The 57,671-nt window shown below is 37.7% G+C and carries 55 protein-coding genes, 1 other RNA gene, 2 pseudogenes and 3 other annotated features (2 of these 61 running past the window's edge); of the genes and pseudogenes, 50 read left to right on the forward strand and 8 right to left on the reverse strand.

All coding sequences use genetic code 11. The features are described 5' to 3' along the window. The 24 genes and pseudogenes from G7057_RS09410 to G7057_RS09530 all read left to right on the forward strand — a co-directional run. On the forward strand, window positions 1–262 hold the 3' portion of the coding sequence (locus G7057_RS09410; protein WP_166163214.1) for a septation ring formation regulator EzrA. Its footprint begins 1,457 nt before the window's first position; only the last 262 of its 1,719 coding nucleotides appear in the window; its start codon lies beyond the left edge, outside the window; it ends in the stop codon at window positions 260–262. A gap of 92 nt (window positions 263–354) precedes the next feature. Next, a complete protein-coding gene (locus tag G7057_RS09415) occupies window positions 355–1,494 on the forward strand; it encodes a cysteine desulfurase family protein (protein ID WP_166163217.1) in 1,140 nt (379 codons plus the stop codon). Window positions 1,495–1,504: 10 nt separating this feature from the next. Next, window positions 1,505–2,722 (forward strand): tRNA uracil 4-sulfurtransferase ThiI, encoded by a 1,218-nt coding sequence (thiI, locus tag G7057_RS09420; protein WP_166164201.1) that lies wholly within the window; start codon window positions 1,505–1,507, stop codon window positions 2,720–2,722. Between the two features lie 69 nt (window positions 2,723–2,791). Then, the gene (gene tpx, locus G7057_RS09425; protein ID WP_076766628.1) at window positions 2,792–3,283 is read left to right on the forward strand and encodes a thiol peroxidase; all 492 of its coding nucleotides are present in this window, start codon (window positions 2,792–2,794) and stop codon (window positions 3,281–3,283) included. Between the two features lie 42 nt (window positions 3,284–3,325). Continuing rightward, window positions 3,326–3,554: a binding site (T-box leader), on the forward strand. 46 nt (window positions 3,555–3,600) lie between these two features. Continuing rightward, window positions 3,601–6,249 carry a valine--tRNA ligase gene (locus G7057_RS09430; RefSeq protein ID WP_166164203.1) on the forward strand — a complete coding sequence of 883 codons (2,649 nt, stop codon included), beginning with the start codon at window positions 3,601–3,603 and terminating at the stop codon, window positions 6,247–6,249. 64 nt (window positions 6,250–6,313) lie between these two features. After that, the gene (locus G7057_RS09435; RefSeq protein WP_166163220.1) at window positions 6,314–7,615 is read left to right on the forward strand and encodes a bifunctional folylpolyglutamate synthase/dihydrofolate synthase; all 1,302 of its coding nucleotides are present in this window, start codon (window positions 6,314–6,316) and stop codon (window positions 7,613–7,615) included. A 54-nt stretch (window positions 7,616–7,669) separates the two neighbouring features. Continuing rightward, the gene (gene radC / locus G7057_RS09440) at window positions 7,670–8,356 is read left to right on the forward strand and encodes a RadC family protein (RefSeq protein WP_166163223.1); all 687 of its coding nucleotides are present in this window, start codon (window positions 7,670–7,672) and stop codon (window positions 8,354–8,356) included. Between the two features lie 56 nt (window positions 8,357–8,412). Continuing rightward, a pseudogene (locus tag G7057_RS09445) lies at window positions 8,413–9,060 on the forward strand (family 1 glycosylhydrolase); the annotation flags it as partial. A 184-nt stretch (window positions 9,061–9,244) separates the two neighbouring features. Further along, entirely contained in the window at window positions 9,245–9,445 is a 201-nt protein-coding gene (locus G7057_RS09450; protein ID WP_076766616.1) for a cold-shock protein, read from the forward strand. Between the two features lie 191 nt (window positions 9,446–9,636). After that, the gene (mreB, locus tag G7057_RS09455; protein WP_166163226.1) at window positions 9,637–10,668 is read left to right on the forward strand and encodes a rod shape-determining protein; all 1,032 of its coding nucleotides are present in this window, start codon (window positions 9,637–9,639) and stop codon (window positions 10,666–10,668) included. 23 nt (window positions 10,669–10,691) lie between these two features. Further along, entirely contained in the window at window positions 10,692–11,549 is an 858-nt protein-coding gene (mreC, locus tag G7057_RS09460; protein ID WP_166163229.1) for a rod shape-determining protein MreC, read from the forward strand. Continuing rightward, window positions 11,546–12,073, forward strand: a complete 528-nt coding sequence (mreD, locus tag G7057_RS09465) for a rod shape-determining protein MreD (RefSeq protein WP_166163231.1) — start codon at window positions 11,546–11,548, stop codon at window positions 12,071–12,073. The genes mreC and mreD overlap by 4 nt, the downstream gene beginning before the upstream one ends. A 65-nt stretch (window positions 12,074–12,138) precedes the next feature. Further along, window positions 12,139–12,391: a binding site (T-box leader), on the forward strand. A gap of 126 nt (window positions 12,392–12,517) precedes the next feature. Continuing rightward, complete coding sequence (locus G7057_RS09470; RefSeq protein ID WP_076766609.1) at window positions 12,518–13,312, forward strand: amino acid ABC transporter substrate-binding protein; 795 nt, start codon at window positions 12,518–12,520, stop codon at window positions 13,310–13,312. 147 nt (window positions 13,313–13,459) lie between these two features. Further along, window positions 13,460–13,822, forward strand: a pseudogene (locus G7057_RS11895) (transporter substrate-binding domain-containing protein). After that, on the forward strand, window positions 13,774–14,043 hold the full coding sequence (locus G7057_RS09485) for a type 2 periplasmic-binding domain-containing protein (protein WP_166163240.1): 270 nt from the start codon (window positions 13,774–13,776) through the stop codon (window positions 14,041–14,043). Before G7057_RS11895 ends, G7057_RS09485 begins: the two are co-directional and overlap by 49 nt. After that, a complete protein-coding gene (locus tag G7057_RS09490; RefSeq protein WP_166163243.1) occupies window positions 14,019–14,129 on the forward strand; it encodes a transporter substrate-binding domain-containing protein in 111 nt (36 codons plus the stop codon). The genes G7057_RS09485 and G7057_RS09490 overlap by 25 nt, the downstream gene beginning before the upstream one ends. Before the next feature lie 17 nt (window positions 14,130–14,146). Further along, window positions 14,147–14,782, forward strand: a complete 636-nt coding sequence (locus tag G7057_RS09495) for an amino acid ABC transporter permease (protein WP_166163246.1) — start codon at window positions 14,147–14,149, stop codon at window positions 14,780–14,782. 11 nt (window positions 14,783–14,793) lie between these two features. Beyond that, window positions 14,794–15,468: an amino acid ABC transporter ATP-binding protein gene (locus tag G7057_RS09500; protein ID WP_166163249.1), complete on the forward strand. Its 675-nt coding sequence runs from the start codon at window positions 14,794–14,796 to the stop codon at window positions 15,466–15,468. Window positions 15,469–15,591: 123 nt separating this feature from the next. Beyond that, complete coding sequence (locus G7057_RS09505; protein WP_166163252.1) at window positions 15,592–16,824, forward strand: MFS transporter; 1,233 nt, start codon at window positions 15,592–15,594, stop codon at window positions 16,822–16,824. A gap of 60 nt (window positions 16,825–16,884) precedes the next feature. Beyond that, window positions 16,885–16,957, forward strand: a sequence feature (ribosomal protein L21 leader region). A 14-nt stretch (window positions 16,958–16,971) separates the two neighbouring features. Then, window positions 16,972–17,280 (forward strand): 50S ribosomal protein L21, encoded by a 309-nt coding sequence (gene rplU, locus G7057_RS09510; RefSeq protein ID WP_166163255.1) that lies wholly within the window; start codon window positions 16,972–16,974, stop codon window positions 17,278–17,280. 15 nt (window positions 17,281–17,295) lie between these two features. Beyond that, the gene (locus G7057_RS09515; protein WP_166163257.1) at window positions 17,296–17,631 is read left to right on the forward strand and encodes a ribosomal-processing cysteine protease Prp; all 336 of its coding nucleotides are present in this window, start codon (window positions 17,296–17,298) and stop codon (window positions 17,629–17,631) included. Window positions 17,632–17,669: 38 nt separating this feature from the next. Further along, window positions 17,670–17,954 (forward strand): 50S ribosomal protein L27, encoded by a 285-nt coding sequence (rpmA, locus tag G7057_RS09520; protein ID WP_076766598.1) that lies wholly within the window; start codon window positions 17,670–17,672, stop codon window positions 17,952–17,954. 102 nt (window positions 17,955–18,056) lie between these two features. Further along, window positions 18,057–19,070: a class I SAM-dependent methyltransferase gene (locus G7057_RS09525; RefSeq protein ID WP_166163260.1), complete on the forward strand. Its 1,014-nt coding sequence runs from the start codon at window positions 18,057–18,059 to the stop codon at window positions 19,068–19,070. 46 nt (window positions 19,071–19,116) lie between these two features. Continuing rightward, a complete protein-coding gene (locus tag G7057_RS09530) occupies window positions 19,117–20,310 on the forward strand; it encodes an acetate/propionate family kinase (protein ID WP_166163263.1) in 1,194 nt (397 codons plus the stop codon). 484 nt (window positions 20,311–20,794) lie between these two features. On the opposite strand, the gene G7057_RS09535 is transcribed toward G7057_RS09530, so the two are convergent. From G7057_RS09535 to G7057_RS09550, 4 genes are all read right to left on the reverse strand, one after another. After that, on the reverse strand, window positions 20,795–21,256 hold the full coding sequence (locus tag G7057_RS09535; protein ID WP_166163266.1) for a universal stress protein: 462 nt from the start codon (window positions 21,254–21,256) through the stop codon (window positions 20,795–20,797). A gap of 80 nt (window positions 21,257–21,336) precedes the next feature. Further along, a complete protein-coding gene (locus G7057_RS09540) occupies window positions 21,337–21,627 on the reverse strand; it encodes a hypothetical protein (protein WP_166163269.1) in 291 nt (96 codons plus the stop codon). Window positions 21,628–21,697: 70 nt separating this feature from the next. Then, a non-coding RNA gene (gene ssrS, locus G7057_RS09545) (6S RNA) lies at window positions 21,698–21,889 on the reverse strand. Window positions 21,890–21,990: 101 nt separating this feature from the next. Continuing rightward, window positions 21,991–23,265, reverse strand: a complete 1,275-nt coding sequence (locus G7057_RS09550) for a replication-associated recombination protein A (protein ID WP_166163272.1) — start codon at window positions 23,263–23,265, stop codon at window positions 21,991–21,993. 171 nt (window positions 23,266–23,436) lie between these two features. Here G7057_RS09550 and gshAB point away from each other — a divergent pair, with 171 nt between their 5' ends. The 8 genes from gshAB (at window position 23,437) to recD2 (ending at window position 33,838) form a co-directional block, all read left to right on the forward strand. Continuing rightward, complete coding sequence (gene gshAB, locus G7057_RS09555) at window positions 23,437–25,734, forward strand: bifunctional glutamate--cysteine ligase GshA/glutathione synthetase GshB (RefSeq protein WP_166163275.1); 2,298 nt, start codon at window positions 23,437–23,439, stop codon at window positions 25,732–25,734. A gap of 2 nt (window positions 25,735–25,736) precedes the next feature. Further along, complete coding sequence (locus G7057_RS09560) at window positions 25,737–26,816, forward strand: hypothetical protein (RefSeq protein WP_166163278.1); 1,080 nt, start codon at window positions 25,737–25,739, stop codon at window positions 26,814–26,816. Window positions 26,817–26,839: 23 nt separating this feature from the next. Next, a complete protein-coding gene (locus G7057_RS09565) occupies window positions 26,840–27,979 on the forward strand; it encodes a cysteine desulfurase family protein (protein ID WP_166163281.1) in 1,140 nt (379 codons plus the stop codon). A gap of 52 nt (window positions 27,980–28,031) precedes the next feature. After that, window positions 28,032–28,370, forward strand: coding sequence for a DUF1831 domain-containing protein (locus G7057_RS09570; protein ID WP_166163284.1), 339 nt, complete (start codon window positions 28,032–28,034; stop codon window positions 28,368–28,370). A 236-nt stretch (window positions 28,371–28,606) separates the two neighbouring features. After that, window positions 28,607–29,407, forward strand: coding sequence for a formate/nitrite transporter family protein (locus G7057_RS09575; RefSeq protein ID WP_166163287.1), 801 nt, complete (start codon window positions 28,607–28,609; stop codon window positions 29,405–29,407). A 54-nt stretch (window positions 29,408–29,461) separates the two neighbouring features. After that, a complete protein-coding gene (locus tag G7057_RS09580) occupies window positions 29,462–30,049 on the forward strand; it encodes a TraX family protein (RefSeq protein ID WP_166163288.1) in 588 nt (195 codons plus the stop codon). Window positions 30,050–30,150: 101 nt separating this feature from the next. Beyond that, the gene (gene mnmA / locus G7057_RS09585) at window positions 30,151–31,275 is read left to right on the forward strand and encodes a tRNA 2-thiouridine(34) synthase MnmA (RefSeq protein ID WP_076766573.1); all 1,125 of its coding nucleotides are present in this window, start codon (window positions 30,151–30,153) and stop codon (window positions 31,273–31,275) included. A 130-nt stretch (window positions 31,276–31,405) separates the two neighbouring features. Further along, window positions 31,406–33,838 (forward strand): SF1B family DNA helicase RecD2, encoded by a 2,433-nt coding sequence (gene recD2 / locus G7057_RS09590; protein ID WP_166163291.1) that lies wholly within the window; start codon window positions 31,406–31,408, stop codon window positions 33,836–33,838. Between the two features lie 42 nt (window positions 33,839–33,880). On the opposite strand, the gene G7057_RS09595 is transcribed toward recD2, so the two are convergent. Further along, window positions 33,881–34,816, reverse strand: a complete 936-nt coding sequence (locus G7057_RS09595; protein WP_166163294.1) for a diacylglycerol/lipid kinase family protein — start codon at window positions 34,814–34,816, stop codon at window positions 33,881–33,883. Window positions 34,817–35,202: 386 nt separating this feature from the next. Between G7057_RS09595 and alaS the strand changes: the two genes are divergently transcribed. The 11 genes from alaS to G7057_RS09650 all read left to right on the forward strand — a co-directional run bounded on the left by alaS (window position 35,203) and on the right by G7057_RS09650 (window position 44,824). After that, entirely contained in the window at window positions 35,203–37,848 is a 2,646-nt protein-coding gene (gene alaS / locus G7057_RS09600; protein ID WP_166163297.1) for an alanine--tRNA ligase, read from the forward strand. A 102-nt stretch (window positions 37,849–37,950) separates the two neighbouring features. Then, window positions 37,951–38,220 (forward strand): IreB family regulatory phosphoprotein, encoded by a 270-nt coding sequence (locus G7057_RS09605; protein WP_166163299.1) that lies wholly within the window; start codon window positions 37,951–37,953, stop codon window positions 38,218–38,220. After that, on the forward strand, window positions 38,217–38,633 hold the full coding sequence (gene ruvX, locus G7057_RS09610) for a Holliday junction resolvase RuvX (protein ID WP_076766563.1): 417 nt from the start codon (window positions 38,217–38,219) through the stop codon (window positions 38,631–38,633). The genes G7057_RS09605 and ruvX overlap by 4 nt, the downstream gene beginning before the upstream one ends. A gap of 65 nt (window positions 38,634–38,698) precedes the next feature. Continuing rightward, window positions 38,699–39,022 carry a DUF1292 domain-containing protein gene (locus tag G7057_RS09615; protein ID WP_166163302.1) on the forward strand — a complete coding sequence of 108 codons (324 nt, stop codon included), beginning with the start codon at window positions 38,699–38,701 and terminating at the stop codon, window positions 39,020–39,022. Window positions 39,023–39,222: 200 nt separating this feature from the next. Next, on the forward strand, window positions 39,223–40,392 hold the full coding sequence (gene mltG, locus G7057_RS09620; protein WP_405002649.1) for an endolytic transglycosylase MltG: 1,170 nt from the start codon (window positions 39,223–39,225) through the stop codon (window positions 40,390–40,392). A gap of 30 nt (window positions 40,393–40,422) precedes the next feature. Next, window positions 40,423–41,055 (forward strand): uridine kinase, encoded by a 633-nt coding sequence (gene udk / locus G7057_RS09625; RefSeq protein WP_405002617.1) that lies wholly within the window; start codon window positions 40,423–40,425, stop codon window positions 41,053–41,055. A gap of 219 nt (window positions 41,056–41,274) precedes the next feature. Next, on the forward strand, window positions 41,275–41,754 hold the full coding sequence (gene greA, locus G7057_RS09630; protein WP_166163311.1) for a transcription elongation factor GreA: 480 nt from the start codon (window positions 41,275–41,277) through the stop codon (window positions 41,752–41,754). A 167-nt stretch (window positions 41,755–41,921) separates the two neighbouring features. Then, on the forward strand, window positions 41,922–42,656 hold the full coding sequence (gene liaF, locus G7057_RS09635; protein WP_166163314.1) for a cell wall-active antibiotics response protein LiaF: 735 nt from the start codon (window positions 41,922–41,924) through the stop codon (window positions 42,654–42,656). After that, a complete protein-coding gene (locus G7057_RS09640) occupies window positions 42,653–43,705 on the forward strand; it encodes a sensor histidine kinase (protein ID WP_166163317.1) in 1,053 nt (350 codons plus the stop codon). The genes liaF and G7057_RS09640 overlap by 4 nt, the downstream gene beginning before the upstream one ends. Before the next feature lie 17 nt (window positions 43,706–43,722). After that, window positions 43,723–44,355 carry a response regulator transcription factor gene (locus G7057_RS09645; protein WP_166163320.1) on the forward strand — a complete coding sequence of 211 codons (633 nt, stop codon included), beginning with the start codon at window positions 43,723–43,725 and terminating at the stop codon, window positions 44,353–44,355. Between the two features lie 169 nt (window positions 44,356–44,524). Continuing rightward, window positions 44,525–44,824: a HesB/YadR/YfhF family protein gene (locus G7057_RS09650; protein WP_076766552.1), complete on the forward strand. Its 300-nt coding sequence runs from the start codon at window positions 44,525–44,527 to the stop codon at window positions 44,822–44,824. Window positions 44,825–44,916: 92 nt separating this feature from the next. Here the strand turns inward: G7057_RS09650 and rnjA are convergent, their stop codons facing one another. Both rnjA and G7057_RS09660 read right to left on the reverse strand, forming a co-directional pair. Next, window positions 44,917–46,593, reverse strand: coding sequence for a ribonuclease J1 (rnjA, locus tag G7057_RS09655; RefSeq protein ID WP_166163323.1), 1,677 nt, complete (start codon window positions 46,591–46,593; stop codon window positions 44,917–44,919). Then, window positions 46,590–46,808, reverse strand: a complete 219-nt coding sequence (locus G7057_RS09660; protein WP_076766548.1) for a DNA-directed RNA polymerase subunit epsilon — start codon at window positions 46,806–46,808, stop codon at window positions 46,590–46,592. The genes rnjA and G7057_RS09660 overlap by 4 nt, the downstream gene beginning before the upstream one ends. Before the next feature lie 262 nt (window positions 46,809–47,070). Between G7057_RS09660 and G7057_RS09665 the strand changes: the two genes are divergently transcribed. Together G7057_RS09665 and G7057_RS09670 are read left to right on the forward strand one after the other, a co-directional pair. Beyond that, entirely contained in the window at window positions 47,071–48,801 is a 1,731-nt protein-coding gene (locus G7057_RS09665; protein WP_166163326.1) for an ABC transporter ATP-binding protein, read from the forward strand. Further along, on the forward strand, window positions 48,798–50,576 hold the full coding sequence (locus G7057_RS09670) for an ABC transporter ATP-binding protein (RefSeq protein WP_166163329.1): 1,779 nt from the start codon (window positions 48,798–48,800) through the stop codon (window positions 50,574–50,576). Before G7057_RS09665 ends, G7057_RS09670 begins: the two co-directional genes overlap by 4 nt. Window positions 50,577–50,629: 53 nt before the next feature. Here the strand turns inward: G7057_RS09670 and def are convergent, their stop codons facing one another. Then, window positions 50,630–51,190, reverse strand: coding sequence for a peptide deformylase (def, locus tag G7057_RS09675; RefSeq protein ID WP_166164207.1), 561 nt, complete (start codon window positions 51,188–51,190; stop codon window positions 50,630–50,632). Window positions 51,191–51,469: 279 nt separating this feature from the next. On the opposite strand from def, the gene gdhA reads away from it, so the two are divergent. The 5 genes from gdhA to lpdA all read left to right on the forward strand — a co-directional run. After that, on the forward strand, window positions 51,470–52,816 hold the full coding sequence (gene gdhA, locus G7057_RS09680; protein WP_166163332.1) for an NADP-specific glutamate dehydrogenase: 1,347 nt from the start codon (window positions 51,470–51,472) through the stop codon (window positions 52,814–52,816). A gap of 545 nt (window positions 52,817–53,361) precedes the next feature. Continuing rightward, on the forward strand, window positions 53,362–54,474 hold the full coding sequence (gene pdhA / locus G7057_RS09685; protein ID WP_166163335.1) for a pyruvate dehydrogenase (acetyl-transferring) E1 component subunit alpha: 1,113 nt from the start codon (window positions 53,362–53,364) through the stop codon (window positions 54,472–54,474). A gap of 2 nt (window positions 54,475–54,476) precedes the next feature. Then, window positions 54,477–55,454 (forward strand): alpha-ketoacid dehydrogenase subunit beta, encoded by a 978-nt coding sequence (locus G7057_RS09690; protein WP_076766536.1) that lies wholly within the window; start codon window positions 54,477–54,479, stop codon window positions 55,452–55,454. Between the two features lie 118 nt (window positions 55,455–55,572). After that, the gene (locus G7057_RS09695) at window positions 55,573–57,192 is read left to right on the forward strand and encodes a 2-oxo acid dehydrogenase subunit E2 (protein WP_166163337.1); all 1,620 of its coding nucleotides are present in this window, start codon (window positions 55,573–55,575) and stop codon (window positions 57,190–57,192) included. Window positions 57,193–57,199: 7 nt separating this feature from the next. Then, window positions 57,200–57,671 carry the 5' end (the start) of a dihydrolipoyl dehydrogenase gene (gene lpdA, locus G7057_RS09700; protein WP_166163339.1) on the forward strand. 935 nt of this gene lie beyond the right edge of the window, so 472 of the gene's 1,407 nt are visible here — the first part of the coding sequence; the start codon lies at window positions 57,200–57,202; its stop codon lies off the right edge, out of view.

Genomic DNA, 57,671 nt, shown 5'->3' on the forward strand with positions numbered 1-57,671 from the left:
TGAGATGCTTGAAAATCGTACACAAGATATTTTGGATAATGCCAACTTAACGGAGTATGCGATTCAATACGCAAACCGTTATCGTCATTCTAATCCAGAAGTAGAGCATGCGATTTCAGAAGCATTAAGTTTATTCCAAGAAGACTATGAGTTTGAAAAGTCTCTAGCAGTGATGACAGATATTCTCAACCGTGTTGAACCTGGTTCTGCAAAACGAGTAGAAAATAACTACTTGGAAGATAAATCACGTAAATCTTTTTAATTGAATCATGATGTAGTTTATAAAAAGCTGAGACGTAGATTTCTACCTATGTCTCAGCTTTAGCTTTGTTTTAAAAAAGGAAGAGTGAAAAAATGATATATTTTGACAATAGTGCCACTACGCAACTATATCCCCAAGCACTGGATACATTTGTAAAGGTTAGCCAACAGGTTTATGGTAACCCGTCCAGTTTGCATAAGTTAGGAACCGTTGCCGACCGTTTGCTACAACAATCTCGCCAACAAGTAGCAGATTTGCTAAAGGTATCGCCTCAAGAAATATTCTTTACTAGTGGTGGAACAGAAGGAGATAACTGGATTGTAAAAGGGACTGCTATTGAAAAGAAAGGGTTCGGTCGTCATATTATTACAACAATGATAGAACATCCCGCTGTGTCGAAATCAATGCAACAACTGGAGCAGTTGGGATTCGATGTCACTTATTTAGAAGTTGATGAACGTGGACTTATTTCAGTAGCAGATTTGAAAGACGCAATTCGAGAAGATACGATCTTAGTTTCTATTATTGCTGTTAATAACGAAGTGGGCGCTGTTCAACCGATTCAAGAAATTGGTGATGTATTAGTAGACTACCCAACCATTCATTTTCATATAGATGCGGTTCAAGCAGTTACCGAATTTGATAACTTAATTCCCCATCCAAGGGTCGATTTTTTAGTTTTGTCTGCTCATAAATTTCATGGACCTAGAGGGGTAGGTATTGTTTATAAGAAACAAGGTAGAAGACTAGCCCCCTTGTTAACAGGAGGTGGCCAAGAATCCGGCCAGCGAAGCACCACTGAAAATATAGCTGGTATTGCTGCAACAGCTAAGGCGTTGAGAATGACTTTGGAAGCAAGAGAGACCTCCAAAGAGAATGAAGGTCAGATAAAAGACCACATTCGTCAATTTTTATCATCTTATGATAATGTGCAAATCTATAGTCAAGAAGACGGAGCGGCTCACATCCTTTGTTTTGCTTTACAGGATGTAAGAGGAGAAGTCATGGTTCATGCCTTGGAAGAGGAAAACATTATTATTTCTACGACAAGTGCTTGTTCAAGTAAAAAGGGTGAATTACCTGCAACTTTAGAGGCCATGCACGTGCCTGCAAAATGGTCGAAATGTGCGGTACGTTTAAGTTTTGGTGAAGGAAATACACTAGCAGAAGCCGATCAGTTTATTCAAGTCTTTAAACAACTACACGAAAAATTCAAAGTCATTCAAAAATAGAGAGGGTCATATTATGGAAACACGTATTCAAGTTCGCTTTGGTGAACTTTCAACAAAAGGACGCAACAAAAAACGATTTATTCAAAAACTAGCTCAAAATATTCGCGGAGCAATGCCAGAATATGATCAGATTAAGGTTAAATACGATCATGATTTTATTTTTATTGATCTAAATGGCGCTGACGAAGTAGGTGTCAGAGAAAAATTAAAAGATGTCTTTGGTATCCAAAGTTTCTCACCCATCTATATTATTGAGCGTGATTTGGAACTTGCTAAATCAGTTATTATCGATCTAGTGAAAGAAATGGAGCCAAGCGGCAAGACCTTTAAAATTGCTACACGCCGTGCTGATCACAGCTATGAGCATGACACTAATTGGTTGAATGCAGAACTAGGTGCAGTTGTTCTAGACGCTATTCCTGACATTGCCGTAGAAGTTAAAAAGCCAGATATACGCGTTCGAGTTGACGTGAAAAAAGAGCACTTTTTTATTTCAACGAAGACTTACCAAGGAGCAGGCGGTTTGCCTGTTGGAACAAGTGGTCGCGGAGTAGTGATGTTATCGGGTGGGATTGACTCGCCGGTAGCAGCTTACCTAGCTTTAAAACGTGGTGTTGAAATTGAAGCTGTTCATTTCCACAGCCCACCTTATACAAGCCCACAAGCTTTACAAAAAGCGAAAGACTTAACAGCTAAAGTCACTCGTTTTGGAGGTAGCATTCAATTTATTGAAGTGCCATTTACTGAAATTCAAGAAGCAATTAAAGAACATGTTCCAGAAGGTTATCTGATGACCGTAACCCGTCGAATGATGTTACGTTTAACCGATGCTATTCGTGAGAAACGAAACGCCTTAGCTATTTTTAATGGTGAGAGTTTAGGTCAAGTGGCGTCACAAACGATGGAAAGTATGATTGCCATTAATGATGTCACTAATACACCAATTATTCGTCCTGTTGCAACTATGGACAAACAAGAGATTATTGAGATTTCTCAACAGATTGATACTTTTGATTTATCCATCCAACCGTTTGAGGATTGCTGTACGATATTTGCACCGACTGCACCCAAAACAAAACCGAGACTGGAAAAAGCCCGTTACTATGAAAGCCGTCTTGATGTAGAAGGGTTAATTGATCGTGCGATGGCGAATCTTGTCATTACACACATTAAGCCTGACTATACAACAGACGTTCAAGAGGAGCTTGATTTTTCAGATTTGTTGTAAAAAGAGAAATAGCTTCTTTTTCTAAGTGGAATTGGTATAATAGACCTATTGATAAAAGGGGGAAGTATAATGGAAATTACATTTAAAGGTACAACTGTTCAACTAGAAGGTTCTGAATTAAAAGTAGGCGACCAAGCACCTGCATTTGCTTTAGAAAATTTAGCTGGTAAACAAATCACAACGGATAGTCTAAAAGGAAAAGTAACCATTATTAGTGTTTTCCCAAAAATTAACACACGCGTTTGTGACCAACAAACACGTCGTTTTAACGAAATGGCATCGACAATTGAAGGCGTACGTTTAATTTCGATTTCAAAAAATGATAAAGATGAACTAAGCGACTGGTGTGCAGCTGAAGGCTTAGACATGGAAATGCTTGTTGATGATGGTTCATTCGGTAAAGCATTCGGTGTTTACATGCCAGAAATTGATTTATTAGCACGTAGTGTCTTTGTATTAGACGAGACAGGTCTACTTGGCTATAAGGAAATTTTACCTGAAGCAGGCGGACCAGAACCAAACTATGAAGCAGCAGTAGAAGCTGCAAAAGATTTAGTTTAAATATTGAGATTTTGATGAACTGATGATAAACTAAATAAGAATAATGATGCGTTGACTAGGGAAGAGTAAACGACTTGTCACTACTTAGAGAGAAAAGCATTTGCTGAAAGCTTTTTTAGGACATGAGTTGAAGGTAGCCCTGCGAGCAAATAGAATGATGACCCTAATTGGTTGCCATAAACTATTCGGAGATATCTCCGTTACAAAAAAAGAGAAGCAGGCTTATTCAGTCTGTAAACTTAGGTGGTACCACGATAAAATCGTCCTACATATATGATGTAGGGCGGTTTTTTTAATTTAGAAAGGAAGAGTAAATGATGACAATTGAGCAATCAATGCCAACCAAATATCAACCAACTACGGTTGAAGAAGGAAAATACAAAAATTGGGTAGAAAAGAAACTATTTAAACCAAATGGAAATAAAGAGGCAAAGCCGTATTCTATCGTTATCCCGCCTCCGAACGTAACAGGTAAATTACACTTAGGCCATGCTTGGGATGTAACCTTACAAGATATGCTTATCCGTATGAAACGGATGCAAGGCTATGATACCTTATGGTTACCAGGAATGGACCACGCTGGTATTGCTACTCAAGCTAAAGTAGAAGCGAAGCTAGCAGAAGATGGTATCTCTCGTCATGACTTAGGACGTGAAGCCTTTGTTGATAAAGTATGGGAGTGGAAAGAAGACTATGCTGGTTTCATCCGTGACCAATGGGAAAAAATGGGTATTTCAGTTGATTATGATCGTGAACGATTTACACTGGATGATGGTTTATCAGATGCTGTACGTAAAGTATTTGTGACTTTATATGAAAAAGGGCTCATTTACCGTGGCGCATACTTGATTAACTGGGATCCTAAAGCTCAAACAGCATTATCTGATATTGAAGTGATTCATAAAGATGTGAATGGTGCGTTCTACCATTTCCGTTACCCATTAACAGATGGTTCAGGTTTTGTTGAATTAGCAACAACTCGTCCTGAAACCATGCTAGGTGATACAGCAGTTGCTGTTCATCCAGAAGATGAGCGTTACGCTCACTTAATTGGAAAAACAATTACATTGCCATTAATGAACCGTGAAATTCCAATTATTGCAGATGATTACGTTGATAAAGACTTTGGAACGGGTGTTGTAAAAATTACACCTGCCCATGACCCTAATGACTTTGAAGTTGGTTTACGCCATAACTTGCCACAAATCAATGTGATGAACAAGGATGCAACTATGAATGCTGAAGCTGGAAAATACGAAGGTATGGATCGCTTCCAAGCACGTAAAGCAGTTGTTAAAGACATGGAAGCAGAAGGCTACCTTGTTAAGATTGAAGAGATGGTTCACTCTGTTGGTCACTCTGAACGGACAGATGTTGTTGTAGAACCATTAATCTCAACACAATGGTTTGTGAAAATGGCTCCATTAGCAGAAAAATCAATTCAAAATCAAAGTACAGATGAAAAAGTGACCTTCTTCCCGGAGCGATTTGAAGCGACCTTTACCCGTTGGATGGATAACATTCATGATTGGGTTATTTCTCGTCAACTATGGTGGGGACATCGTATCCCAGCTTGGTATCATAAAGAAACAGGCGAGATGTATGTTGGTATGGAAGCACCAGCAGATATCGAAAATTGGGAACAAGATACTGACGTTTTAGATACATGGTTTAGTTCAGCTCTATGGCCATTTTCAACAATGGGTTGGCCAGATGAAGAATCAGAAGACTTTAAACGTTATTTCCCAACGAGCACATTAGTAACGGGTTATGATATTATTTCTTTCTGGGTAAGTCGAATGATTTTCCAATCGCTTGAATTTACAGAAAAACGTCCATTTGAAAATGTTTTGATTCATGGTTTAATCCGTGATGAGCAAGGCCGTAAAATGAGTAAATCACTCGGTAATGGAATCGATCCTATGGAAGTGATTGACCAATACGGGGCAGATGCCTTGAGATGGTTCTTAGCGAATGGTTCGTCACCAGGACAAGATGTTCGTTTTAGCTATGAAAAAATGGATGCAGCTTGGAACTTTATCAATAAGATTTGGAACGCAAGCCGTTATGTATTGATGAATCTAGATGGCTTAACTTATGAAGAGATTGATTTGTCAGGTGAGAAGACATTAGCTGATAAATGGATTCTATCTAGTTTGAACCGTACGATTGAAAAAGTAACCGAATTGTATGAAAAGTTTGAATTTGGTGAAGCAGGCCGTATTCTTTACCACTTTATCTGGGATGAGTACTGTGACTGGTATATTGAAATGACTAAGGAAGTCTTGCAAGGTGAAGACGAAGCAGCTAAGAAAACAGCTCGTAGTATCCTCGCGTATGTTCTAGACAATATCTTACGCTTGCTACACCCAGTGATGCCTTTCGTAACAGAAGAAATCTGGCAAAATGCTCCTCACCAAGGTGAATCAATCGTTGTGGCTGATTACCCAGTTGCCGATGCTAGCTTTGTTGATATTGAGTCAGAACAAGCAATGGAAAAATTAATTGGTTTAATTCGTGGCGTTCGTAACATCCGTAACGAAATGAATACACCGATTTCTAAACAAGTTCCAATGCAAATTAATACAACAGATGCTGAAACAGAAGCTATTTTCGCACGTAACAAAGCATATATTGTCCGTTTCTGTAACCCATCTGATTTAGAAATTGGTCAAAACCTAGTAGCAGACGGTGAAACAGTCACAGCTGTTATTTCTGGTGGTGAAGTACGTATGCCATTGGCAGGACTTGTAAAACTAGAAGACGAGATTGCTCGTTTAGAAACAGAAGCTGAGAAACTACAAAAAGAAGTTGACCGTGTTGTTAAAAAATTAGCAAATGAAAAATTTGTAAGTAAAGCACCTGACGCAGTTGTCGAAGGTGAACGTGCAAAAGAAAAAGACTATCGTGAGAAATTAACGATTGTCGAGGAACGTATCGCAACATTGAAAAAACAAATCGGTTAACCGATGATATATAATTTTAAGCGGCTGAAGTAATTTAGCCGCTTTTATGTAAGGTGATGATAAGATGTTTAAGACATATGAAGAAGCATTAGCATGGATTCATACAAGACGAGGCATGGGACCAAAACCTGGTATTCGTCGTATGGAATGGATGATGGAAAAATTGAATCATCCCCAACAAAAATTTAAATCCATTCATATCGCTGGAACGAATGGTAAAGGCTCTACGGTTGCTTATTTAACCGCATTATTTCAAGCTCATGACTATAGTGTAGGCAGTTTTACATCACCTCATATTATGAAGTTTAATGAGCGTATTAGTGTGAATGGTCAACCGATAGCAGATGAAGACATTTTGGCTTTAGCTAATCGCATCCAACCCCTATATGATGAGATAGCTCAAACGGAACTAGGTGGTCTAACAGAATTTGAAGTCATTACATCCATGATGTTTCTTTATTTTTCTGAAGTTCAACCGGATGTTGTCTTACTTGAAGTAGGATTAGGTGGTTTGTTTGATAGTACAAATGTTGTTACACCAAACCTATCGCTAATAACAACGATTGGCTTAGATCATATTAAAATTCTCGGCAATACCATTGAAGCTATTGCGTTTCAAAAGGCAGGGATTATTAAAAAAGGTGTTCCGGTTGTTTTGGGTAATATTGGACCAGCAGCTAAGAGCGTGTTACTAGATATTGCAAACCAACAACACTCAGAAGTTGCAGAATATCACGTTGATTTTCATGCACAAAGCAAACCATCTGTAGATGTCTTCCACGAACGGTTTGATTATCAAACAGATGATTGCCTTATAGAAGATATTACGATTTCCTTGATGGGGCAGCACCAGGTTGATAATGCTACAACTGCCTTGCATGCTTTTCGAGTGTTTTGTCGTCAAAATGAGTTTACTTATGATAAAGAATCAATTAAGCTTGGGTTTGAACGTGCCTTTTGGCCAGTACGGATGGAAGTTGTTTCCCATTCACCATTAACGATTCTAGATGGCGCTCACAATGAGCCGGCGATGGAAGCTTTAGTCAATGCTTTAGAAACACATTTCCCTAACCGTCGTCTACACATTCTCTATGCATCACTAACGACCAAAGAGCTCGATAAAATTGGTGAGTGGTTGAATAAACTCCCACAGGCATCGATTCATTTAACAACCTTTGATTTTGATCAAGTGGCGTCAATTGAAGAGCTGAAGAAAGGGTTAGGAATTGAAGCTGTCGGTGAGCATGAGAATTGGCAGGAAGCCATTCAAACCATAAGCAAAGCTGTTGATGAGCAGGATATTTTCCTCATTACCGGTTCTTTATACTTTTTATCAGAAGTGAGACATTTCTTACTAGAAAAATAATGATAATTCCACCATTTGCGTATCTATTAGTAGAGACGTTAAAGGAGTGGAATTATGCAAAAGACAAATTTATTAAATGAAATGCCAGTAACCTCGAGACCGCGCGAGCGACTTGAAAAATATGGTGAAAAAGCATTGGCAACACATGAGTTACTCGCAATTTTGTTGAGGACTGGCCCGAGAGAGAGTAATGTTGTTCAATTGGCATTGGGATTACTCATGGAGTTTGAGGACTTATATGCCTTAAAAATGGCAACCTTGGAAGAACTCAATGCTGTCAAAGGGATAGGCAAAGTAAAGGCCATTGAAATAAAAGCCTGTATTGAGTTGGGACTTCGTATTGCGCAAGCAACTCAGCTAAAAGATGGGACGATTACTTCAACTAAAGAGGCGGGCACCTTGTTCATGGCTGAGATGCGAGACTTACAGCAAGAACACGTTGTTGCCTTATACTTAAATACTAAGAATGAAATTATCAAAAAGAAAACTATTTTTATAGGCAGCTTGAATAGTAGTGTCGCTCATCCTAGGGAAATATTTCGAGAAGCCGTTCGCTTTTCAGCTGCTCGGATTATTCTGGCGCACAATCATCCGTCTGGGAATCCTGATCCATCAGAAGCGGATTTGGTTTTCACTAAACGCATGGTGGAGTGTGGGGATATGATGGGCATTGAATTGTTGGATCATTTTATTATTGGCAATAAAACCTATTTGAGTTTAAAAGAATATGGTGTCATTTAATGACTGAAAGGCTAGGACGATTTTGTCCCAGTCTTTTTGTATAGTACAGCTATGACGCTGATATTCATGCTCGTGGAAAGTACCCTAACTATATCAAACGTTATTTTAAAGAAGAGGGAATCGAGATTCAATTTGGTGAGGGGGATGAAGCCTTATTAGCAGAGCATACCGTTGATTTTATTTCTTTTAGTTACTATATGTCTACAACAGCAACATCTGAACCTGAAAAATACCAACAAACAAAAGGGAACATTCTAGGTGGCATTCCCAACCCTTATTTAGAAGCATCTGAATGGGGGTGGCAGGTAGACCCTGTTGGTTTGAGAGTTGTTTTAAATGATTTCTATGATCGTTACCAACTGCCGTTATTTATTGTTGAAAATGGTTTAGGTGCAAAGGACCAACTAGTTGAAGGGCCTGATGGGGAGCTAACTGTAGCGGATGATTACCTCATTAAATACTTGAACGACCACCTTGTACAAGTGGAAGAAGCGATTCAAGATGGAATAGAAATCATGGGATACACGTTATGGGGCTGTATTGACTTAGTGAGTGCTTCTACAGCTGAAATGAGCAAGCATTATGGTTATATTTACGTCGATCGTCATGATGATGGTAGCGGTACATTAAAGCGTTATAAGAAAAAATCATTCTACTGGTACAAAGACATTATTGAAAGCAACAGTGAAAAATTAGAAAAATAAACAGATAAAGTGTTTATAAAAAAAAGCTTAAAAAGAATTTTTGATTCGCTTGCAATGGGTTGAAATCTACGTTATACTTTATATATGTTTTTGTAAGGTAAAGAAAGTTATGTCATGAACATTCCGATCGTACCATTTGCAATAACAATAATAAATTGTGCAAACGCACGAGGAGGAATTTTTCATGGAAAATGGAACAGTAAAATGGTTTAACTCAGAAAAAGGATTTGGATTTATCGAACGCGAAGCAGGAGATGACGTATTCGTACACTTCTCAGCTATCAATACTGACGGATTCAAAACTTTAGAAGAAGGTCAAGCAGTATCTTTCGACATCGTTGATGGAAACCGTGGACCACAAGCTGCTAACGTAGAAAAAATCTAATTTAACTTTAGCTAATAAAAGGGCTGGAACATTCATTTGTTCCAGCCTTTTCTGTTTCTTTAAAATAAAAACAAGTTCTTAAAATATTTTATAGTTTTCCTGTTTTGAGTTTTTCCTTGTTGCTTTTGTGGTAAAATGTTATGGACTTTTAATTGTTAAAAGTAGGAAACGATGGAAGGATTGAAGGATGTTTGGCAGTATTTAGTTTTAGGCCGCAACGAATCGCCATTGATTTGGGAACGGCTAATACCATAGTGTTTATTGACGGACAAGGCATTGTCTATAAAGAACCTTCTGTCGTTGCAAGAACTATTTATACGGGCGATATTCTAGGAGTAGGTAATCAAGCACTTGAGTTGGTGAAAAATCAACCAGCTGAATTAGTAGCTTCTCGTCCAATGAAAGAAGGCGTCGTAACGGATTATGATACGACGGTACAAATGCTTCAATACTTTTTAAAAAAAGCAAGTAAGTTCGCCCTCCAGAAACCCTATGTTATGATTTGTGTACCGAGCAGTATTACGGCAGTAGAGAAACGAGCAGTTATGGATGCTGCGCGTGCTGCAGGCGCAAAGGAAACATTTTTAATTGAAGAGCCATTCGCAGCAGCTATCGGCGCCAAGCTACCCGTTCACCATCCAGTAGGGAATATGGTTGTTGACATCGGAGGCGGAACAACCGATGTTGCTATATTATCCTTGGGCGGCATTGTGACGAGTCAAGTGACCCAAGTGGCTGGGGATGCTATGGATGAGGCAATTATTCAATATATAAAAAAGAAATTTAAGTTAACGATTAGTGATAAGGTAGCAGAAGAACTAAAAATCGCAATTGGTACGGCATCTCTATCTGCTGATGCCCGATATGGTGTTATGTCAGTAAAGGGAAGAGATGTCGATACGGGTATGCCGAGACAGATTCGTGTGATGTCTGAAGACCTTGCGGAGGCTTTACAGAAACCTGTAGAGGCAATCATTAATACGATAAAACGTTTATTAGAAGAGGCACCTCCTGAAATTTCCGCTGATGTCATTAGTCATGGTATTATTATGACGGGTGGGGGAGCGTTATTAAGAGATTTTGACCGTGTTGTAGCGGATGTAATGAGACTCCCTGTTAGGATTGCTGAAAATCCTATGGACTGTGTCGTCATAGGAACAGGCAAATCCCTAGAAACAATTAACCAATTAATAAAGAGACGTTACCAAGAAGAGGATCGGTAATATAAAAGAAATGAGGAATTAAGGTGAAACAGTTTTTCAATAACAAGCGGATGATTGTACTGTTGATTTCAGTCATAATATTTATAAGTACAGTTGCGTTTTCAATTTCCCGTAACCGGGAAGATGCATCCATTCCGCAACTGTTTGCCAATGACATGGCAGGTTTAGCAACAGGCATTTTTGCAAAACCAGCGGAGGCAGTAAATAAATTTGTCGATTCAGTCGATAACTTACTCAATACCTATGATGAGAATCAGTCATTAAAAGAAAAAATAGATGCTTTAGATGAGATGCAAGCGCGTATTGTTAGCCTTGAGAATGAAAATGCAACGATGAAAAAAGAGCTTGATCTCCAAAGTGTCTTAACAGATTATGATAAAACAGTTGCGACAGTCATCTCGAGAAATCCTGACAATTGGCTAGAGCAGATTATTATCGATAAGGGTAGCGAAGATGGCATTGCCGTTAATATGTCTGTAATGGCAGGTAATGGGCTGATTGGTCGCGTCTCAGAAGTGAGTCCAACAACAGCTAAAGTGTTACTGATGTCGACCACTAATGAATTGGTTAATCGTTTTTCTGCTGAAATACAAATGAAAGATAAATCGATCCATGGTATCGTTGATGGTTATGACAGCCAAAATGAATTAATGATTATGTCTGAAATTGACCCTGAAGTAACCATTGAAGTAGGAACAAATGTAGTGACATCTGGTTTAGGCGGTGTTTCACCAAGTTCATTATTAATTGGTAAAGTGAAGGAAGTTCGTATGGATGAATACGGCTTGTTCCAAGAGGTAACGATTGAACCAGCTGGAAACTTAAAAGATATTCGTTTTGTAACGGTTATTATTAGAAAAAGCGAGGGGGCGAGTGAATGAGTCAGAATCGTTCCCTTAACCATGCTTATTTAATCCCGATCTTTCTATTTTTAGCCTTAATTCTTGATGGGGTTTTAATGAATCTATTTGCAGGTCAGTTTATTACAGCTAACTACATTTTAACGCCACGGTTATTTTTACTGGTGCTCGTTTTATTTACCGTGTTATTTCCGAAACAGCCGCTGTTTTTATATGCCTTGTTATTTGGAGTCATTTATGACAGTTACTATGCCGGGATTATAGGCTTATATGCTGCTGGATTTGCATTGGTTATTTACTTATTAAAAAAAGTGCAGAATTATCTGAATCCATCAGTATTTATTTCTTTATTGTTGTTTGTATTTTCTCAATCCTTTTTGGAGAGTTTTATTTTTGCGTGTTATAGCATGTTAGGGTATACTCAGCTCACTTTTGAAAATTTTGTATCACTGCGGTTAGGACCGACCTTACTTCTCAATATTTTATTTTTTATCGCTGTCTATTATCCTTTTTATAAGCTAAGCCAATGGATGTACGAAAGATAATGAGAGAAAGATGAGAAAAAAGTCTTGCAATTTGAAAAAGCTGTGATATGATAACTTTACCTAATAGAAATGCGAAGAAGAGAAAAAGTAATTTTTCAAGATCAATAGAGAGCTTGCGGTTGGTGGAAGCAAGTGGTTGAGTAAAATGAACACACATCTCTGAGCAAAAGAATTGAAAAGACTCCTGTCGCGAGTAAGTTCTTTCGGTAGTGCCCGTTACAGCACTAGTGTTTAGATGTTTTGAACACAATAAGGCATAGGTTGTAAGGCTTATGTAAAAAAAGGTGGAACCACGAAGCAAAAGCTATCGTCCTTTGATTTCCTATAATTTTTAGGAAATCAAAGGACTTTTTTTATGTTATTGTGCTGCAGCCTCTAACGTAATATCAGGTTAGCCATAGTCATTTCATAGGGAAAACAAACAGACCCAAGGAGGAAAAGGAAATGAAAAAACAATTATTAGGATTATTCGTAACAGCAGGATTACTGGCAGCATGTGGCAATAGTGAAGTCAATGAATCAACCAATGAGACAACAGATGCAGCTTTGAAAGACACATATATTATTGGGTTAGATGACACCTTTGCACCAATGAGCTTTAGAGATACAGATGGTCAAATTGTAGGTTTCGATGTGGATTTAGCAGAAGCAATCGGTGAAGATATTGGCGTTAGCTTTGAATTCCAAGCCATTGATTGGACAATGAAAGAGACTGAATTAAATACAGGGAATATTGACTTGATTTGGAATGGCTATACGATTACAGACGAGCGCAAAGAAAAAGTAGCCTTTTCTGATTCTTATTTAGAAAATAAACAGATTATCGTAACATTAGCAGATAGTGATATTCAAACAAAAGCTGATCTAGCAGGAAAGACTGTTTCAACGCAACAAGCTTCTGCATCTCAAGATGCAATTGAAGCCGATGTATCAGGTATTATCGCTGAAATTGAAGGTGGACAACCAGTCCTTTATGCGACTTTTACTGACGTTTTTAATGACTTAGACAGTGGTCGAAGCGATGCTATTGTTGTTGACGAAGTTTTAGGGCGTTACATTATGAAACAAAAAGGTGCAGACAATTATAAGGTACTCGATGATAACTTTGGTGAAGAAGAGTACGGCGTTGGGATGAGAAAAGAAGATACTCGCTTGCAAGATGCGATTAACCAAGGATTGGCTGATTTACAAGAGAATGGTCAATACCAAGAAATCTACCAAACATGGTTTGCTGAATAAGCCACTTCCTAAAAGGGAGTCCAACTAATGCCAATCAAAAAACTATTATTACTGGCTAGTGGTATTTTACTTTTTGCTGTTTGTTCAAACCAAACATAAGAATCAGTTGCTTCAGAAACCGAATCAATAAAGTCAATTACTGTTGGTCTGGATGAAACATTTGCGCCAATGGGATTTAGAGATGGTAATAATGAAATCGTTGGTTTTGATGTCGACTTAGCCAAAGAAACACTCGGCAGATTAGGTTACGAGGTTGTTTTCCAACCGATTGATTGAGCAATGAAGGAGACTGAATTAAATACAGGAAATATCGATTTAATCTGGAACGGTTATGCGATCACACCTGAACGAGAAGAAAAAGTTCTCTTAAGTGAACCTTATCTATCAGACTCACAAATGATTGTTGTTCGTAAGGACAGTGCTATTAAAGTCAAAGCTGATTTAGAAGGAAAATCGTTTCAATGCAACAATCATCTAGCTCGATTAATAAGATTAAAAACAATGAATTAGGTATTTATAATAAATTAAATGGAGACAGGGTCCTTTACCCATCTAATAGTAATAATTTTCTTGATTTGGAAGCGAAACGAGTGGACGCTATTGTAGTTGGAGAAAGCTATGGCTGTTATTTCATTAAAAAAAGTAATAACGAAGACCCCTTTGCCATTATTGAAGAGAATTTCGGTGAAGATCACGTAGGGTTGCCATGCGAAAAGAAGACACAGATTTAAAAGCTCAAATTGATCGAACGATTGAGGAAATGCGAGCAGATGGAACATATGATGAAATTTATCAAAATTGGTTCTTCTCTGAATAAATGAAAGAAGGATAATCATGGAACTAATACAAACGATTTGGCCATCTTTATTAGATGGTCTCATCATGTCAATGAAAATATTTTTAATCGTGGGAATCACTAGTATTCCCTTGGGTTTTTTAGTCGCTATTATTCGTGTTTATGCACCTAAATGGATTGGTGCTATTATACAACTCTATGTATTTGTTATGCGGGGAACACCCTTACTATTACAATTGATGTTCTTTTTCTTTGGACTACCATTTGTTGGTATTGTAATGGACCGATTTACAGCTGCTATTCTAGCCTTTATTATTAATTATGCAGCCTACTATGCAGAAATTTTTAGAGGCGGAATTATGGCTATTCCACAAGGGCAGTTTGAATCAATTGAAGTGCTCGGCATTGGTAAAATAAGAGGATTTTTCCGTATTATTATTCCACAAGTCTTCCGAATTGTTCTTCCCTCAGTAGGAAATGAAATTATTTCTTTAGTGAAGGATACGTCACTCGTCTATATTCTAGGTATCGGCGAATTGTTACGTGCTGGCCAGATCGCTGCTAATACCTATGCCTCACTTGTACCGTTTTTAGGAGTGGGTCTTTTATACTTAGCGATTACAGGTATTATTACAGTCGGTCTGAATTGGTTTGAAGCCAGAGGAAAATACTAGGAGGATTAAGAATGTTATTACAAGCAAACAATATTTCTAAAAAATTTCAAAATCAAGCCGTTCTTGATCAATTCTCTTTTAGTATTGATGCCGGTGAAATTGTCGTTTTGACAGGTAAATCGGGTACAGGGAAAACAACTCTGATGCGTATTTTAAATAATTTAGAAGCTGCTGACCAAGGCACAGTTGTGATTGATCAAAATTACCTTTGCCGTGAAGGTGAAAAAGGAGCAGACTATGTCTCTCGCAAAGAGCGTCGTGCTTATCAAAATCAAATTGGGATGGTTTTTCAAGATTACGCTTTATTTCCAAATCTAACGATTCGTGAAAATTTGATGGAAGCACCACTTGCTCAAAAATTAGGTTCTAAAAATGAACTCAACCAAAAAGTAGAAGAACTTTTAGAAGAAATGGGAATCGCAGATCAGTTGGAGAAAATGCCATCTATGTTATCAGGTGGGCAAAAACAACGTGTAGCCATTGCGCGTGCGATGATGTTAAATCCTAAAATTCTTTGCTTTGATGAACCAACGTCTGCGTTAGACCGAGAGTCTGCTGATAGTGTTGGTAAACTCATTCAAGATATAGCCGCAAGTGGAACAGGGATTTTAATTGTGACGCATGATATTGATTTTGGTGAAAAATTCGGCACACGACTTATTTCATCATCAGAATTTTCTAAATAGAGTTGATAGGCTGGAACAAAAGTTCCAGCCTATTTCTTTCTTGCAAAATAAGTGCTGAGCTGTATAATGAGTAAGAAATAAAATAACGAATGACGAGAGCATTCATTTTCAGGAGAGATAAATATGGATAAAAATAAAATACGGGTGCAACGTGCCGCAATCATAGGGTCAGGAACAGACGATTTAACGAATATGTTTCTGTCTCTTTCTTTGTCTACCATTATTTTAGACCTAGGCATCAGTAAAACACAGGCGGGTTCGATCTCGACGATTACGAACTTTGGGATGCTATTAGGTGGTCTATTATTTGGTTATTTAGCAGACAAATATGGTAGCTTGAAATTATTTAAAACCACTTTATTATTATTCTCTTTTGCAACAGCAGCCATGTATTTTGCGACTAACTTGCCGACTGTCTATCTTCTTCGCTTTTTAGCTGGAGTAGGAACGGGTGGGGAGTATGGCATTGCCATAAGTCTTCTAGCTAAAGTGACACCAGGTTATAAAATGGGTAAGATGTCTGCCTATAATGGAGTAGCCGGTATGGTAGGTAATATTGTAGCTGCACTTTGTGCTTCTATTATTTTACCTCGGTTTGGTTGGAACGCTTTATTTTTATTAGGCTTATTACCGTTACTGATTGTTGCTTGGGTACAGTTCAATGTAACGGATGAGATGATTGAGCAAACAACTGAAAAAGAGCCACAAACCGCTGTTACAGAAGAAAAGGTTTCCTATAAAGAGCTATTTAAAACAGCTAAACTCAGCCGTCAAACGGTATCGTTAATGTTTATGGCAATCATTCAAATCGGTGGTTACTTTGGATTGATGAACTGGTTACCACAAATCATGCAAGAAAGTCTAGGTTTGTCAGTATCAGGAAGCTCGTTATGGATGATTTCAACGATTATTGGTATGTCTATTGGGATGTTATGTTTTGGTAAATTATTAGATGCGGTAGGTCCACGAATCGCTTATGGTAGTTTCCTAATAGCGTCTGCTTCAGCTGTTTATTTATTTACTTTAGTGACAAATGAATTTGCTATGTTAATTGGTGGAGCTATCGTGGGCTTCTTTGTAAATGGTATGTTTGCAGGCTATGGGGCAATTGTAAGTAAGCTGTATCCAAAACATGTTCATTCAATGGCCAATAACTTAATCATTAATGTCGGGCGAGCTGTAGGTGGTTTTTCATCAATGATTATTGGATTTTTAATGGATGTGGGAACTGTTCAGACAGTCATGATTTTCTTAGCAGCTGCCTACCTATCAAGCTTTGTTGTCATGATGACGATAAAAGAATTTTCAAAGTTAAACTATCACACAGCTGAAATGAGTCCAGTTGCTGAAATATAAATATTTTTGTTGACTGCTTATCGGTATTTTGGTAAACTATTCATGTTGTAAATGTGCGCACCACAGCTACAACCGCTCGATTTGAAGTTTACAAGTCCTTACGGCACTTCATTCGGCGAGTCTAAGTATATAAGGAGGTGCAGAAATATGTACGCAATTATCAAAACAGGTGGTAAACAATTAAAAGTTGAAGTTGGTCAACCAATCTACGTTGAAAAACTTAACGTAAACGAAGGTGACAAAGTTACTTTTGAAGAAGTTGTTTTCGTAGGTGGAGAAGATACAAAAATCGGTTCTCCATTAGTAGAAGGCGCAACTGTCGTTGGAACTGTTGAAAAACAAGGCCGCGAGAAAAAAGTTACGACTTTCCGTTACAAGAGAAGAAAAGACTCTCACCGTAAGCAAGGTCATCGTCAACCTTACACTAAGGTTATGATCGAAGCAATCAACGCATAAGAGAAGTGATTAACTATGATTGAAGCAAGATTTAACCATAATGAATCAGGCGCCATTGTCTCATTTGAGATTACGGGTCATGCTGGTTATGCAGATATGGGTGAGGATATCGTTTGTGCTGCTGTCTCTGTTCTAGCTATTGAAACTGTCAATAGTTTAGATAAAATGGCTAATCATCAAATGATTGTCGAACAAGCAGATAAAGAGGGCGGTTACTTGTATGCGGAAGTTCAAACTGAGCTAACGGATCAACAAGATAGCGTGACTCAAATTTTGTTGAAGCATTTGTATTTATCGCTAGAGGATGTCTCTGAGACTTATCCTGACTATGTTAAACTAATAAACCATTAATACTTAAATAAAATCTAAAACCAAGGAGGTGCAAACTCATGTTGAAACTTAACCTTCAATTGTTCGCTACGAAAAAAGGGGGCGGTTCTACTTCTAACGGCCGTGACTCTCATGCTAAACGTTTAGGTGCTAAACGAGCAGACGGACAACACGTATCTGGTGGATCTATTTTGTACCGTCAACGCGGAACAAAAATCCATCCAGGATTGAACGTTGGTAAAGGTGGAGACGATACTTTGTATGCTAAGACAGACGGAATTGTACGTTTCGAACGTCTAGGACGTAACAAAAAACAAGTATCAGTTTACCCTGTTGCTCAATAATAAATAAATGTTTTTCCAATTTACATACACAAAAGAACTTGCGAAGGTATTTCCTGACGCAAGTTTTTTTTCTAGCAAAGAAAGGCGAAAGGTGGGTCTTTTATGGACACAACAAAACTTGAACACTTATTTTCGACACTCGATCAAGCCGTTCTTCTCCTACAAGAGGAATTAGATGTTTCCTATATCGAAGCATTAGCAGAAACAATTCAGAATATCGCTTACGATAACCAGGCACAACAAATGGATGGTTTACCCTCCGAGGAAACAGTTAAGCAGTTGAATCGCCTTTACCGTCAACTAAAATTAAATGAAGAATCACGAGAAGTGACACACAAACTCTTACAATTAAGCTATATCAAAGCTATTAAAGAAGATAAAATCCAAGTCAATCACCAAATTACACCGGATACCATTGCTTCTTTAATTGCCTATTTCACTGCTGTAGTTCTGGGAGATAATAAGGAAGCCATTCATGTTCACGACTTAGCAGTTGGAACAGGTAACCTCTTGTCCGTTGTTATGGAAGCTCTTGAAGGTAAAGGAAAGTCCGTTACAGCTGAATTAGTTGATAATGATGATTTGTTAATCTCGCTAGCGTCCAATGGATTGCATCTGCAAGGATGGGGAGAAAACGTTCAATTCACACATTCTGATAGCCTTCAAGAACTATTGATTCAGCCAGCTGACTTGGCAGTTTCTGATTTACCAGTTGGTTATTATCCAGTCGATGATCGTGCGAAGAAATTCCAAACGTCATTTAAAGAAGGTCATTCCTTTGCCCATTATTTGTTGATTGAACAGCACTTGAAATACTTAAAAGAGGGCGGATGGGGTGTCTTTATTGTCCCGAAAGACCTGTTTGAAAGTGATAACCAAGGCGTTCTAATGAAATGGTTGAAGGGAGCGGGGTACTTACAAGCTATGCTTCATTTACCTCAAACCTTGTTCCAGTCTGAAAAAATTCAAAAATCAATTGTCATGATTCAAAAGAAAGGCAACGGATCAAAGCAAGCTAAACAAGTTTTACTTGCTAATATGCCAGACTTGAAAGATGCGCGTCGAATGAAAGAGTTTTTAGGAAATTTTAACAATTGGCGTGAAAAGATGTTATAATACTTTTGATATCATCATAAAACTTTGTTAGGAGCGAAAAAAACGAATGTCAAAAATTATTGCAATTAACGCTGGAAGTTCCAGTCTGAAATTTACTTTATACCAAATGCCAGAAGAAGAAGCTGTTTCATCAGGTATTATTGAGAGAATTGGTTTGAAAGATTCTATTTTCACAATTAAATATGGTGAAGGTAAAAAGTATTCCGTTACAGAAGATATTGATAACCATGAAATTGCTGTTGAGAAATTAATGACTCAATTAGTAGAACTAGGAATTATCACAGACTTCAACGAAATCACTGGCGTTGGACACCGTATTGTAGCTGGTGGAGAAGACTTCAAAGAATCAGCACTAATTGATGACGAAGCTCTTGCTAAGATTGAAGCACTAGGTGAATTAGCACCACTGCACAACCCTGCAAATGCAACAGGAATTCGTGCCTTCAAAAAATTATTACCAGAAATCACAAGCGTAGCTGTTTTCGATACAGCATTCCACGCCGACATGCCAGCTGTAAACTACCTATATAGCATTCCAATGGAGTACTATGAAGATTTCGCAGCTCGTAAGTACGGTGCTCACGGAACAAGCCACCAATACGTTTCAGAACGTGCAGCTGAGTTATTAGGCAAACCACTAGAAGACTTGAAAATCATTACTTGTCACTTAGGTAATGGTGCGTCTATTACTGCTGTAGATGGCGGAAAATCAATCGATACATCTATGGGATTCACACCACTAGCTGGTCTTACAATGGGAACTCGCTCTGGTGATATCGATGCATCATTATTACCATACTTGATGAATAAACTTGAAATTACTGATATTAATGAAATGGTTAATATTTTAAACAAAAAATCAGGTTTACTAGGTCTTTCTGGTGTATCAAGTGATATGCGTGACGTTGAAACTGAAGCTGAAGCTGGAGATGAGCGTTCACAACTAGCATTAGATATTTTCTACAACCGCGTTCAAAAATACATTGGTCAATACATTGCAACAATGAATGGTGTTGATGCAATTGTCTTCACTGCTGGTATTGGTGAAAACTCTGCTATGACACGTCAAATCATCATCGACGGCATTAGCTGGTTCGGTTGTGACATTGACGAAGAAAGAAATAACGTTCGTGGAGAAGAAAGAATCATCTCAACAGATGCTGCTAAAGTACAAGTTCTTCTTATTCCAACTGATGAAGAAAAAGTTATCTTAAATGACGTTATTCGTTTAAGCAAATAAGTTAAATAGAAAATGACGGAAGGGCATGAGTCCTTCCGTCATTTTTTATAGTCTAGGGGATTATAAGTTCAGCCATCAATGTCTAGCTCCCAAGTCCTGGCCTACTGAAAAAAAGATAAATTTGCCCCATTGCGCGCTTCGCTGCTCGCTAACGCATATCATTCGACTAACCCGCTGAAGCGCGAAGTCTCCTGACAATTCAGGGTCAAATTTCCTATTTTTTCATAGGCCAAGGCGGACTTGTCCGCTTTTCTTATAGTCAGCTGTACGATACAGCAGTAATAATAAAAAGATAAAAAGTTAATAAAAGAGTTGTATCTTACATTTCTGCCCTCAAATGTATCATACAGTTCGATATCTTAGTGCTGTATCTTACATTTGGCTATGTAAATGTAAGATACAGCCAGTTTTTAAACGCTGTATCGACAAAAATGGCATAAAAAAACAAGGTTGGCTTAAATTGCCAACCTCGTAACTTTTTTGATTAGTTTACTTTTTTATTTTCCAAATCAGTTCGCACAACCATGACGTCACATGGGGCATGGCGAATCACATATTCAGAAACCGAGCCGATGAAGAGACGTTCAACAGCATTTAAGCCTGTTGCGCCAATCATAATTAAGTCGGCATGGTATTCTTCAGGTAAATCTTTACCAATCATCACTTTAGGTGAGCCGTATTCAATGCGACTTTCAATGTCGCTTAAGCCAGCATCACGAGCGACTTTTTCATAGCTATCCATCATGACTTTTGTCTGACGGATAATTTCGTCTGTAAAACTACCTTCGAAGCCTGAAGGGGTTTGGATGGCTCTGGTATCGATAACGTGGACGATAACCAGTTTTGAATGATTTCGTTTTGAAACTTCAATTGCTTTTCGAAATGCCAATTCTGACTCGCTTGAACCATCGACAGGGGCCAAAATTGTTGTGTATTCTTGTAACATAACGATCACTCCATTTCTTCTTTGCTTACATCTTTATTGTAACGCATTTTTGAAGAAATAAAAAGGAAGTAATGAAAGCGTTATTTTAATCGTTTAGATAGACTGTTTGAAAAATAAGCTGAATAGAGCGAAACGATCACGATGAAGACAAGATAAACGATTTTTTGATCGACAATTAAGGTAATGACTGATGATAGGGCAAAGGCTGCAAAAATTATCCCATTTATTGTAAAGAATTGATTTAATTGTTGTTTTTGAGCATCTGTGAATTTTTCTGGAAATAAAAGAAAAGCATCGTTAGCTTTCTTAGTCAAAAACCAACTAACGACTAGTAAGAGTATGCCAAATGTGATTATTAATCCTTTAATCATCAGAAGAAGAACTCCTTTCAAAAATAAAAAGCCGCTCAAAGAGCGGCTTCTAAAGTATAGAACTTTATAGAGAAAATCCGATGGTGCCGGTTTATGTTATTCTACTAGTTTTGAACCCGCAGTATTAGCAGGTGGGCTCCACAGAATGTCTTGCTAGCTTCCACATGACATGGCTTGCTATCCGACATAAATCAAGGATCCCAATATAGTAATTATTTGTTCGGTCAACACATTGAGAATATATCGTACACCTCAGAACTTCTTATAAGTATAGTAGCACACACCTGAATAGGATGCAAGAATTCTTACTTAATTTTTATTTAAAAAGCTGTTTTAATAAGGATGTAAGCGTAACCCATTTTTTTATTTTCCAGATGATTTTCTTAGAGAATCTGCTTGTTGAGCAAGTGCTTTTTCATATTTACCAGTGATCACTGCTTCGTAATACTGAGACGATTTTAGACTGTCTGGCAAGTATTGTTGCGCCACCCAGTGGTTGTCGTAAGCATGTGGGTATTTATAATTAACGCCTCTGCCTAATTTTTCAGCACCTTGATAATGAGCATCTTTGAGGTGTAAGGGCACATCTCCTGATTTTCCCTGACGAACGTCATTTAAAGCTGCGTCAATGGCATCAATCGCTGAATTTGATTTGGGAGATAGGGCTAAATCAATGACTGCGTGTGCCAGTGGAATTCGTGCTTCCGGTAGACCTAATTTTTCAGCAGCTTGAACGGCAGATACTGTTCGTGCCACGGCTGCTGGGTTACCAAATCCAATATCCTCATAAGCGCAAACTAATAGTCTTCTGCATATAATAACCAGTTCACCAGCTTCAATTAAACGAGCCAAGTAGTGAAGAGAGGCATCGACATCACTACCACGTAATGATTTTTGAAAAGCAGAAATAACGTCATAATGAGCATCGCCATCTTTATCATGGACCAGTGCTTTTCTTTGTAAGCATTCCTCAGCAATAGTAAGCGTAATATGAATGTCGCCCTCATCATTTTCAGGAGTTGAACGAGCGGCTAATTCTAATGCATTAAGTGACCCTCTTAAATCACCCATAGAACTTCTTGCGAAATGCTGGAGAGCATTATCATCCAATTTAATCGCTAAGTGGCCAAGACCATTTTTTTCATCTGTTAAGGCGCGCTGTAAAGCTACTTCAATATCAGTTATAGCAAGCGGTTTGACCTCAAAAATTTGCGTTCGACTTCTAATCGCAGGGTTAATACTAATATAAGGGTTCTCTGTTGTTGCGCCAATGAGAACAATGAGGCCACTTTCTAAATGAGGAAGTAAAAAATCTTGTTTAGGCTTATCTAAACGATGAATTTCATCGAGTAACAAAATAACCTGACCTGAAAACTTAGCTTCTTCAACAACAATTTGTAAATCTTTTTTAGAATCAGTTGCAGCATTTAATTGGCGGAAGGCAGACTGTGTTGATCCTGAAATGGCACTTGCGATACTTGTTTTCCCTGTACCTGGTGGACCATAGAGAATCATCGATGATAGCATGCGAGCGTCTACCATTCGTCTAATAATTTTATTTGGACCAACTAAGTGTTGCTGTCCGACAACTTCGTCGATATTGGTTGGTCTCATGCGAAAGGCGAGCGGTTTTTTCATAATGGTTATTCCTTTCATTCATTCTGATACTATTATAAGCGACATAATGAAATAGAACAAATATTCGTTTTTAAGCTTTTTTAAATAAAAAAAGTAAGTGACTTATCAAATGCATGGTTTATAGCTATAATAGAACTAGTGTAAAAATGTAGATGAAAGAGAGTAGTGTAGATGAATATCAAAACAATCATCAAAGATAATAAGTTCGAGAACTTATTTACAAAAGCGATTTTTGGGGTAGAAAAAGAATCCCAACGCATTTTGAGGGACGGAACGATTACGGAGAGTGAGCACCCTCATTTATTTGGTAACCGAACTTTTCATCCTTATATTCAAACGGACTTTGCAGAAAGTCAGTTGGAACTTGTTACACCACCAGTAGAGAGTGTGCAAGAAGTTGAAGATTGGTTGGCTGCTATTCATGATGTGGTCCATGCTTCGCTTAATGAAGATGAGTATATGCTTCCTTTCAGTTTGCCGATTCACATGCCTGAAGAAGACATGATTCACATTGCTAAATTGGATAATAAAGAAGACGTTCGCTACCGCGATTATTTAGCAAAAGTCTATGGAAAGAAAAAACAAATGATGAGTGGCATCCACTTTAACTTTGAATTTCATCCTGACTTTCTTCAAGCACTCTATGAAAAACAAAATGATATTCAAACATTTCGTGAATTTCAAACAGCGGTTTACTTTAAATTAACCCACAATTTCCTAAGATACCAGTGGATGTTAACTTATCTATTAGGTGCTTCAGTTGAAGTAAAAGATAACTACTTCCAAGATAATACCATCCCAGATGATATTCCAAGTGGCTATATTAGAAGTTTAAGAAGTAGCAAGTATGGCTATGTCAATAACGAGGATGTCAACGTATCGTTTAATAGTTTAGAAGAATATGTTGAAAGCATTGAACGAATGGTTTCAGAAGGAAAATTAATTGAAGAAAAAGAATTCTATTCACCCGTTCGTTTTCGTGGTGGTAAAAAAGCTAGACAAGTTCTTGAAAATGGCGTTGCCTATCTGGAGTTCCGTTTGTTTGACCTGAACCCCTTTAGTAAATATGGTATTTCTAAAGCAGACATGTCCTTTGTTCATAGCTTCTTTATGTATTTATTATGGATAGACGAAGCAACTAATGAAGCTGATTGGCAAAAGGGTCGTGACATGAATAGTCAAACTGCCTTTGAACACCCTTTACAGCTATCTGCCTTCCAAGAAGAGGGGCTTCAAATGATGACAGGTTTGTTAGCCATGTTGGAAGAAATAGACGCACCACTTGACTTAGTTAGCATTGCTAAAGACAAATACCAAGCCTTTCTTCAACCTGAAAAAACAATTAGTGGTCAATTAGTCACTATGGAAGAAGAGGGTATTGACTTATCTGAGTGGGCTACTCAATCAGCTGTTCACTATAAAGAGACATCATTAGAGCGTCCTTATGCCTTAACAGGATTTGAGGATATGGAATTATCGACTCAAATTTTGTTATTTGATGCCATTCAACAAGGGTTAGAGATTTCTATCCTTGACCGCAGCGACCAATTTATTTCGTTGAAATATGGCGACCATTTAGAGTACGTTAAAAATGGTAATATGACCGCTCTTGATAGCTACATATCACCACTCATTATGGAAAATAAAGTCGTCACAAAAAAAATACTAGCTAAACACGGGTTTTCTGTGCCAGCTAGTATGGAATATACAAATCAAGAACAAGCGGTTAGAGACTATCAACTCTTTGCCAACAAAGCTTTTGTTGTTAAGCCAAAATCTACTAACTATGGTTTAGGTATTTCTATTTTTAAAGAAGGAGCTAATTTAGCTAACTTTACTAAAGCCGTTGCTATTGCTCTTAAAGAGGACGATACCATTTTAGTAGAGGATTTTGTTGAAGGAACAGAATATCGTTTCTTTGTTATTGGTGAAGAAACCAAGGCTGTTTTGCTTCGTGTGCCGGCGAATGTGACGGGGGATGGCATTCATACGATTAAAGAATTAGTCGCTATGAAAAATGAAGACCCATTAAGAGGGAAAAACCACCGCAGCCCGCTTGAAAAAATAGAACTAGGAGACATTGAGTTGATGACCTTGGAAGAACAAGGCTATCAAGTAGATGATATTCCTGAAGCAGCTAGTCGTGTTTATTTAAGAGATAATTCCAATGTGAGTACCGGTGGCGATTCGATTGATTATACGGATAAGATGGATGAGTCATACAAGCAATTAGCAGCACAGATGGCAACTGTTTTAGGCGCAACCATTTCAGGCATGGATATGATGATTAAAGACTATCAGCAACCATCAACAAAAGAAAACCCAGGCTATGGTGTGATCGAAGCGAACTTCAACCCCATGATGATGATGCATATTTATCCATTTGAAGGGGAATCACGACGCTTAACACGTGATATACTAGATCGCTTATTCCCGGAAATGACAATTAAAGAAAAAGGTGGGAAATAAAAATGAAAATCGGTCAACGTTTGCTCGTATTCATGGTATTAATTGCTATGGGAGCTGCCTACTTTATCGCTAATCAATTGAGCTTTACGGTAGTTTTTCAAGATATTCCATTTTTAGAGTTATTTTTAGTTTTCTTATTAGCCCTTTATTCAGTAATGTTTCATCTTGTTTTACACGAATTGGGACATTTATTTTTTGGTTGGTTAACAGGTTATAAATTACTTTATTTACAACTGCCATTTTTTCAATACGATGCCAATTCTAAAACGCCGACGCGTAAAAATCGTCAGTCACCTGGTTTAGCTGGTCAGTGTTTGATGGCGCCTCCGACAGATAAACAACCCTACCTTCTTTATTTAGCAGGTGGGTTAATTGTAAACTTATTAACTGCTGGCTTTTTATATGGCGGTGCCTTTTTCCTAGAAGGTAAATGGAGTGTATTTGCGTTTATCTTCTCACTGGTACCCATGTATTTATTTTTAGCCAACGCTTTGCCATATGGCTTGTCAGATGGCCTCACAATCAGCCAAATTAGCAAATCACCCCTAGAAAAACAGTTGTACTTTAAGCAAATGACTGTTGTCGCTTTGTTAAAATCAGGGAAAACCTATGGGGAATTGGATGCTGATTACTTTACAGAAGTTAAATCTGGCCAAGCGCAAACAAGCTTATTAGGGGAGTACCTTGTTCTTATTTATTATCAACAGCTTTTAGAAAAGTTAGATTTTCCAGAAGCAGACAAAATTTTAACGAGTTTGACTTCTAAAGAGAGCTATTTAAAATCTCCTTATGTCAGAATTATTATGGTAGAAAAAGTATTTTGTAATGCTATTTTTGGACGTAAGGACGCCGTTCAGGCAGATATGACGATTATTGAAGAGTATCCAGCTTTAAAGAATTACTATAGTCGTGTAGCGATTCCGCAAGCTGCCTATGCCTTGTTTATTGAAAAAGACATTGAGAAAGCCCATCAATTGATACCAACAATCGATGAGAAAGCAGAGCGCTTGTTTACTAAAGCAGAGCTTGAATTGAACCGTCAATTATCGGAGTGGCTTAAGAGCTATACCTTAACTGTCTAACCGAAGAGAAAGAAGGAAATCAGATGATTTATTTAGACCATGCCGCAACTACACCGATTGATGCAGATGTGGTCAGTGTGATAGAAGAAGCACTACGCCATCAATATGGCAATCCCTCAAGCCTGTATCAAAAAGGAAGAGACGCTCGTAAGCTAGTAGAAGATGCTAGACGGGTGTTTGCGAATTCGATTGGTGCTGAGGCAAGAGATTTGATTATAACAAGTGGTGCATCGGAATCGAATAATACCGCAATTATTGGCACTGCTTTAGCTAGAAGAGAGTCAGGTCAGCATCTCATTACGACGGCAGTCGAGCACCATTCCGTACTTCATCCGATGCAGTATTTAGAAACACTCGGCTTTGAGGTGACCTATTTGCCAGTTGATGATACAGGCTGCGTGACTGCGCAACAAGTTGCTGAAGCGCTAAGACCGGATACTATTTTAGTTTCGATTATTTATGGGAACAATGAAGTCGGAGCGATTAATCCGATTAAGGAAATTGGTGAAATTGTAAGAGAACACCAAGCACTCTTTCATACAGATGCTGTTCAAGCATACGGATCGCAGGAGATAGCAGTGGATGATCATCATATCGATTTGTTATCAGTGACTGCCCACAAAATCAATGGACCAAAAGGCATTGGCTTTTTATTCCGTCGCAATGATTTGCATTTACCTCATTATATTCATGGTGGCACACAAGAAAATGACCACCGTGCAGGAACTGAGAATACACCCTATATTGTTGGTTTTGCAAAAGCAGTTGAGAATATGCTAGCTAAGCGTCAAGCTAACAATCTCTATAAAGCTGAATTAAAACAACATTTACTAGATGAGCTGACTAAGCGAGATGTTGCTTACCAAGTGAACGGCATGGTAGATGATGGCTTGCCGCATATTCTAAGTCTTTATTTACCAAACATTCAATCGGATAAATTTTTGATTCAATGCGACTTAAAACAAATCTTTATTTCAGCTGGATCAGCTTGTACAGCTGGCAGTCTTGAACCTAGCCATGTTTTAACAGCCATGTACGGTAAGGATAGCCGCCGCATCCTTGAATCCATTCGTCTTTCTTTTGGAAAAGAAAATACGAAAGAAGACATGGTCATATTGGCTGACTTAATCGCACACATTCAAAGTCGTTACTCAGACAACTAGCAAGTGGCCTAGTCTTGTGCTAGAATAAAATAAAAAAGGTAGGAGTCGCAATATGGCATATGATAAAGTAACAACTTTAAAAGGGTCATCAAAAAGCTACCGTCTTCACGATGATGTCAAACGCTACGCACTAAGAGATAATGGCTTTCAGGAAACGAAAACAGGGAATTTTCAATATTTCCGTGACGTGAGCCCACTAAATAGTAATCAGTCGGTTATGTTAAAAATTCTTGTTTCTAAAGACTTAGACAGCTTACGTATGTCAACAACAACAGCTAATGGATTAAAAACTTTAGATGTCTATGGTAAAGCCAATATGGAAACAGTTGTTGAAAACATTAACTATATTTTAGCAAGTTTGATTGAAGAAAACGTCATACGAGAAGCTTAAAACTAGCAGCAAAACGTTATTTAAACGTTTTGCTGCTAGTTTTTTTCTGCAGGTGTAAGATACAATTTAAAATGACGGGCTCTATATACAAAACAGACTAAGCTGTTCTTATTGTCACATAGGGATTAAATGTGAACAAACATTGTGTTTTCAACTTTTATAGTCAATATCTCTATTGCTGTTTTCTTGAAATATGCTATACTAATTCAGTAAATCACAAAAGGGAGTTGACATGATTGGAACTGGATAACCAAGGTCTAATGTCAGTCATTGATAAAAATGCAAGAAAGAAAGACCACTTATTTACACACTCTATTCCTAAATATATGGTAAGAGCTTTTTTTTCAGGTATGTTTTTAACCATCGGAACAGCTATAGCAGTGATGGTAGGCGATAAAGGGAATCATATTGATCCCTCATTAGGTAAGTTTTTCTATTCATTTATGTTTTCATGGTCGTTAGTGATGATTATCTATATGGATGCTGAACTCGGAACAAGTAACATGATGTATATGACAGCCGGCATGCACCGCCGTGTTGTTTCTCCTAAACGAGCAGGCCAAATTTTATTGACGTGTATTATTTGTAACCTAGTTGGTGGAATTATCTCGGCTTGGTTAATCTGTCAAACGTCAACTTTTCAACAATTAGCAAGTGATCACTATTTATATACAACGGTTACTGCTAAACTTTCTAAAACAACCTCTCAAATACTATCGGAAGGTATTTTTGCTAATATTATTGTTAATACAGCTATTATTGCATCAGCTCGTATGAAAGATGATGCCGGAAAATTATTTGCAACAGTCTTTATTATTTTTATTTTTGCTTTCCTAGGATTTGAGCACGTTATTGCCAACTTCTCATCATTTGCCATGGCATTCTTTTCAAATGGAGGCATGATTGAAGGAATGAGCGTACTAGCTGTTTTGAAAAATTGGCTATTTGCTTTGATTGGTAATTATGTAGGTGGCGGTTTGTTAATCGGTTTGCTTTATTCTTGGCTTAACAAGGGAGAAACAGTATACTTTGATTAAAGATAAAAGGAGTGGACAGCTGTCTTCTCCTTTTTTAGTTAGAGAGGAGACGTTATGAATCAAAAAACGAATACCATTAAGTGGCTAGCCATTATAACGATGACGATTGATCATATTGGTTACTTTTTATTTCCTTCTCAACTATGGCTAAGAATCATTGGACGATTGGCATTTCCCCTATTCCTTTACACGACCATAGAAGGGGTTCAGCGGACAAAGAATATGAATCACTACCTACTGAGGCTTGTTGTTACGGGGCTAATCAGTATGATCGTTACAATCCAGATTGGCAATCCGTTTAATATCCTATTCACATTAGCGATTTTTGCCTTTTCCTTAGAACATATAAAACTATTTCCGATTGCATTGTTATTAAGCAACCTAACAGAATATGGGATCTATGGTTTTTTAATGGGATGGGGTATTTATATCATGCTCTATAAAAATAAATGGTGGGGCATAGTCAGTTTACTAGTTTTACACGTTTTCTTCGCATCAACCATTCAATCCGTTGCTTTGTTGGCATTGATTCCGATTCTTGTCAAAATGAATTGGCGATTGCCACCTTTGCCCAAGTGGCTAGGGTACAGCTATTACCCGTTGCACCAATTGGTATTATTACTACTTACTTTTATAAAGTAAGTAAAAGGGCTTGAAATATAGAGATGAATAGTGTAATATTTTATCTTGTGTAAATGCTACTTATTTTTTGGAAGTAGCGAGAAAGGGAGGAGGATGTGACAATGGAAAACAATGCAAACATCAGAGTTGTAGTAGGAATGAGTGGTGGCGTCGATTCTTCAGTAACAGCCTTATTGCTAAAAGAACAGGGCTATGATGTCATTGGTATTTTTATGAAAAATTGGGATGACACGGATGAATTTGGATTTTGTACAGCAACTGAAGATTACAAAGATGTTCAAGCTGTAGCACAACAAATTGGTGTTCCTTATTATTCTGTAAACTTTGAAAAGGAATATTGGGATAAAGTCTTCCAATACTTTTTAGATGAATACAAAAAAGGTCGCACTCCTAATCCAGACGTTATGTGTAATAAAGAAATCAAATTTAAAGCTTTCTTGGATTATGCCATGGATTTAGGGGCGGACTATGTTGCAACAGGACACTATGCGCAAGTGGTAAGGGATGAAGAGGGTGTTTCTCATTTATTGAGAGGCGTGGACAATAATAAAGACCAAACCTACTTCTTAAATCAACTATCGCAAGAACAATTATCAAAAACAATGTTCCCATTAGGTGGCATGGAAAAATCACAAGTAAGAGAAATCGCTGCAGCTGCAGGATTAGCAACAGCTAAGAAAAAAGATTCAACAGGTATTTGTTTTATTGGAGAGAAAAACTTTAAAACGTTTCTATCGACTTATTTACCAGCTGTATCTGGCGATATGGTCACTTTAGATGGTAAGAAAATGGGCGAACATGCTGGTTTGATGCATTATACGATTGGCCAACGTAAAGGTTTGGGCATCGGTGGCGGTGGCCAAACAGATGATCCTTGGTTTGTTGTTGGTAAAGAATTAGCTACCAATACTTTATTAGTTGGGCAAGGCTATCACCATGAGCGTTTATATGCAGACTACCTATTAGCTTCAGACATTCATTTTACGCGTACTGAAAAAATGCCAACAACATTTACTTGTACGGCTAAATTCCGTTACCGTCAAAAAGATACAAAAGTAACCGTAACGTTAAGTGACGATCAAACAGAAGCAAAAGTTGTCTTTGATGAAGCCGTTCGTGCGATTACACCGGGGCAAGCAGTCGTATTTTACGATGGCATGGAATGTCTAGGTGGCGGTATTATTGACAAAGCATTCCAAAACCAAGAAGAATTACAATACATTTAATCATTATCGAGCTGGGACAAGAGTCCTGGCTTTTTTTATAGCTAAGACTTAGGTGAGAGGCAGTTTTTTTAAGACTGATTTTAGGTTATAATGAAAACTATGATAACAAAGGGAAAGGAGAGGTCGACTTATGGAAACGAATGAGCAGCCTTATTTATTAGGAGAATTAAAAGCTGTCTTTTTTGAAAATCCATCGAACTTTTATAAAGTTCTCTTAATCGAACTTCATGAAAATAATTTCCCTATTGATAAGGACGAAATTGTTGTCACTGGTAATTTTGGTGATATTAGCTTGGATACCGTTTATCGTTTTACAGGTACAGCTGTCACTCATCCAAAGTATGGTATTCAATTTCAAGCCATCAGTTACGAAAGAGAGAAACCGACTGGAAAAAATGGGATGATTGCCTTCCTATCTAGTGACCGTTTCCCTGGAATAGGTAAGCGAACAGCTGAGAAAATCGTTGATACGCTTGGGGAACAAGCCATAGATGCTATTTTAGATCATCCAGATTGTTTGAAGCAGGTTTCAGGTTTAAATGAGAAAAAAAGACAGATGATTTACGATGTCCTCCAACAAGTTCAAGGGACTGAAAAGACGATTATTGAACTTGCTAATTTAGGGTTTACGAATCATCAAGCTGCGGCTATTATGCAAGTTTATAAAACAGAAACACTGCAAATCGTGAGAGAAAATCCTTATCAGTTAATCCAAGATATCGATGGTATTGGCTTTAAACGAGCCGATCAACTCGCTATGGAGCTTGATATTGAAGCAGACGATAAGAACCGAATTAAAGGGGCTATTATTTCAACCGTTCAAGATCTATGTTTGTCCAATGGTGATACTTATGTTGAAAGTAATGAATTATTTGATCGTTCGTTGCAACTGCTTGAAACAAGCCGCCGTTTCGTTATCGAGGATCAACTCTTGATTGAAAGTGTCGTTGAAATGGTCGAGAATATGGAACTCGTCGAGGATCAAAAACGCTTTGCATTGCCCTCTTTATTTTTTGCAGAAGAGGGAATTGCATCTAGTCTGTACCGCTTTTTGAAGAAGGATAAAAGTATTGACTATCCAGGTGTCGATTTCAAAAAAGAAATTAGTAAAATGGAAGATAAACTGAACATTCAATATGACGATATTCAAGCTGATGCGATTGAGCAAGCCTTAACGCGGCCGTTTTTTATCTTAACGGGTGGCCCTGGTACGGGGAAAACGACGGTATTAAATGGGATTGTTAATCTGTTTTGTGAATTGAATGATCTTCCTGTTAATTCAATGGAGTACCTCAATGGTATTTATCCCATTATTATGGCAGCACCAACAGGTCGGGCTGCTAAACGGATGAATGAAATGACTGGTATTCCAAGTAGTACCATTCACCGTCTACTAGGATTAACCGGTCAAGAAAATCCCAATGATGACGTCTATACACAAGAATTAGAGGGGAAACTGCTAATTATTGATGAGTCATCTATGGTCGATACATGGCTGATGAATCGTTTGTTAAAATCTATTCCTGCCGGTATGCAAGTTATTTTTGTTGGTGATAAAGATCAATTACCATCAGTTGGACCAGGACAAGTCTTGTTTGATTTATTGAGTAGCCAAGTTATTCCTCAGGTTGAACTAAGACGTATCTATCGCCAAGCGGGTGGATCTTCAATTATTCCTTTAGCCCATGAAATCAAAGAAGGGCAACTTGCTCCTGACTTTACTCGTAATCATAATGACCGGTCGTTTTTTACTTGTCAGGCGAATCAGATTGAACCACTCATTCGTACTGTTGTGGAAAAAGCAAAGGCCAAAGGATATACTGCTAAGGATATTCAAATACTGGCACCTATGTATAAGGGGCCGGCTGGTATTAATGCTTTGAATGTCATGATGCAAGATATTCTAAATCCAAATCCTGATAAACGAAGAAGAGAAGCTCAGTATTTCGATGCCTTATACCGAGTAGGCGATAAAATTCTTCAGTTAGTTAATCAGCCGGAACTAAATATTTTTAATGGTGATATTGGTGAAATTGTCAGCATTCAATATGCGAAGGAAACAGAAGATAAAGTAGATGAGATAACGGTTGTTTTTGATAGTGTGGAAGTCACCTATAAAAGGAATGATTGGAACAAATTTACATTAGCCTACTGCTGCTCCATCCATAAGGCTCAAGGTAGCGAGTTTTCGATGGTCATTTTACCCATGGTGCGTCAATATGGCCGTATGCTAAAGCGGAATTTACTTTATACAGCCGTAACTCGTAGTAAAAGTAAGTTAATTTTGTGTGGTGAAGTGGAAGCATTTGAATTTGCTATTAAAAATACTGGTGATTTGAGAAAAACCATGTTGATTGAGAAAGTGGTTCGCCATCAAAATAGCGATAAAATTATTATTGAAGCTGAACCGATTAAGCAAGAAACAATTAGTCAAGTCGTTGAAGAGTTTGAAACCACTGTAACTGAACCTGATTATCAGCTAACAATTGAAAAAATCCAAAAGGGTAATATTGATCCAATGATTGGGATGGCTGATATGTCACCTTATGACTTTATTCATTAATAGAAAAAGCGTTAGAGAATAAGATTCTCTAACGCTTTTTCTTTACTGCCACAGTAAAAATGATGCTAATTCAAAATTAAAGTGGTAGTCATCTTCTGCTAGGGATTCACCATCCACTTGGGTAGGGGCAGTGGCCATAACTTGAATAGCAATTTCTTTGCCACTGATACGGCGAAAATGCTCAGAGTGAATATGACTGCCAGTTGTTAGTACCTTAGTCAATAATTTAACGAGCTCTGGAAAGGCCATGTTTTTAATCATCATCACTGCTAATTCATGATTGTTGGATTGGGATTCAGGATCAATCTTAATTCCCCCGCCAAAATAAGGATGGTTCATCGCACCTACAATAAGAATATCTGAATCAGTATAGGTTTCACCGTCAACAGTGACAGAAATGTCAAAGGTTTTTCTGTCTTTAAAGGCAGAAGAAATACTCTTTAAGTAAATAAGTTTTTCTAAGCCAACAGCTGATAGTATTGTTTTTTTAGTGTGTTTGTCATTAAGAATTTGAATGATTTTACCGTCAAAGCCCATACCTAAGCTATTAAGACCGATGCCTTTCACGTCTTTCTCCTCGTCACGATAGATAAAACATTCAATGAGAGTAGGGTGGTCAGCTTTTAGAATAGCTTTCAAAACAGTTTTATAATGGCTACTCATTCCAATCGATCGTGCGAAGTCATTGCCAGTTCCTGCTGGCAAGTAGGCAACTGGAATCTTTAAATTAGCTTGAATTAACCCTGTGACAGCTTCATGTAAGGTACCGTCACCGCCAATAATGAGGATTCGCTCGTCTTGTTTAAGTTGTCTAGCAATAGTTTGGATAAGCGTAATAGTGTGTTTGCGGTATTCAGTTTGGTAAAAGGTAAAAGGAATCGCTTGTTTATCCAGAATACGGTGAACATCTAGGGCAATTTTTCTACCCTTTCCCGATCCTGAATGAAGATTGGCGATGATATGATAGCGAATGGTCATCAGATACTCCTTCTAATAAACGTAAGATATAATGTCTAATCTTATCACGATTATGAACTTTTAACAAATTGTGATAGTGGGTTGAAATGTCAAAATATGCTTGCTTCAAGGCTTTATTTTAGCTATACTTATAACGATTATAAAAGGCCATATCATTTAGAAACAGTAGAGAGTCTGCCATTGGTGAAAGGGGACAGTCTGGATGATGCTCCCTTTTAGTAATGTGGTAGAAATACCATCGCTGCCAGCGATATCGGCTTTTAAGAAGTAATGAAGAATGGTAACATTCCATTGCAATCAAGGTGGTACCGCGGTCAAACGCCCTTGAATGCTGTGGGGTGTTTTTTTGTTTCTTCAAAATAAGAAGATATAAGGAGTCGAAATAAATGAAACAAATGAAAAGTAGTGAGGTTCGTCAATTATTCTTAGACTTTTGGGCTTCAAAAGGCCATCAGGTTGAACCAAGTGCGTCCTTAGTACCTGTTAATGATCCAACCTTGTTATGGATTAACTCAGGTGTTGCAACACTTAAAAAATATTTTGATGGTACAATTGTTCCAGAAAATCCAAGAATTACCAATGCACAAAAGAGTATCCGTACTAACGATATTGAAAATGTTGGGGTAACAGCAAGACACCACACGCTATTCGAAATGTTAGGTAACTTCTCAATTGGTGAGTATTTCAAGGAAGAGGTTATTCCTTGGGCATGGGAGTTTTTAACTGGTGAAGAATGGTTAGCGTTTGATCCTGAATTACTTTATGTGACTTACTACCCGCAAGACGAAGATACAAAACGAATTTGGATGGAAAAAGTAGGATTATCAGAAGACCATATTGTTCCTATTGAAGATAACTTCTGGGATATTGGTGCCGGACCTTGTGGACCAGATACTGAAATCTTTTATGATCGTGGACCAGCTTACCAAGATCTTCCGGATGAAGATCCAGAAATGTATCCAGGTGGCGAAAATGAGCGTTATTTAGAAATCTGGAACTTAGTATTTTCTGAATTCAATCACAAACCAGATGGTAGCTATGAAGCATTGCCACACAAAAACGTTGATACGGGTATGGGATTAGAGCGCGTTGTTAGCATTATTCAAGATGCACCGACAAACTTCGAAACCGATTTATTTATGCCGATTATCAAAAAGATTGAAGCTTTAAGCAACGGTGTTCGTTATGGAGAAGATAATAAAGTTGATACATCATTCAAAGTTATTGCAGACCACATCCGTGCCGTTAGTTTTGCGATTGGTGATCGTGCACTTCCTTCTAATGAAGGTAGAGGCTACATCTTACGCCGTTTAATTCGCCGTTCTGTCATGCACGGCCAAAAACTGGGTATCAATCGTTTATTCTTATTTGAGTTGGTTCCTGTTGTCGCTGAAATTATGGAAGACTATTATCCAGAAGTTAAGGCAGACCAAGATTTTATTATCAAAGTGATTACTAACGAAGAACAACGTTTCCAAGAAACCATTCATGGTGGCTTAGACATTTTACAAGACGTTTTTGCAAAAATGACTGATCGTAAGGAAACTGTTATTTCTGGCGAAGATGCGTTTAAATTGTATGATACTTATGGATTCCCGCTTGAATTAACAGAAGAATATGCGGAGGAAAAAGGCTTTACTGTTGACCGTGATGGCTTCAATGAAGCCATGCAAGACCAACGTAACCGTGCACGTGCGGCTAGACAAGTGGAAGATTCATTTAACGTGCAATCAGCTATCTTAGCGGACATTATTGTTCCGAGTGAATTCGTGGGTTACAACCGTACAGAATTAACAGCGGAGTTGTCTGCTATAGTTGCTGATGATGAATTAAAAGAACAAATTGAAGATGGCCAAACAGCACAATTCATTTTCAATCAAACACCATTTTATGCTGAAATGGGTGGTCAAGTAGCTGATACAGGCGTTATCAAAGACGATAACAATCAAGTTGTTGCTCTTGTAACAGATGTTAAACGTGCACCAAATGGTCAAAACTTACATATTGTTGAAGTTAAGGCAACCATGACAGCAAACACTGTTTACACACTTGAAGTTGATGCAGGTCGTCGTAGAAGTATTACGAAAAACCATACAGCAACTCACTTGTTACACCAAGCATTACGTGATGTTTTAGGTAGTCATGCAACCCAAGCGGGTTCACTTGTATCAGAAAATCATTTGCGTTTTGACTTTACTCATTTTGGACAAGTAACAGCTGAGGAACTTATCGAAATGGAAAGCCAAGTTAACCAAAAGATTTGGGATGCTTTACAAGTTGAAACAATCGAAACAAGCATTGACCATGCGAAAGAATTAGGCGCGATGGCACTGTTTGGTGAGAAATACGGCTCAGAAGTTCGTGTTGTTAAAATTGGGAACTACTCGATTGAATTATGTGGTGGTGTCCACGTTCAAAACAGTCAAGATATTGGCTTGTTTAAAATTCTATCTGAATCAGGAATTGGCGCTGGAACACGACGTATCGAAGCTGTCACAGGTCAAGGAGCATATGAATATTTCCGACAAAAAGAAATGCAACTGCAAGAAGCTGCGCACTTAGTCAAAGCACCACAAACTAAAGAAGTAGCGAAACGTATTGAAACCTTGAAGGAAGAACTAAAAGACCTTCAAGCTGAAAATGACTCACTTAATGCAAAATTAATGAAGGCAGAATCACAAAGTATCTTTGATGATATTCAAGATGCTAACGGTGTAAGTGTGATTACGTATCACATTCAAAACCAAGATATGAATGCCTTGCGTCAATTAGCTGACCAATGGCGTCAACAATCCGTTTCAGATGTTTTTGTTGTCGCATCAGACTTAGATGGGAAAGTTAGCTTATTAGCTGCTGTTTCTAAAGATAAGGTAACAGCAGGTATTAAGGCGGGTGACCTTATTAAGGAAATCGCACCTCTAGTAGGTGGTGGTGGCGGAGGCCGTCCAGACATGGCTCAAGCAGGTGGAAAGAACCCGGCCGGTATTTCAGATGCCTTAAAACGAGCAGTCACTTACTTATCAGAGAAATAGCATTCAGACTATGATAATGGTTTCATTTCTTTGACCGATACGGTTGTAGTTTGAGTTTAAGTCCTGTAAAATATGGGTATATCATAAAAATGGGGTGTCTAAATGAATTCAAAAGACGAAACGATGTTATTCAACTTCGATGACTATCAAAAAGAGAATGTGAGAGATACCTTGACAACAGTCTATGCAGCACTAGAAGAAAAAGGTTACAACCCGGTTAATCAAATTGTAGGATTCCTCTTGTCAGGAGACCCAGCTTATATTCCACGTCATAACGATGCGAGAAACATGATCCGTCGTTTTGAACGTGATGAAATTATGGAAGAATTACTGAAAAGTTATTTATCAGTAACTGATCGTGAACAATCATGAGAATAATGGGATTAGATGTGGGGTCTAAAACAGTAGGTGTTGCTGTAAGTGATCTAATGGGATGGACCGCACAAGGTATTGAAACGATTCAAATCAATGAAGAAGAAGAAAAGTTTGGCATGGACCGTTTAAAAGAGCTCATTGCTGAATATGAAGTTGAGAAAGTCGTGATTGGCCTTCCTAAGAATATGGATAACAGTATCGGTTTTAGAGCAGAAGCTTCTATAGCCTATGGCGATTTAGTTAAGGCTGAGACTGGTTTAGAAGTTGATTATGTTGACGAGCGACTAACAACAGTTCAAGCTGAAAAGATGCTGATTAATGAAGGCAATGTATCACGTAAGAAAAGAAAAAAAGTTATTGATAAACTAGCTGCGGTTATTCTATTGCAAAATTATTTGGATGCACATTGAAATATCATTAGCAATTGAATCTGAATAAGGTTAAAATGACTTAAATACTATAACGAGGTGTTAATATGACAGAACATAATCACGATCATAACCATGATCACGACCATGACCACCATAACCATGAACATATTACAATTGTAGATGAAAATGGTAATGAAGAACTATACGAAGTATTATTTACGTTTGAATCAGATGATTTTGGTAAATCATACGTTTTAGTTTACCCAGCAGGTGTTCCTGAAGGTGACGAAATTGAATTACAAGCTTACTCTTACGTTGAAAATGCTGACGGAACTGAGGGCGATTTAGAACCAATCGAAACCGAAGAAGAATGGGATATGATTGAAGAAGTTCTAAACACATTTATCGAAGACGAAGACATGAACTAAAGACTATGAAATAAAGGGTTGGGACAAAAATCCCAACCCTTTATTTTGGTGAAAACTTTAGAAATAGATAAAAAATAGTTAAAATTACTCACTTTTCATAGTTTTCATGTATAATGATTTGAGTTAAGTATGTTATGACTGAAAATGTTGGAGAAGGAGGTTCGTATTTGGTGAAAGACGATACCAGACAAACCGAAAAGATGCGTAGCAAGAATAAGAAGCCAGCTACGCCACAAACAGAATTTGAGGAAAAATGGGTTATGAGAAAAAAAGAAAACTCACTAATTAAGAAAATTGTTTTTTCAATTATTTTTGTAGGTATTCTCTTAATTTTGATTGTCGGAATTGTAGGTTACAACTACATCACGACTGCTCTCAAACCGCTTGATTCTAATAATCAAACGACTGTAGAAGTCGAAATACCCATGGGTTCTTCAACAAAACGAATCGCAGAGATATTGGAAGAAGAGACCATAATTAAAGATGCAACGGTCTTTAATTATTATATGAAGACACAAAATGCATCTGATTTTCAAGCTGGTTTTTATGAATTCTCTCCATCTATGGAATTAGACCAAGTGATTGCAACGCTAGAGGCTGGTGGAACATCAGCACCATTATCAGAAGATAATAAAATCTTGGTGAAAGAAGGAGCCATGGTTGCTGAAATTGCTCAGGAGTTTTCAGAAAAAACAGATTATACTGAACAAGAATTTTTATCAGTCATTGCGGATGTTACCTTTATCGATAAACTTGCAGCTGATTTTCCAGAGCTTATAACGGAAGATTTGAAGCAAGAAGACTTGTATTATTATCGATTAGAAGGCTATTTGTTCCCAGCGACCTATGATATTTTGTCAGACTATACAGTTGAAGATCTCATTTATGAAATGGTCAGAAAAACGAATGAGGTTATTAAACCCTATTTGACTGAGATTAAAGAATCTGGAATGACCGTGCATCAAGTATTAACACTCGCTTCTCTAGTAGAAAAAGAGGGTGTTAGCTATGAAGACCGTCAAATGATTGCGGATGTTTTCTTAAATCGTTTAGAAACGGATATGGCTATTCAATCAGATATTAGTATTCTTTACGCATTAGGAGAACATAAAGAGTTTGTAACCTATGCAGATACAGAAGTTGACTCACCTTATAACCTTTATGTTAACAAAGGCTTGGGGCCAGGGCCATTTAATAACCCAGGAGAAGACGCCATTAAAGCGGTATTAGATCCAATTGAAACGGATTATTATTACTTCTTGGCTGATCTAGAGACAGGGGAAGTTTACTTCGCTGAAACTTACGAAGAACACCTAGAGCTGTCAGACAAGTACATTAAAGTGCCCGATAGCGAATCAGAAGCAGAATAATTATTAAGATAGATGGAAGTGAACGTAAATATGAAGAGACCAATCGTGATTGGGGTTACCGGTGGATCGGGTAGTGGAAAAACATCGGTTAGCCGAGCGATTTTTGAGAAGTTTTCGGACTTATCAATATTACTATTAGAACAAGATTATTATTATAAGGATCAAAGTCATTTACCGTTTGAAGAGCGCTTAAAGACAAACTATGACCACCCGTTTGCCTTTGACAATGATCGCTTTATTTCGGATTTAGAAGACTTGATTCATTATAAGAGTATCGAGCAACCTGTTTATGATTATGCAAACCACACTAGAAGTAATCAAGTGATTCCAAGAGACCCTAAGGAAGTTATTATTGTTGAAGGGATTCTGATTCTAGAGGACGAAAGATTACGTAACCTGATGGACATTAAGGTGTATGTTGATACGGATGACGATATTCGCATTATTCGTCGTATTAAGCGTGATATTGAAGAGAGAGGCCGTACACTTGATAGTGTTATTGATCAATACCTATCAGTTGTTAAGCCAATGCATCACCAATTTATTGAGCCGACTAAAAAGTTTGCCGATATTATTATTCCTGAAGGTGGTAAGAATCAGGTTGCCATTGATTTAATGACGACGAAAATTGCCTCTATTCTTCAAGAGTCATCAAAAGACTAGAAAAAATAAAATAATAATTGCTTTTTTATGCAGATGATGTTATTTTATTATCATTGTTAAGCAGAAACAACGAAACAGTAAAAATAGCCGTTGATACAGGTATTCGCATAGCCTTGCGAATGCCTGATTTCGTAAAAATAAACTCTCTTTCCAGTAGAAAGAATTAAAACGCTATCATTTTTATTGTGGATTAAACATGGCAAAAAAGGAGAAGGTAGTATGATTGAAAAAGTTTATCCAATGACTTTAGATGGAAAACGTAAATTAGAAGATGAATTAGAAGATTTAAAAATTAACAAACGAAAAGAAATCGTAGAACGCATTAAAATTGCACGTAGCTATGGTGACTTATCCGAAAATTCAGAATACGAATCAGCTAAGGATGAACAAGCATTTGTTGAAGGTCGTATTTCAACGCTTGAAAAAATGATTCGTTTCGCTGAAATTATTGATGATAAAAATATTGAAGCAGATGTGGTATCACTGGGACGTACAGTGACATTTGTTGAACTACCTTACGATGATGAGGAATCCTATTCAATCGTTGGTAGTGCAGAAGCTAACCCGCTAGAAGGTAAAATTTCAAACGATTCACCTATTGCTAAAGCTTTATTAGGTAAAAAAGTCGGTGACGAAGTCAGCATCGCAACACCAGGTGGCGAAATGATTGTAAAAATTACTGACGTAAAAATGATTTAATAGTCTTAAAATAAGAAATCAGAACATTTATTGTTCTGATTTTTTTCGTTTAATGATAAGATGAAGCTGACTAAGACTTTAGGCTGAGAGAAGCTTCCATCTTAGGTGCACATCTTCATGTGTCATAATTCGGTATAATAAAAGAAAAGGTGAAGGAGGGGAAGCATTTGCGCCGCCAAACATTTAAACTATTTCTTTTCTTGGAAGCAATGTTGCTCCTATTAACGTTATTTTTATTGATTGAAAATAACGAATTGTTAGCAGTTATTATCGGTGGTTCCATTTTGCTAAAATTAGGCAGTAGAAAAGGCCGTAAAAATGGTCTGTTATTTTGGATCGGGCTATCCTTAATCATTTTTAGTCTACTATCTGTTTTTACAGTTTGGTTTATGCTGATTTTAGCAGTCTTTTATTTAATTATGAATGGGGATCAATTATTCTCAGATTTGAATATTAGTAATTGGGTTGATTTTCCATGGAATAAAAAAAGTTATACAGGAATAGAAGTTGAAAGGCCCATTGATCATTCAGGTGAACGTTTAAAGCAAAAGTGGATGGGCAATCAAACGATTGGGAACCACATTTTTGAATGGAATAATATCAATATGTCTGTTTTAATGGGAGATACGATTATTGATTTAGGTAATACACTATTGCCGGCTGAAGAAAACATAATATTGATTAGAAAAGGTTTCGGACAGACTCGGATTATCGTACCAGCAGGTGTAGGGGTTTCTCTTCATCATTCTACGCTTCAAGGGCAGGTGACGTTTCAACATGAAACCTATCAATTATCAAATGAGACTTTAATTCTTTATAGTGATGATTATGCTGAAGCGAGTCGGAAAATAAAAATTGTCTCAAATAGTTTTTTTGGTGATTTTGAGGTGATTTATTTATGAGAAGAAAACTTTTTTTCAAAACCTTTCTCATTATTTTATCCATACTCTTAGTCACTGTTTTTGCAACATTATTCTCGATTCGACCTCTTTTAAATTTTAGAGACTTAGTTGATATTGAAAATTTATTTAAAGTTCCTATTTTTATGGTCATGCCGGTATTTATTATTGGCTTCTCGCTTGTTTTTTCATGGGTTATTTACTATAACTTAACTCGGATCGAACGCAACGTTGTTGATAGACTACATAGTTTAAATATAGGTAATTATAATTTGGACGAGCAATTAGATGGCTTGGAGTCTTCAGTCCTTTCGAGAGATGGGTCTAGTGCCATTAGGGAAGAGATAAGCCAGTTGCGAAACAAGTTGGTTCATTTATCAAGGGAAGTACAAGAATTGAGCAGTGCACCCCAATTAATTGGTAAAGAAAGCAAAGAAGAAATTCTAGAAAATGAGCGTCATCGGATTGCAAGAGAATTGCATGATTCAGTGAGTCAACAATTGTTTGCAGCAATGATGATGTTATCGGCATTGAATGAACGTTCTGATACCTTACCTGAAAAGATCCAACAATCGTTGCGATTGGTGGAGTCAATTGTCAACGAGTCACAATCGGAAATGAGAGCCTTACTGCTTCATTTGAGACCTGTTAAGCTTGAAGGGAAGACCCTTAAAAAAGGAATTGAGCAATTATTAAACGAACTGAAAACAAAAATACAAATCAAAATTAAGTGGGAGATTATGCCGATTGATACGATTCCTGGTGTCGAAGACCATCTTTTTCGGATTATCCAGGAACTATTGTCGAATACCCTTCGTCACGCTAAGGCAAAAACATTAGAAGTATACCTGACTCAGAATATCAACGAAATTAGTTTGCGCGTTTTTGATGACGGTGTGGGCTTTGATAGCCAAGTGAAAAAAGCAGGGTCTTATGGCTTAGCAAATATTCAAGAGAGAGTGAGTGGTCTAGGTGGGACTTGTAAGATAATCAGTTTCCCATCTCAAGGGACTATTGTTGAAATTCGAATTCCTAATACGATGAATGATTGAAAAGGTTGTGAAATGAAATGATCCGTGTGTTAATTGTAGACGACCATGAAATGGTCCGCTTAGGCTATTCAGCCTACCTATCGATTCAAGACGATATTGAGGTAATCGGAGAAGCGAGCGATGGTCAGGAAGGGTATAAAATGGCGCTAGAACATCGTCCAGATATTATTTTGATGGATTTGGTGATGGACGTCATGGATGGGATAGAATCCACAAAACTAATTCTAAAGGAATGGCCAGAAGCAAAGATTATTATTGTAACGAGCTTTATTGATGATGAGAAGGTTTATCCTGCTTTAGAAGCAGGTGCAGCAGGCTATATGTTAAAAACCTCATCTGCTCATGAAATTGCGGATGCTATTCGATCTTCTTATAAAGGTGAGCGTGTCTTAGAACCTGAAGTGACCGATAAAATGCTTGAAAAACTGACACGAAAAGCAGAGCATTACTTACATGAAGATTTAACATCTCGTGAGATGGAAGTGCTCCTATTAGTTGCAGAAGGACACTCCAATCAGGATATTGCTGATCAACTCTTCATTACGCTGAAGACCGTTAAGACTCATGTATCGAACATATTATCGAAACTACAAGTGGAAGATCGGACACAAGCAACTATTTATGCCTTCAAACATCAGCTAATCAAATAAGCTGTTATTATTTTATTTAACTACTGTTTTTTCTCTAATTAACCCTGTTTTAATAAGTTTTGTTTTACGATAAGTTCATAATGTTGATACAGTTTGTTTATCTGTGTTATAATTGATTTAGCAAGAAATTGAGAGGAGGAGTCGGAAGTGTTTGATCCGGCGTAAGCATATGGAAATTACAGTTACAGAAAAAGCACAAAAATGGTTTGAAGAAGAAATGGCTATTACAAACAATAATGGTGTTCGTTTTTTAGCAAAGATTTATGGCGATAGCCCGATTCATGACGGTTTTTCTGTTGGTATCCAAGTTGCAGAACCAGAAAATGTCGTTGCTCTTAAAAGAGTGAATGATATCTCTTACTTTATCGAAGAGAATGATGAATGGTTTTTTGCAGGGTATAATTTGGAAGTTGCCTTTGATGAGAAATTAAATGAACCGGCTTACCTTTTCCACAAAATAACAGAATAAATGTAAACGAGGCTGTCTTAAAAAGATGGCTTTTTTTATAGTTTTAACAGCAAAAAAGGTTGGAGAAAAATTCTCCAACCTTTTTATTGTCATTATAACGGCATGATAACCGGTACAACCATTGGACGGCGTTCTGTTTTCTCGAATAAGAAAGGTTGAACAACATCGATAATGGCATCTTTTAGACGTTTTTCATTTATTTTATCATCATGTGATAGTGTCCGATTAACTTCTTGTTTAATCAATGACTGTGCTTCGCTAATTAAAGAGCCCGATTCACGCATATAAATGAATCCGCGTGATAAGATATCTGGACCAGCAGCTAATTGTTTTGTTTTGAAATCGACTGTTAGGACGACAACAACCAAACCATCTTGTGATAGGATGCGACGGTCACGTAAAACGATATTTCCGATATCGCCGATTCCTTTACCATCAACATAAACATCAGCAGCAGGGAAGTTACCCGCTGGACGAGCAGTATCGTTTGTTAAGGCAAGAATGTCACCATTTTCCATGATAAAGCTATTTTCTTTTGGAATACCACATTGCTCAGCTAGGCTAGCGTGGATTTTCAACATGCGAAACTCACCGTGGACCGGCATAAAGTATTTTGGTTTCATTAGACGAAGCATCAATTTCTGTTCTTCTTGTCCACCGTGTCCAGAAGTATGGACATTATTTACTTTACCGTGAATCACACGTGCACCAGCTTCTAAAAGTTGGTTGATGACGCGATTAACACTACCAGTGTTACCTGGAATCGGTGAGCTTGAGAAAATAACAGTGTCGCTTGGTTGGATGCTGATTTGACGGTGAGTGCCATTAGCGATACGACTTAACGCAGCCATCGGTTCACCCTGAGCACCTGTACATAGAATTAAAACTTTATCAGCAGGGTATTGGTTAATTTCACGAGCATCGATAAACGTATCATCTGGTGCAACAATATAACCTAATTCTCTAGCTGTCTGGAACGAATTCTCCATACTTCTGCCAAAGACCGCCAATTTTCTTCCCGTCTCCAATGCTACCTCGGTTACCTGTTGTAGACGAGAGATATTAGAAGCAAAAGAGGCAAAGATAATCCGACCATCGATACGTTGAATGATGTTGGATAACGATTGGCCAACAGTGCGTTCAGACTGTGTGAAGCCAGGCACTTCAGCGTTGGTACTGTCACTCATTAGAAGTAACACACCTTCATCGCCAAGCTTTGCCATGCGATGCAAGTCAGCAGGGTTGCCATCAACCGGTGTTAAGTCGAACTTAAAGTCACCTGTAAAGACAATGTTACCTGGTGGTGTTTTTACAACAATACTTCTTGTATCTGGGATACTGTGAGTTGTTCTAAAAAAGCTAACGCTTGTCTTTCTGAACTTTACAACTGTTTCATCTTTAATAACATGTAATTCTGCATCTCTTAAAAGGCCGTGTTCATCAAGTTTATTACGGATTAATGCAAGCGCAATTTCACCTGCATAAATAGGGATGTTCAGCTCTTTTAAGAGGAAAGGTACGCCACCGATATGGTCTTCATGACCATGAGAGATGAAAAGACCTTTAATTTTACTTTGGTTTTGCACTAAATAAGAATAATCTGGAATAACATAATCGATTCCTAGAAGATCATCTTCTGGGAACATTACGCCGGAATCCAAAATGATAATTTCATCTTGGTATTGTACGGCATACATGTTTTTTCCGATTTCGCCTAGTCCCCCTAAGGCGAATACTCCTACTTCGTTGTTACGAATATTTGGTTTCATTGAGGAAACACCGTTACTTGGAAGTCTGGATTTTGTTGTTCATACTCCAGATGCTTTCCTTCTAATGGTTGTATAAACTCAATATTATAGGGGGTATTTTCTTCTAATATACGTCTTGCTTCAACTTGGTTTTCAGCTTCGATGTAAAGCGATTCTGTGGATTCTCTTGTCGGAATCACAATTTTGTTTTCTTGATAAGTCACTTTAAATAACATATGATCACTCCTGGTATTTCTATATTTTTCGCATTGAAAAAACAATTTAACGCCAAACTGGTCTTTTTTGTATTTTCGATACAATCGTTAGTATAAGTTTACCACAATCCATCTAAATGCGCATAGAAATCTAACGTAATGTGAGGTGGAAATGTTATAGTTAAAAAAATAAACAAAAAATATGATCTGACTATAGACATTTGTTGCAACTTTGGCTAATGTATAATGATGATTATTATAAAATGTAATGGAGGATGAAAAAGTGGGTTTAATCTGGAAATATATTAAGCGCTATAAATTGTTTTTGCTGCTTAATGTGATTGGTTCATTCGGATTTATTTTCGTTGAGCTTGGCTTACCAACTATGCTTGCTCGTTTAATAAACGGGACAATAGCTGGGATGAGTCGAGAGTTATTTATAAATACAATTTTAGTTATGCTTGCTTTTACAGTTCTCGGTTTTATTGGCCGCAGTGTTGTTTCATATGCCACGAGTCAATTAACAACTAAAATGATTGAGGAAATGCGTAACGATATGTATCACGTTATCCAAACTTTCTCTCATGAAGAATTTGATCGGTTGGGTGTGTCATCTCTGGTTACTCGCGTCACGAATGATGCATTTGTTTTAATGCAATTTAGTCAAATGATTTTGCGTATGGGACTAGCAACTTTATTAATGTTGTTTTCAAGTTTTTATATGATTTTTCAGACGAGTCGCTCTTTATCTGCTGTGCTGATTCCGGCATTTCCAATTCTATTAGGATCAGTATTGCTTATAGGGAAGAAATCACGTCCTTTATCTGAGTCCCAACAATCTAATTTAGATGATATTAACTTAATTCTAAGAGAAGCATTGTCTGGTTTAAGAGTAATTCGGGCATTTGTTAGAGAAAAATTTCAAATGAAACGTTTTGCCGTTGTAAATGAAGCTTATAGCAATGTCAGCAAGCGATTGTTTTATTTGATGGCATGGACACAGCCAATTTTTTCTCATGTTATTAATTGGATTATTATTGGGATTATGTGGTTTGGAGCTTCTCAACTAGAAGCAGGGACTTTGCAAATTGGTAATATGGTTGCTTATATTGAATATTCATTCCATGCCTTATTCTCATTCTTAAACTTTGCCATTGTCTTTATGATGTATCCTCGTGCGGCGGTTTCAGCTGGCCGTATTCAAGAAGTCTTCGATACAAAGAGTTCAATTTCAATCAATGAGGATGGTATTACTGAAACTGAGACGCATGGTTACATTCAATTTGAAAACGTGTCATTCTCTTATCCTGGGAACCATGACACGCCTGTTATCGACCAGGTTAGTTTTTCTGCTGAACCGGGTCAAACCATCGCCTTTATCGGAAGTACGGGGAGTGGGAAATCAACATTGTTGCAATTGATTCCACGTTTCTATGATGTTACGGACGGTCGAATTCTTATCGATGGTCATGATGTTAGGGACTATAACCTTGATGCCTTAAGAAATAAGATTGGTTACATCCCGCAAAAATCGCTGCTATTTACAGGAACGATTGCTGATAACTTGCGTTATGGAAAATGGGATGCTTCGGAAAATGATTTAATTGATGCATCTGATATTTCTCAAGCGAAAGACTTTATTTTAAAGAAAAGTGATCGCTTTGAGGAACATTTGGCTGAAGGGGGAAGTAACTTATCCGGTGGCCAAAAGCAGCGCTTATCTATTGCGCGTGCCGTTGTTCGTAAGCCGGATATTTATATTTTTGATGATAGTTTCTCTGCTCTGGACTATGCGACTGATGTGAAATTAAGAGGGCGCTTAAAACAAGAAACAGGTCAGTCTACTGTTATTATTGTTGCGCAACGTGTCAGCACGATTTTACATGCTGATAAAATTATTGTATTGGATGAAGGTAAGAAAGTAGCTGAAGGAACGCATTCAGAGTTATTGAAGACAAGTGATATTTATTATGACATTGCTTCTTCTCAATTAAGGGAGGAGGAACTCGCATGAAAAATGAACGAAAATTAAATGACCTATTCCGTATTTGGGAATACGTTGGTGTTTACAGAGGACGCTTTATTACGTCAATTCTATTAACAGTTCTGATGTCAATTTTAAATGTACTAGAGCCATTTATATTGGGCTTGGCTGTTACTGAATTAGGAAACAATGCTGCAGCCATGCTTCAAAATTTACCAGGAGCGGGTATTAACTATCCTTATTTAAGAAATATTTTGATTCTTTATTTCTTACGTGCTTTAGGTTATCAATTAACTAACCTCTTTTCACAGCGTTTGATGACGAGTGTTGTCCAATACGCTATGCGTGATTTGAGATGTGATTTGGACTCCAAAATAAATCGTCTACCGGTTTCGTTTTTTGACAGTCAATCATTTGGTGATGTGCTGAGTCGTGTAACCAATGATGTTGACGCTATTTCAAATGCTTTGCAACAATCGTTACTACAAATTGTGAATGCTATTTTAGGTATCAGTTTCGCATTAGTGATGCTTGTTTTAATTAGTTGGAAGCTAACGCTAGTGGCGCTTATTATGATTCCAGCAGCCTATGTCATCTCTCGTAAAATTACAGAACTTTCTCAACCTTATTTTACAAAACAAGCGAAATATTTGGGTGAACTAAATGGCTTTGTACAAGAGAATTTAACTGGGTTTTCAGTTGTCAAATTGTACAGTAAAGAGGACGACTCTGTTGCAGAGTTCCAGAGAATTAATGGTAATTTACAAAAGAGTGGATTTAAAGCAGCCTTTGTATCAGGATTGATGACACCATTTACTGCTCTTGTTTCTAATAGTGCTTATATTGTGGTTGCTGTCTTAGGAATTTTAGAAGTGCTTGCTGGTGGCATGACAATTGGGAATGTACAAGCAGTTGCCCAATATGTATGGCAAATTAACCAACCGATTTCGACGATTACGCAGCTGTCGGCTATTATTCAGTCCGCAGCAGCAGCAACACAACGTATTTTTGGTTTCCTTGATGAAGAGGAAATAATGGAAGAGAATAACCAATCACTTCCTGATAGGATTGAAGGTCAAATTAGTTTTGAAAATGTCTCATTTAGTTATACAGAAAATCAAACACTAATTAAAAACTTTAATGTTGATGTGAAGAGTGGGGATACAGTTGCGATTGTCGGTCCAACGGGTGCAGGTAAAACAACCATGATTAATCTGTTGATGCGTTTTTATGATGTGGATTCAGGTGCAATTAAGTTAGATGGTCATGACATTCGTGATTTTAGTCGCCAAGATTATCGTTCTCAATTTGGGATGGTATTACAAGACGCTTGGTTGTACCAAGATACGATTGAGGAAAACATTCGATTTGGACGTTTGGATGCAACAGACGATGACGTTGTAAGTGCCGCAGAAGCTGCAAACGTGAATCACTTTATCCAAACCTTAGGGGAAGGCTATCAAACGGTTATCAACCAAGAAGCATCTAATATTTCCTTAGGTCAAAAACAATTACTAACGATTGCCCGAACCTTTATTGCTGATCCTAAAGTATTAATTTTAGACGAAGCAACAAGTTCAGTGGACACGCGACTAGAAGCGTTAATTCAAAAAGCGATGGCTAAGATTATGAAGGGACGGACTAGCTTTGTGATTGCCCACCGTTTATCTACGATTCGTGATGCTGATTTGATATTGGTAATGGATCAAGGACAAATTATAGAACAAGGTAATCATGACGAGCTAATGAGTCAAGAAGGATTTTATTACAATTTATATAACAGTCAATTCCAAGAAGAAGCCTAATAAAAAGCCACAAGCGGATGTTTTCCACTTGTGGCTTTCGTTATTATCCTATATTAACCAATGACACTGACTTGATCATCCAGTTCAAATGGTTCTTTCTCATTGATGTGATCATAGAACATCACGCCGTTTAGGTGATCAATTTCATGTTGAATAACGATGGCATTATAACCTTTATAACGTTTTTTATAACTTTTGCCTGTGACGTCTTGATAAGTTAGTGTAATTCGGCTGTGTCTGACAACAAAACCAGGCACTTCACGATCAACTGATAAGCAACCTTCGCCTTCTTTCAGGCAGACACCTTCAACAGAATGGCTTACGATTTTAGGGTTAATCATAACTTCCTCAATTTCAGGAGGATCATCTTCGTATTCACCTGGTATAAGTAAAGCAATCATCCGTTTTGAAATGGCAAGTTGTGGTGCTGCTAGACCAACCCCTGCCCGAAGTTCATACTGTTCAGAAAGTTCAGGGTCCTGGCTGTTTTTTAAAAACGTCATCATGTCATTAGCGAGTATCATTTCTTCTTTTGTTAAGGGGAATGTTAGCTCAGCTGCCTTCTCACGAAGAGCAGGGTGGCCTTCCCGAACGATGTCATCCATTGTAATCATCATGCATAGCTCCTTTGATAATAGAATCATTAAATAAAAAAGAACAGGTGATGTTCTTAAAAATATCATTATTATATTACTATATAATATTTAAATAGTATAGAATTACAAATTAATTTTCAACTGAATTTGATTTATTTTCATTGAAAAAGGTTAATATACTCTTATTTATAAGGTTTTTTTTAAAATGGACTAAAAATTAATTGACTTAATGTCAAAAAAATGTAAAATAATAAAATGAGAATTAGATTAAAAATATAAGAAGGAAGGTCGAATGCCATGACTGCAGCAAAAGACTATATTGAAACTGTCTATCAGAAAGTCGAAAAGAGAGGCCCTCACCAAGCAGAGTTTTTACAAGCTGTTCGCGAGATGTTTGATACAATTGAACCGGCTATCGAAAAGAATCCTCAATTTATCAAATGGAATATATTAGAACAACTGGCTGAGCCAGAACGAGTGATTTCATTCCGAGTTCCTTGGGTAGCAGACGATGGAACTGTTCAAATTAACAAGGGATTTCGAGTTCAATATAATTCTGCACTAGGACCTTATAAAGGTGGCATTCGCTTCCACCCAACTGTTAATGAAAGTATTCTAAAATTTTTAGGCTTTGAGCAGATGTTTAAGAATAGTTTAACAGGACTACCAATTGGTGGTGGTAAAGGTGGCGCTGATTTTGACCCTAAAGGGAAATCAGATGAAGAAATCATGCGTTTCTGTCAGTCATTTATGACTGAATTACAAAAATATATTGGTCCTATCCAAGATGTCCCGGCGGGAGATATTGGTGTTTCAGGTCGTGAAATTGGCTATATGTATGGTCAGTATAAACGCTTAAACGGGGCACATTCAGGCGTATTAACCGGAAAACCTGTTAGTATGAATGGTAGTTTAGCTAGAACAGAAGCAACCGGTTATGGTTTAGTTTATTATACAGAAGAAATGCTTCAATCAAACGGTAAATCATTTAAAGATCAAAAAGTGGTTGTTTCTGGAAGTGGTAACGTTGCAACTTACGCTATTGAGAAAGTTCATGAGTTTGGTGGAACTGTTATTGCTTGTTCTGATTCAAATGGCTATATCTATGATGAATCAGGCATTGATTTGGCACTACTTAAGCAAATAAAAGAAGTAGAGCGCAAACGTTTAACTGAATACGCTGATCGAAAAGACAGTGCTGACTATGTAGAAGGTAGTGTTTGGGATATTGATGTTCCGTTTGCTATTGCTCTTCCGTGTGCAACACAAAATGAAATTAGTGGCAATCAAGCAGCGCAGATGGTTAAAAATGGTGTGTATTGCGTTAGTGAAGGGGCAAATATGCCAAGTGACTTGGATGCTATTCATGTTTATTTGGAAAATGGCGTTTACTATGGACCTGCTAAGGCAGCTAATGCTGGTGGGGTTGCAACGAGTGCGTTAGAAATGGCGCAAAATGCACAGCACGGCCATTGGACGTTTGAACGTGTTGATGAAGAATTGAAAGCAATAATGAAAAATATCTTTAAAACCGTTGAAGAAACAGCTAAAGAATATGATTTAGAGGGTAATTATTTAGCTGGCGTTAATATTGCATCATTTTTAAATGTAGCAAATGCAATGGTATTCCAAGGTGTCGTTTAATAAGTAAGAGGTAAAAGAGGCTGTTTGTCAGAAAATAGCCTCTTTTACCTCTTTTATTTTGAATAATTTTTCATTGTGATGTAATTAACTAATGGATTTTTTTGGAAAAATAAAAAACAAAGTCCTTTTTTTCTTTAAGAATAGTTAAAATAGCCCAATGTGTTGATAAAATTAACTTTTCTTAGGCTGTTATAACATGACTTGTCTTAAAATAACGTTTTTAATTTCAAGACTAATACAGTTTAAATTCTATACTAAAACAGATTAGCACAGAAAAAGTGCTTTAAACAACTAAAAAAAGACAAAAATCAGCAAAAATTCGAGCGTTTCAAACCTGTTAATAATTGAGCAATAATAAAATAATAACCGTTTCCATCCTTGCTAAGACAAACAATTTTATAAAAAAAGCAATCAACACCTTGCATAAAGTACAAGTCAGTGGTAAATTTATGTTGTGAGGTAACAAGAATAATACAGTTCGTCAGGCTGTATAAAACCCCATTGTAAAATGGAAATTCATTTGGAAAAGAGAGGAATGTGTTAGCATGGCTACAAAGAAAACAACATTTGATATTGACGCATTGCTGAGCCCAACGAATACAGATTTTCGTATGGTTCAAATTATGGACGAGGAAGGAAAAATCGTTAACCCTGACTTAATGCCAGACGTTACAGACGAAGAACTTGTTCAATTTATGTCTGACATGGTTTGGTCACGTATTTTACATGAACGTTCAACAGCATTGAACCGCCAAGGACGTTTAGGTTTCTACGCTCCAACTGCTGGTCAAGAAGCGAGTCAATTAGGAAGTATTGCAGCAATCGAAAAAGAAGATGTGTTGCTTCCAGGATACCGTGATGTTCCACAATTAATTAAACACGGTTTACCATTATCTCAAGCATTCCTATGGTCAAGAGGCCATGCAGGCGGAAGTGACTTCGCTGAAGATCTTAAAGCATTACCACCGCAAATTATCATTGGTGCACAATACATCCAAGCTGCTGGTGTAGCGCTAGGACTTAAAAAACGCGGTAAGCAAAATGTTGCAATCACTTATACTGGTGATGGTGGTTCTTCACAAGGTGACTTCTATGAAGGAATCAACTTTGCTGGTTCTTACAAAGCTCCTGCACTATTCTTCATTCAAAACAACGGATGGGCGATTTCAACACCTCGTCACGTTCAAACTGCAGCTCAAACATTGGCTCAAAAAGCTGTTGCAGCTGGAATCCCAGGAATCCAAGTAGACGGTATGGACTTCTTAGCAGTTTACGCTATTACTAAGAAAGCGCGTGAATACGCAATTGCTGGAAACGGACCTGTTTTAATTGAAACAATCTGTTACCGTTTCGGACCACATACTCTATCAGGAGATGACCCAACTCGTTACCGTGATAACGCAGAGTTAGAAGGATGGCAAGCAAAAGATCCTCTAATCCGTATGCGTAAATACCTAACTGAAAAAGGTCTATGGTCAGAAGATAAAGAAAACGAAGTTATTGAAGCTGCTAAAGAAGAAATCAAAGTAGCTATCCAAGATGCAGATAAAGCACCTAAACAAAAAGTTTCTTCATTCTTGAAAAACATGTATGAAGATAACAGCTTTGTAACTGCTAAAGAACAAATCGAAACTTTTGAAGCAAAGGAGAATAAATAATCATGGCACAATTAACAATGATTCAAGCTATCACAGATGCGTTAGCTCATGAACTTGAGAATGATCCAAATGTCCTGATTTTTGGAGAGGACGTAGGTAAAAACGGAGGTGTATTCCGTGCGACTCAAGGACTTCAAGAACAATTTGGAGAAGATCGCGTATTCGATACACCACTTGCAGAATCTGGTATCGGTGGTTTAGCTTTCGGTTTAGCATTAGAAGGCTACCGTCCAATTCCTGAGATTCAATTCTTTGGTTTTGTCTTTGAAGTTATGGATTCAATCGTAGCTCAAATGGCACGTACACGTTTCCGTATGAGTGGATCTCGTAACATGCCTGTAGTTATCCGTTCTCCATTCGGTGGTGGGGTTCACACACCAGAATTGCACTCTGATAACCTAGAAGGATTGATTGCTCAATCACCTGGTATCAAAGTTGTTATTCCATCAAACCCATACGATGCAAAAGGACTTTTAATTTCAGCTATTCGTGATAACGATCCAGTTATTTTCTTAGAGCACATGAAACTATACCGTTCATTCCGTGAAGAAGTTCCTGAAGAAGGATACACTGTTCCACTAGGAAAAGCTGCTATTACTCGTGAGGGTACTGATGTTTCAGTTATTACTTACGGTGCAATGGTTCGTGAAGCAGTTAAAGCTGCAGAAAACCTAGAAAAAGAAGGCATCTCTGTAGAAGTTGTTGACTTACGTACTGTTTCTCCATTAGATATTGAAACAATCACAGCTACAGTTGAAAAAACTGGTCGTGTTGTTGTTGTTCAAGAAGCACAACGTCAAGCTGGTGTTGGTGCAATGGTTATGTCAGAAATTTCTGAACGTTCAGTTCTTTCATTAGAAGCACCAATCGGTCGTGTTGCAGCTCCTGATACGATTTACCCATTCGGACAAGCTGAAAATGCATGGTTGCCAAACGCAGCAGATATCGAAGCAAAAGTTAGAGAAACTTATAACTTCTAATTAATGGATGACAAGATAAAAGAGCAAATACGGTTCTGACCACTAGAACTGTATTTTCTCTTATTCTGTTAAACATGGATAAAACAAATCGATCTTTATACGAAGGGATGTTAATATAATGGCTTTTAAATTCAAATTGCCAGCTCTAGGCGAAGGAATTATGGAAGGTGAAATCGCTTCTTGGCCAGTTAAAGAAGGCGACACAATCAATGAGGATGATACATTAGTAGAAATCCAAAATGACAAATCTGTTGAAGAGATCCCATCTCCAGTAACAGGTAAAATTGTTAAAATTATTGTTCCAGAAGGTCAAGTAGCTGTTATCGGTGATGTATTGGTAGAAATCGATGCACCTGGTTACGAAGATAGTGAAGAGTCTGCACCTGCTACTGAAGCTCCAGCGGCTCCAGTACAAGAAGCAGCAGCTCCAGCAGCATCAGCTGGCGTTTTCCAATTCAAATTACCAGCACTAGGCGAAGGAATTATGGAAGGCGAAATCGCTTCTTGGCCAGTTAAAGAAGGCGATACAATCAATGAAGATGATACGCTAGTAGAAATCCAAAACGACAAATCTGTTGAAGAGATTCCATCTCCAGTAACAGGTAAAATCGTAAGAATCGTTGTTCCAGAAGGTCAAGTAGCTGTTATCGGTGATGTATTAGTAGAAATTGATGCACCTGGTCATAACGACGCTCCAGCTTCTGCTCCAGCAGCGCAAGCAGCACCAGCACAAGAAGCAGCAGCTCCAGCAGCACAAGCTGTTCCTGTAGCAGCAGACCCTAACCGTCGTGTACTAGCGATGCCTTCAGTACGTCAATATGCACGTGAAAAGGGTGTTGATATTACACAAGTTACGGCAACTGGTAAAGGTGGCCGTGTCATTAAAGCTGATATTGATAACTTCAATGGCGTTGCAGCAGCACCAGCGGCTCCAGCACAAGAAGCAGCAACTCCAGTAGCTACTGAAACAACTCAAGCAGCTCCAGCTGAAAAAGCAGTAGCAGCTCCTCAAGCTTACACTTCAAATGTTCAAGAGCTTGAAAGACGTGAAAAATTAACACCAATGAGAAAAGCAATTTCAAAAGCAATGGTGAACAGCAAGCATACTGCTCCTCACGTAACATTGCATGATGATGTTGAAGTTTCTAAACTATGGGATCACCGTAAGAAATTCAAAGATGTTGCTGCTAACCGCGGAACTAAATTGACATTCTTACCTTACGTTGTTAAAGCATTGACTGCTACAGTTCGTGACTTCCCAGTATTGAACGCATCAATTGATGACGCAACTCAAGAAATTGTATACAAAAACTACTTCAATATCGGTATTGCAACTGATACAGATTTAGGTTTATTTGTACCAAACGTTAAAGATACAAATTCAAAAGGTATGTTTGATATCGCTGACGAAATTAACGCATTAGCTGCTAAAGCTCATGACGGTAAATTAACTGCAGCTGAAATGAAGAATGGTTCGATTACAATCTCTAACATCGGTTCTGTTGGTGGTGGCTGGTTTACACCAGTTATTAACTTCCCAGAAGTTGCGATCTTAGGTGTTGGTACAATCGCTCAACAACCAATCGTTAATGCTGAAGGTGAACTTGCTGTTGGCCGTGTAATGAAACTTTCATTAAGCTTCGACCACCGTATCGTTGATGGAGCAACTGCTCAAAAAGCTATGAACAATATTAAACGTTTATTAGCTGATCCAGAATTATTATTAATGGAAGGATGATAGAAGAATGGTAGTAGGCGATTTCGCAGTAGAATTAGATACAGTTGTAATTGGTTCAGGACCTGGTGGCTATGTAGCTGCTATCCGCGCTGCTCAACTAGGACAAAAAGTTGCAGTAATCGAGAAAGAATACATCGGAGGCGTTTGTTTAAACGTTGGCTGTATTCCTTCTAAAGCATTGATCTCTGCAGGACACCGTTACCAAGAAGCACTTAACTCAGAAATTTTCGGAGTAACAGCTGAAGGTGTTAAATTAGACTTTACAAAAACACAAGAATGGAAAGATAACAAAGTTGTTAATACTTTGACAAGTGGTATTTCATACTTATTGAAGAAAAACAAAGTTGAAATCATTATGGGGACTGCTTTCTTTAATGATGCAAACACATTACGTGTATTCACTGAAGACGCTGCACAAACCTATACATTCAAAAATGCTATCGTTGCAACAGGTAGCCGTCCAATTGAAATCAAAGGAT

The sequence above is a fragment of the Jeotgalibaca arthritidis genome (assembly GCF_011100465.1).
In the GTDB taxonomy this organism is placed as follows: Bacteria; Bacillota; Bacilli; order Lactobacillales; family Aerococcaceae; genus Jeotgalibaca; species Jeotgalibaca arthritidis.

Excerpts from the sequence above, each read along its gene's own strand:
- tpx (WP_076766628.1), top strand. The coding sequence starts at position 2,792 with ATGGAAATTACATTTAAAGGTACAACTGTTCAACTAGAAGGTTCTGAA.
- rplU (WP_166163255.1), top strand. The coding sequence starts at position 16,972 with ATGTACGCAATTATCAAAACAGGTGGTAAACAATTAAAAGTTGAAGTT.
- G7057_RS09470 (WP_076766609.1), top strand. The coding sequence starts at position 12,518 with ATGAAAAAACAATTATTAGGATTATTCGTAACAGCAGGATTACTGGCA.
- G7057_RS09490 (WP_166163243.1), top strand. The coding sequence starts at position 14,019 with ATGCGAAAAGAAGACACAGATTTAAAAGCTCAAATTGATCGAACGATT.
- G7057_RS09560 (WP_166163278.1), top strand. The coding sequence starts at position 25,737 with ATGAAAATCGGTCAACGTTTGCTCGTATTCATGGTATTAATTGCTATG.
- mltG (WP_405002649.1), top strand. The coding sequence starts at position 39,223 with ATGCGTAGCAAGAATAAGAAGCCAGCTACGCCACAAACAGAATTTGAG.
- G7057_RS09595 (WP_166163294.1), bottom strand. The coding sequence starts at position 34,816 with ATGACCATTCGCTATCATATCATCGCCAATCTTCATTCAGGATCGGGA.
- greA (WP_166163311.1), top strand. The coding sequence starts at position 41,275 with ATGATTGAAAAAGTTTATCCAATGACTTTAGATGGAAAACGTAAATTA.
- G7057_RS09450 (WP_076766616.1), top strand. The coding sequence starts at position 9,245 with ATGGAAAATGGAACAGTAAAATGGTTTAACTCAGAAAAAGGATTTGGA.
- G7057_RS09415 (WP_166163217.1), top strand. The coding sequence starts at position 355 with ATGATATATTTTGACAATAGTGCCACTACGCAACTATATCCCCAAGCA.
- alaS (WP_166163297.1), top strand. The coding sequence starts at position 35,203 with ATGAAACAAATGAAAAGTAGTGAGGTTCGTCAATTATTCTTAGACTTT.
- G7057_RS09550 (WP_166163272.1), bottom strand. The coding sequence starts at position 23,265 with ATGAAAAAACCGCTCGCCTTTCGCATGAGACCAACCAATATCGACGAA.
- G7057_RS09615 (WP_166163302.1), top strand. The coding sequence starts at position 38,699 with ATGACAGAACATAATCACGATCATAACCATGATCACGACCATGACCAC.
- G7057_RS09645 (WP_166163320.1), top strand. The coding sequence starts at position 43,723 with ATGATCCGTGTGTTAATTGTAGACGACCATGAAATGGTCCGCTTAGGC.
- rnjA (WP_166163323.1), bottom strand. The coding sequence starts at position 46,593 with ATGAAACCAAATATTCGTAACAACGAAGTAGGAGTATTCGCCTTAGGG.
- G7057_RS09660 (WP_076766548.1), bottom strand. The coding sequence starts at position 46,808 with ATGTTATTTAAAGTGACTTATCAAGAAAACAAAATTGTGATTCCGACA.
- gdhA (WP_166163332.1), top strand. The coding sequence starts at position 51,470 with ATGACTGCAGCAAAAGACTATATTGAAACTGTCTATCAGAAAGTCGAA.
- G7057_RS09435 (WP_166163220.1), top strand. The coding sequence starts at position 6,314 with ATGTTTAAGACATATGAAGAAGCATTAGCATGGATTCATACAAGACGA.
- G7057_RS09485 (WP_166163240.1), top strand. The coding sequence starts at position 13,774 with ATGCAACAATCATCTAGCTCGATTAATAAGATTAAAAACAATGAATTA.
- recD2 (WP_166163291.1), top strand. The coding sequence starts at position 31,406 with ATGGAAACGAATGAGCAGCCTTATTTATTAGGAGAATTAAAAGCTGTC.
- udk (WP_405002617.1), top strand. The coding sequence starts at position 40,423 with ATGAAGAGACCAATCGTGATTGGGGTTACCGGTGGATCGGGTAGTGGA.
- G7057_RS09640 (WP_166163317.1), top strand. The coding sequence starts at position 42,653 with ATGAGAAGAAAACTTTTTTTCAAAACCTTTCTCATTATTTTATCCATA.
- G7057_RS09540 (WP_166163269.1), bottom strand. The coding sequence starts at position 21,627 with ATGATTAAAGGATTAATAATCACATTTGGCATACTCTTACTAGTCGTT.
- G7057_RS09430 (WP_166164203.1), top strand. The coding sequence starts at position 3,601 with ATGACAATTGAGCAATCAATGCCAACCAAATATCAACCAACTACGGTT.
- rpmA (WP_076766598.1), top strand. The coding sequence starts at position 17,670 with ATGTTGAAACTTAACCTTCAATTGTTCGCTACGAAAAAAGGGGGCGGT.
- G7057_RS09605 (WP_166163299.1), top strand. The coding sequence starts at position 37,951 with ATGAATTCAAAAGACGAAACGATGTTATTCAACTTCGATGACTATCAA.
- def (WP_166164207.1), bottom strand. The coding sequence starts at position 51,190 with ATGATTACAATGGATGACATCGTTCGGGAAGGCCACCCTGCTCTTCGT.
- radC (WP_166163223.1), top strand. The coding sequence starts at position 7,670 with ATGCAAAAGACAAATTTATTAAATGAAATGCCAGTAACCTCGAGACCG.
- G7057_RS09565 (WP_166163281.1), top strand. The coding sequence starts at position 26,840 with ATGATTTATTTAGACCATGCCGCAACTACACCGATTGATGCAGATGTG.
- gshAB (WP_166163275.1), top strand. The coding sequence starts at position 23,437 with ATGAATATCAAAACAATCATCAAAGATAATAAGTTCGAGAACTTATTT.
- G7057_RS09695 (WP_166163337.1), top strand. The coding sequence starts at position 55,573 with ATGGCTTTTAAATTCAAATTGCCAGCTCTAGGCGAAGGAATTATGGAA.
- mreD (WP_166163231.1), top strand. The coding sequence starts at position 11,546 with ATGAGTCAGAATCGTTCCCTTAACCATGCTTATTTAATCCCGATCTTT.
- G7057_RS09525 (WP_166163260.1), top strand. The coding sequence starts at position 18,057 with ATGGACACAACAAAACTTGAACACTTATTTTCGACACTCGATCAAGCC.
- G7057_RS09570 (WP_166163284.1), top strand. The coding sequence starts at position 28,032 with ATGGCATATGATAAAGTAACAACTTTAAAAGGGTCATCAAAAAGCTAC.
- ruvX (WP_076766563.1), top strand. The coding sequence starts at position 38,217 with ATGAGAATAATGGGATTAGATGTGGGGTCTAAAACAGTAGGTGTTGCT.
- G7057_RS09495 (WP_166163246.1), top strand. The coding sequence starts at position 14,147 with ATGGAACTAATACAAACGATTTGGCCATCTTTATTAGATGGTCTCATC.
- mnmA (WP_076766573.1), top strand. The coding sequence starts at position 30,151 with ATGGAAAACAATGCAAACATCAGAGTTGTAGTAGGAATGAGTGGTGGC.
- G7057_RS09690 (WP_076766536.1), top strand. The coding sequence starts at position 54,477 with ATGGCACAATTAACAATGATTCAAGCTATCACAGATGCGTTAGCTCAT.
- G7057_RS09530 (WP_166163263.1), top strand. The coding sequence starts at position 19,117 with ATGTCAAAAATTATTGCAATTAACGCTGGAAGTTCCAGTCTGAAATTT.
- G7057_RS09535 (WP_166163266.1), bottom strand. The coding sequence starts at position 21,256 with ATGTTACAAGAATACACAACAATTTTGGCCCCTGTCGATGGTTCAAGC.
- G7057_RS09650 (WP_076766552.1), top strand. The coding sequence starts at position 44,525 with ATGGAAATTACAGTTACAGAAAAAGCACAAAAATGGTTTGAAGAAGAA.
- G7057_RS09580 (WP_166163288.1), top strand. The coding sequence starts at position 29,462 with ATGAATCAAAAAACGAATACCATTAAGTGGCTAGCCATTATAACGATG.
- G7057_RS09505 (WP_166163252.1), top strand. The coding sequence starts at position 15,592 with ATGGATAAAAATAAAATACGGGTGCAACGTGCCGCAATCATAGGGTCA.
- G7057_RS09670 (WP_166163329.1), top strand. The coding sequence starts at position 48,798 with ATGAAAAATGAACGAAAATTAAATGACCTATTCCGTATTTGGGAATAC.
- G7057_RS09500 (WP_166163249.1), top strand. The coding sequence starts at position 14,794 with ATGTTATTACAAGCAAACAATATTTCTAAAAAATTTCAAAATCAAGCC.
- pdhA (WP_166163335.1), top strand. The coding sequence starts at position 53,362 with ATGGCTACAAAGAAAACAACATTTGATATTGACGCATTGCTGAGCCCA.
- G7057_RS09515 (WP_166163257.1), top strand. The coding sequence starts at position 17,296 with ATGATTGAAGCAAGATTTAACCATAATGAATCAGGCGCCATTGTCTCA.